General features: G+C 47.6%; 44 protein-coding genes and 1 pseudogene (1 of these 45 running past the window's edge). 22 read left to right on the top strand and 23 right to left on the bottom strand.

All coding sequences use genetic code 11. The features are described from left to right. Window positions 1–34 precede the first annotated feature (34 nt). Window positions 35–256, top strand: a pseudogene (locus tag CIK04_RS18345) (exoribonuclease R); the annotation flags it as partial. Window positions 257–569: 313 nt separating this feature from the next. Next, window positions 570–1,316 carry a carbon-nitrogen hydrolase family protein gene (locus CIK04_RS18350; RefSeq protein WP_097352624.1) on the top strand — a complete coding sequence of 249 codons (747 nt, stop codon included), beginning with the start codon at window positions 570–572 and terminating at the stop codon, window positions 1,314–1,316. Here the strand turns inward: CIK04_RS18350 and CIK04_RS18355 are convergent. Further along, window positions 1,303–1,497 carry a hypothetical protein gene (locus tag CIK04_RS18355; protein WP_128824639.1) on the bottom strand — a complete coding sequence of 65 codons (195 nt, stop codon included), beginning with the start codon at window positions 1,495–1,497 and terminating at the stop codon, window positions 1,303–1,305. The genes CIK04_RS18350 and CIK04_RS18355 overlap by 14 nt on opposite strands. A 318-nt stretch (window positions 1,498–1,815) precedes the next feature. Between CIK04_RS18355 and CIK04_RS18360 the strand changes: the two genes are divergently transcribed. Next, window positions 1,816–2,580, top strand: a complete 765-nt coding sequence (locus CIK04_RS18360) for a nucleotidyltransferase domain-containing protein (RefSeq protein ID WP_097352625.1) — start codon at window positions 1,816–1,818, stop codon at window positions 2,578–2,580. 55 nt (window positions 2,581–2,635) lie between these two features. Here CIK04_RS18360 and CIK04_RS18365 read toward each other — a convergent pair whose 3' ends face one another. Continuing rightward, on the bottom strand, window positions 2,636–4,396 hold the full coding sequence (locus CIK04_RS18365) for an ABC transporter ATP-binding protein/permease (RefSeq protein WP_097352626.1): 1,761 nt from the start codon (window positions 4,394–4,396) through the stop codon (window positions 2,636–2,638). Between the two features lie 268 nt (window positions 4,397–4,664). Next, window positions 4,665–5,162, bottom strand: a complete 498-nt coding sequence (locus CIK04_RS18370; RefSeq protein ID WP_097352627.1) for a heme-binding protein — start codon at window positions 5,160–5,162, stop codon at window positions 4,665–4,667. Between the two features lie 167 nt (window positions 5,163–5,329). Between CIK04_RS18370 and CIK04_RS18375 the strand changes: the two genes are divergently transcribed. Together CIK04_RS18375 and CIK04_RS18380 are read left to right on the top strand one after the other, a co-directional pair. After that, window positions 5,330–6,004: a response regulator transcription factor gene (locus CIK04_RS18375; protein ID WP_097352628.1), complete on the top strand. Its 675-nt coding sequence runs from the start codon at window positions 5,330–5,332 to the stop codon at window positions 6,002–6,004. After that, window positions 5,988–7,379 (top strand): cell wall metabolism sensor histidine kinase WalK, encoded by a 1,392-nt coding sequence (locus tag CIK04_RS18380; protein WP_097352629.1) that lies wholly within the window; start codon window positions 5,988–5,990, stop codon window positions 7,377–7,379. The genes CIK04_RS18375 and CIK04_RS18380 overlap by 17 nt, the downstream gene beginning before the upstream one ends. A gap of 254 nt (window positions 7,380–7,633) precedes the next feature. Here CIK04_RS18380 and gcvP read toward each other — a convergent pair whose 3' ends face one another. From gcvP to CIK04_RS18395, 3 genes are all read right to left on the bottom strand, one after another. Next, window positions 7,634–10,498, bottom strand: a complete 2,865-nt coding sequence (gene gcvP, locus CIK04_RS18385) for an aminomethyl-transferring glycine dehydrogenase (RefSeq protein WP_097352630.1) — start codon at window positions 10,496–10,498, stop codon at window positions 7,634–7,636. Window positions 10,499–10,601: 103 nt separating this feature from the next. Then, window positions 10,602–10,982 carry a glycine cleavage system protein GcvH gene (gcvH, locus tag CIK04_RS18390; protein ID WP_011081167.1) on the bottom strand — a complete coding sequence of 127 codons (381 nt, stop codon included), beginning with the start codon at window positions 10,980–10,982 and terminating at the stop codon, window positions 10,602–10,604. Window positions 10,983–11,024: 42 nt separating this feature from the next. Then, window positions 11,025–12,320, bottom strand: coding sequence for a serine hydroxymethyltransferase (locus CIK04_RS18395; protein ID WP_038964112.1), 1,296 nt, complete (start codon window positions 12,318–12,320; stop codon window positions 11,025–11,027). A gap of 383 nt (window positions 12,321–12,703) precedes the next feature. Here CIK04_RS18395 and CIK04_RS18400 point away from each other — a divergent pair, with 383 nt between their 5' ends. The 3 genes from CIK04_RS18400 (at window position 12,704) to CIK04_RS18410 (ending at window position 15,932) form a co-directional block, all read left to right on the top strand. Continuing rightward, window positions 12,704–13,327, top strand: a complete 624-nt coding sequence (locus CIK04_RS18400) for a helix-turn-helix domain-containing protein (protein WP_011081169.1) — start codon at window positions 12,704–12,706, stop codon at window positions 13,325–13,327. Between the two features lie 290 nt (window positions 13,328–13,617). After that, window positions 13,618–14,751, top strand: coding sequence for a glycine cleavage system aminomethyltransferase GcvT (gene gcvT / locus CIK04_RS18405; RefSeq protein ID WP_045609920.1), 1,134 nt, complete (start codon window positions 13,618–13,620; stop codon window positions 14,749–14,751). Window positions 14,752–14,837: 86 nt separating this feature from the next. After that, window positions 14,838–15,932, top strand: a complete 1,095-nt coding sequence (locus CIK04_RS18410) for a trypsin-like serine protease (RefSeq protein WP_097352631.1) — start codon at window positions 14,838–14,840, stop codon at window positions 15,930–15,932. Here the strand turns inward: CIK04_RS18410 and CIK04_RS18415 are convergent. Next, complete coding sequence (locus CIK04_RS18415; protein ID WP_097352632.1) at window positions 15,922–16,647, bottom strand: TetR/AcrR family transcriptional regulator; 726 nt, start codon at window positions 16,645–16,647, stop codon at window positions 15,922–15,924. The two genes, CIK04_RS18410 and CIK04_RS18415, sit on opposite strands and share 11 nt — an antisense overlap. Before the next feature lie 160 nt (window positions 16,648–16,807). Here CIK04_RS18415 and CIK04_RS18420 point away from each other — a divergent pair, with 160 nt between their 5' ends. Genes CIK04_RS18420 through CIK04_RS18430 form a run of 3 tightly spaced genes read left to right on the top strand, consistent with a single transcriptional unit; the run spans window position 16,808 to window position 22,007 of the window. Continuing rightward, complete coding sequence (locus CIK04_RS18420; RefSeq protein ID WP_097352633.1) at window positions 16,808–17,881, top strand: efflux RND transporter periplasmic adaptor subunit; 1,074 nt, start codon at window positions 16,808–16,810, stop codon at window positions 17,879–17,881. Further along, window positions 17,881–18,951 (top strand): efflux RND transporter periplasmic adaptor subunit, encoded by a 1,071-nt coding sequence (locus tag CIK04_RS18425; protein WP_097352634.1) that lies wholly within the window; start codon window positions 17,881–17,883, stop codon window positions 18,949–18,951. The genes CIK04_RS18420 and CIK04_RS18425 overlap by 1 nt, the downstream gene beginning before the upstream one ends. After that, window positions 18,948–22,007, top strand: coding sequence for an efflux RND transporter permease subunit (locus CIK04_RS18430; RefSeq protein ID WP_097352635.1), 3,060 nt, complete (start codon window positions 18,948–18,950; stop codon window positions 22,005–22,007). The genes CIK04_RS18425 and CIK04_RS18430 overlap by 4 nt, the downstream gene beginning before the upstream one ends. Window positions 22,008–22,166: 159 nt before the next feature. Here CIK04_RS18430 and CIK04_RS18435 read toward each other — a convergent pair whose 3' ends face one another. The 4 genes from CIK04_RS18435 to fruB all read right to left on the bottom strand — a co-directional run bounded on the left by CIK04_RS18435 (window position 22,167) and on the right by fruB (window position 26,894). Next, window positions 22,167–22,742 (bottom strand): porin family protein, encoded by a 576-nt coding sequence (locus CIK04_RS18435; RefSeq protein WP_097352636.1) that lies wholly within the window; start codon window positions 22,740–22,742, stop codon window positions 22,167–22,169. A gap of 275 nt (window positions 22,743–23,017) precedes the next feature. Further along, a complete protein-coding gene (gene fruA, locus CIK04_RS18440; RefSeq protein ID WP_095429806.1) occupies window positions 23,018–24,745 on the bottom strand; it encodes a PTS fructose transporter subunit IIBC in 1,728 nt (575 codons plus the stop codon). A 19-nt stretch (window positions 24,746–24,764) separates the two neighbouring features. Further along, a complete protein-coding gene (gene pfkB / locus CIK04_RS18445; protein ID WP_097352637.1) occupies window positions 24,765–25,742 on the bottom strand; it encodes a 1-phosphofructokinase in 978 nt (325 codons plus the stop codon). Between the two features lie 9 nt (window positions 25,743–25,751). After that, window positions 25,752–26,894, bottom strand: a complete 1,143-nt coding sequence (fruB, locus tag CIK04_RS18450; protein ID WP_097352638.1) for a fused PTS fructose transporter subunit IIA/HPr protein — start codon at window positions 26,892–26,894, stop codon at window positions 25,752–25,754. A 362-nt stretch (window positions 26,895–27,256) separates the two neighbouring features. Here fruB and cra point away from each other — a divergent pair, with 362 nt between their 5' ends. Further along, on the top strand, window positions 27,257–28,237 hold the full coding sequence (gene cra / locus CIK04_RS18455; protein WP_017422901.1) for a catabolite repressor/activator: 981 nt from the start codon (window positions 27,257–27,259) through the stop codon (window positions 28,235–28,237). 25 nt (window positions 28,238–28,262) lie between these two features. Here the strand turns inward: cra and CIK04_RS18460 are convergent, their stop codons facing one another. Together CIK04_RS18460 and CIK04_RS18465 are read right to left on the bottom strand one after the other, a co-directional pair. After that, window positions 28,263–29,231, bottom strand: a complete 969-nt coding sequence (locus tag CIK04_RS18460) for an endonuclease/exonuclease/phosphatase family protein (RefSeq protein ID WP_097352639.1) — start codon at window positions 29,229–29,231, stop codon at window positions 28,263–28,265. A 12-nt stretch (window positions 29,232–29,243) separates the two neighbouring features. Next, window positions 29,244–30,056 (bottom strand): ABC transporter substrate-binding protein, encoded by an 813-nt coding sequence (locus CIK04_RS18465; RefSeq protein ID WP_017422899.1) that lies wholly within the window; start codon window positions 30,054–30,056, stop codon window positions 29,244–29,246. Between the two features lie 145 nt (window positions 30,057–30,201). Here CIK04_RS18465 and CIK04_RS18470 point away from each other — a divergent pair, with 145 nt between their 5' ends. Continuing rightward, entirely contained in the window at window positions 30,202–30,756 is a 555-nt protein-coding gene (locus CIK04_RS18470; protein WP_017422898.1) for an RNA-binding S4 domain-containing protein, read from the top strand. A gap of 90 nt (window positions 30,757–30,846) precedes the next feature. Here CIK04_RS18470 and CIK04_RS18475 read toward each other — a convergent pair whose 3' ends face one another. From CIK04_RS18475 to CIK04_RS18485, 3 genes are all read right to left on the bottom strand, one after another. Continuing rightward, a complete protein-coding gene (locus tag CIK04_RS18475; protein WP_176463370.1) occupies window positions 30,847–31,674 on the bottom strand; it encodes an EAL domain-containing protein in 828 nt (275 codons plus the stop codon). Between the two features lie 322 nt (window positions 31,675–31,996). Then, window positions 31,997–33,466, bottom strand: coding sequence for a pyruvate kinase (pyk, locus tag CIK04_RS18480; RefSeq protein ID WP_097352641.1), 1,470 nt, complete (start codon window positions 33,464–33,466; stop codon window positions 31,997–31,999). 76 nt (window positions 33,467–33,542) lie between these two features. Continuing rightward, a complete protein-coding gene (locus CIK04_RS18485) occupies window positions 33,543–34,922 on the bottom strand; it encodes an MFS transporter (protein ID WP_011152052.1) in 1,380 nt (459 codons plus the stop codon). Between the two features lie 278 nt (window positions 34,923–35,200). Between CIK04_RS18485 and CIK04_RS18490 the strand changes: the two genes are divergently transcribed. Genes CIK04_RS18490 through CIK04_RS18500 form a run of 3 tightly spaced genes read left to right on the top strand, consistent with a single transcriptional unit; the run spans window position 35,201 to window position 40,123 of the window. Further along, on the top strand, window positions 35,201–36,502 hold the full coding sequence (locus CIK04_RS18490; protein WP_097352642.1) for an ABC transporter substrate-binding protein: 1,302 nt from the start codon (window positions 35,201–35,203) through the stop codon (window positions 36,500–36,502). Further along, window positions 36,502–38,865: an ATP-binding protein gene (locus tag CIK04_RS18495; protein ID WP_097352643.1), complete on the top strand. Its 2,364-nt coding sequence runs from the start codon at window positions 36,502–36,504 to the stop codon at window positions 38,863–38,865. Before CIK04_RS18490 ends, CIK04_RS18495 begins: the two co-directional genes overlap by 1 nt. Further along, complete coding sequence (locus CIK04_RS18500; protein ID WP_176463371.1) at window positions 38,855–40,123, top strand: sigma-54 dependent transcriptional regulator; 1,269 nt, start codon at window positions 38,855–38,857, stop codon at window positions 40,121–40,123. The genes CIK04_RS18495 and CIK04_RS18500 overlap by 11 nt, the downstream gene beginning before the upstream one ends. 58 nt (window positions 40,124–40,181) lie before the next feature. On the opposite strand, the gene CIK04_RS18505 is transcribed toward CIK04_RS18500, so the two are convergent. Then, window positions 40,182–41,330, bottom strand: a complete 1,149-nt coding sequence (locus CIK04_RS18505; RefSeq protein WP_097352668.1) for an iron-containing alcohol dehydrogenase — start codon at window positions 41,328–41,330, stop codon at window positions 40,182–40,184. Window positions 41,331–41,452: 122 nt separating this feature from the next. Here CIK04_RS18505 and CIK04_RS18510 point away from each other — a divergent pair, with 122 nt between their 5' ends. Further along, window positions 41,453–42,331, top strand: a complete 879-nt coding sequence (locus tag CIK04_RS18510) for an AraC family transcriptional regulator (RefSeq protein ID WP_097352645.1) — start codon at window positions 41,453–41,455, stop codon at window positions 42,329–42,331. 368 nt (window positions 42,332–42,699) lie between these two features. Further along, window positions 42,700–45,882 carry a glycosyl hydrolase family 18 protein gene (locus CIK04_RS18515; protein ID WP_038941009.1) on the top strand — a complete coding sequence of 1,061 codons (3,183 nt, stop codon included), beginning with the start codon at window positions 42,700–42,702 and terminating at the stop codon, window positions 45,880–45,882. A gap of 75 nt (window positions 45,883–45,957) precedes the next feature. On the opposite strand, the gene glgC is transcribed toward CIK04_RS18515, so the two are convergent. The 4 genes from glgC to CIK04_RS18535 form a co-directional block, all read right to left on the bottom strand. Further along, the gene (gene glgC, locus CIK04_RS18520) at window positions 45,958–47,172 is read right to left on the bottom strand and encodes a glucose-1-phosphate adenylyltransferase (RefSeq protein WP_097352646.1); all 1,215 of its coding nucleotides are present in this window, start codon (window positions 47,170–47,172) and stop codon (window positions 45,958–45,960) included. A gap of 390 nt (window positions 47,173–47,562) precedes the next feature. Beyond that, entirely contained in the window at window positions 47,563–49,311 is a 1,749-nt protein-coding gene (locus CIK04_RS18525) for a formate--tetrahydrofolate ligase (RefSeq protein WP_097352647.1), read from the bottom strand. 181 nt (window positions 49,312–49,492) lie between these two features. Beyond that, window positions 49,493–50,797: an inosine/guanosine kinase gene (locus CIK04_RS18530; protein ID WP_038941011.1), complete on the bottom strand. Its 1,305-nt coding sequence runs from the start codon at window positions 50,795–50,797 to the stop codon at window positions 49,493–49,495. Between the two features lie 124 nt (window positions 50,798–50,921). Then, window positions 50,922–51,407 carry a CreA family protein gene (locus tag CIK04_RS18535; protein WP_097352648.1) on the bottom strand — a complete coding sequence of 162 codons (486 nt, stop codon included), beginning with the start codon at window positions 51,405–51,407 and terminating at the stop codon, window positions 50,922–50,924. Between the two features lie 304 nt (window positions 51,408–51,711). Here CIK04_RS18535 and CIK04_RS18540 point away from each other — a divergent pair, with 304 nt between their 5' ends. The 3 genes from CIK04_RS18540 to CIK04_RS18550 all read left to right on the top strand — a co-directional run bounded on the left by CIK04_RS18540 (window position 51,712) and on the right by CIK04_RS18550 (window position 54,876). Further along, the gene (locus CIK04_RS18540) at window positions 51,712–52,215 is read left to right on the top strand and encodes a hypothetical protein (protein WP_095429810.1); all 504 of its coding nucleotides are present in this window, start codon (window positions 51,712–51,714) and stop codon (window positions 52,213–52,215) included. Between the two features lie 60 nt (window positions 52,216–52,275). Then, a complete protein-coding gene (locus tag CIK04_RS18545; RefSeq protein ID WP_097352649.1) occupies window positions 52,276–54,051 on the top strand; it encodes an HD domain-containing phosphohydrolase in 1,776 nt (591 codons plus the stop codon). Between the two features lie 156 nt (window positions 54,052–54,207). Next, entirely contained in the window at window positions 54,208–54,876 is a 669-nt protein-coding gene (locus CIK04_RS18550; protein ID WP_038941015.1) for an HAD-IA family hydrolase, read from the top strand. Here the strand turns inward: CIK04_RS18550 and CIK04_RS33460 are convergent. Both CIK04_RS33460 and CIK04_RS18560 read right to left on the bottom strand, forming a co-directional pair. Beyond that, on the bottom strand, window positions 54,873–55,088 hold the full coding sequence (locus CIK04_RS33460; RefSeq protein WP_072599220.1) for a hypothetical protein: 216 nt from the start codon (window positions 55,086–55,088) through the stop codon (window positions 54,873–54,875). The genes CIK04_RS18550 and CIK04_RS33460 overlap by 4 nt on opposite strands. Before the next feature lie 264 nt (window positions 55,089–55,352). After that, window positions 55,353–56,786 carry a methyl-accepting chemotaxis protein gene (locus CIK04_RS18560; protein ID WP_017790884.1) on the bottom strand — a complete coding sequence of 478 codons (1,434 nt, stop codon included), beginning with the start codon at window positions 56,784–56,786 and terminating at the stop codon, window positions 55,353–55,355. Window positions 56,787–57,139: 353 nt separating this feature from the next. Here CIK04_RS18560 and CIK04_RS18565 point away from each other — a divergent pair, with 353 nt between their 5' ends. Further along, window positions 57,140–57,671, top strand: partial view of an ACP phosphodiesterase gene (locus tag CIK04_RS18565; protein WP_039466508.1) — the 5' portion only. Its footprint extends 62 nt past the window's final position; only the first 532 of its 594 coding nucleotides appear in the window; its start codon is at window positions 57,140–57,142; its stop codon lies off the right edge, out of view.

Below are 57,671 nucleotides of genomic sequence, written 5' to 3' on the forward strand. Positions count from 1 at the left end.
CACTGAGTGAAATTCAGCAAGCGTTGATGATCGAAACGCCAAACAAAATAGTGAGCGTATGACTCGCCTTGTACTTTGGCATTTCTACGCCATCTCATTTCGTTTGGAAGAAGCGATCACGCTTGAAGCGCACTGCGAACAAGTGGAAAAACTGCTCGAAAACACCCCCAACGATGTGTTTGCTTGGGTGAAAACACTGACCGATCTGCTGCACACGTATGCGGAAATCAACGCTAAAGAGAACCCAGAAGCGTAATAACGATTCGGTGTTATACCCTTCCTACTTGAAGCTGCAGCGGTGTTGGCTGCATTCGTTCACCCCAATCACATAGCGTATCTATGCTCATGGGGATTCACTCACTTGCCGCCTACCTGCAACTCCAAGTTGTTTGGGTATAATTGGGTATAAAACAAAAGGCGAGCCATTGGGTTCGCCTTTTGTTTTACGGGCTTGAGTTTGAGTGAATCAGTCTGTTATTTGTGAATGAACGCATTGATTTGAAATTGTGTTGCGAACGAAAAGTCGGCACCATGGCAAGCTTGTTTTGGGCGTGAAAAAGGGAGAAAACATGAACGCCGCGATCACGATAAGTTTGGCGCAAATTCCAGTGGTAAGAGGGGATCTCTCAAGCAACCTTGCACAGCACCTTCATATGATTAAGCGCTCTGCAGAGCACGAGGCCGATGTGGTGGTGTTTCCAGAACTTTCCCTGACTGGTTATGAGCTCGATCTAGCCAACGAGTTGGCGCTGTTGCCTGAGGCGGAAAGCATTCAGTCGTTGTCGCAAGCCAGTGTTGAACACCACATCCTCGTGATTGCTGGTTGCCCGTTACGCCATGATGACGCTGAAAAGCCGACAATCAGCGCGGTGATCTGCTTTCCAGATGGCAGGGTGGCATTTTACGACAAGCAATATTTGCACGAAGGTGAGGCGCAGTTTTGCTCGTCAGGCTCGTCGGATTACGTTTTTAACGTCAAAGAGCAGCAAATCGCATTGGCAATTTGCGCGGACTTTACTCATGCAGAACACGCCCAAAGAACCAAAACGCTCGGTGCTGACCTTTATCTCATCAGTGCGCTGATTTCTGAAAATGGCTATGAGACGGATGCCAAAATCCTCTCTGACATTGCTTTAGAGCACGCTTTTCCAGTTTTACTGAGTAACCACATTTCACAGACAGGCGGCTGGATAACTTGTGGTAAAAGCTCTATCTGGAATGCCCAAGGCAAGCGCCTGACAGAAGCCGATTCAAAAGAAGCGGGCCTTATTTTATGCACCATTTCCGGTGGTGATATTACCGTTAGAAACGCCTAAAGAGCGATATCGAAATGTCGATAACGGGTGGGTAAACAGAAGGGAACTCGATACCATTTGAGTAATCGCAAACTGACAGCAGCAACGAAAATGCACTGAAATACCGAGCCACATCGCCTGTCGTCATTCTCGCGCACGCGGGAATCCATTCATCGGCGCCCACTGTATGCTGCGTTTGCAAGTGCACCTCCCGCAATAGCGCAAATCGACAGCAAGATGTCAACGCAGCGGTAATACAGACCTGTGGCACTTGTTGTACGATGGTTCCCCGCATTCGCGAGGATGACGAGCGAAGTTAGGAGCGAAATGTTAACGGTACCGAGGAATTATCAATGCAAAGCAATGTGGCAACGTTGAAAATGGGTTCGATCGTTTGTTGGTCACGTTTCGCCGCTTCCGTTCGGTGGTCATGGGCGACAAAAGTGCAGCATAATTAGGATCAGCGATATCGCTTCAGATTGACACTTAATACCTCTCACAACGAAACAAGGAAAATCACATGCAGGAGCAAGATAGAGGGCTCGATAAACAGGGCTTTATTCTCAATGCCTATTCGCCAACGCACATCCAGCCAGAGTTTCAAGTGGTTGTCGATGCGGTGGTGGCAGAATTGTTGTCTCAGCTTCCTGATCACATTGATGGCATCTATCTTTATGGCAGTGTCGCGAGAGGGAATGCCGTGGCGGGACACTCCGATCTCGATATCTCCATCGTGCTAAAAACGCCCATCAGCCAGACCCAGCGCGCGATCTTCCAAACGATTTCGGCGGCCATTGCCAAAGCGTATCCGCAAGTGAGCAAACTCGATATCGATCCTGGATACCTAAATGACATCCTCACGCCACAAGAAAGGTATCACTGGCAATTTTGGTTAAAGCATTGCTGTTGCTGTATTTGGGGGAACGATTTGTCGGTTCAGTTTCAACCCTACAAACCCAGCCTCGAGATTGCTCTCGCATTGAATGGCGATTTACCGAGCTTTTTAGAGAAAATGGCCCCGAGTTTTGCGGATATGAGCGATGAAAACATCGCAAAAGTGCTCGGTAAGAAATTGGTGCGAGCCGCGTATTACTTCGTGGCAGAGAAAGATGCCAGCTGGTACACCGACTTATCGCAGTGCACACGAGTGGCGAAAGAATATTATCCAAATCAAAGGGACGATCTTGAGCTGGCCTATCAATTCGCGCTGGGGAATCTGACTTCAAGAAGTGACGCATTCGCGCTCTATAATCGTCTTAGCCAAGCCATTATGCCTTGCCAATAAAACAAAAAGCCCACGAGCTACCGCGGGCTAAACAATGTGTTTTAATACCAATGTTTTAATTCAGATGCTTAAACTGCAAGGCAACCAAGCGCTGATAAAGCTCACAGCTTTGCATCAAGGCGTGATGATTGCCGATATCGACCAACTCGCCATTGTCTAGCACGGCGATTTTATCGGCGTGTTGAATGGTGGAAAGGCGATGCGCGATGATCAATGTGGTGCGGCCTTTCATTAACGCTTCAAGTGCTTGCTGAACATGGTGTTCGCTTTCGCTATCCAGTGCGCTGGTGGCTTCATCCAACAAGAGAATTTTGGGATCTTTTAAAATCGCGCGCGCAATTGCAATGCGCTGCTTTTGCCCGCCAGAGAGCCTGACACCGCGTTCACCCAAAAAGCTGTGATAACCTTCTGGCAGCTTTTCGATAAATTCATGCGCGTGCGCTTTTTTCGCCGCCTCAATCACTTGTTCGTCAGTCGCGTCGGGGTTGCCGTAGCGAATGTTATGGAACACATCGTGGCTAAATAATGCAGGTTGCTGCGGCACGAGTGCCATTTGCTGGCGCAGCTCGTTAGGGTCAAACTGGCGAATATCGATACCACCCAACAGCACTTGCCCTTGTTGCGGGTCGTAAAAGCGTTGCATTAGTTCAAATAACGTGGTTTTTCCTGCGCCCGATGGGCCGACTAAGGCCAGCACTTTGCCTTGTTCCGCGTTGAGATTTAAGCCTTTGATCGCAGGCTGATTGGGGCGAGAAGGGTAGTTGAAGTTCACCGAATCAAAGCTCACTTCGGCAGGGATGTCTGCGGGGATAGATAGATGATGGCTAGGTGCACGAATGTCGCTTTCCACTTGCAGAATTTCAATCAATCTTTCGGTTGCGCCTGCGGCTCTTTGCAGCTCGCCCAGCACTTCAGAAATGGTGGCGGTGGAAGAGGCGACCATAATGGCATAAAAGACAAAAGCGCCGAGATCGCCAGCCGACATCTTTCCGTGGATCACATCACTGCCACCAACCCAAAGCATGCCTGCAATGGCGCTAAAGACAATCACAATCACGCCAGAGATTAAAATCGCCCGCTGTTTTACACGCTGTCTGCCGATTTCGTACGCCTTCTCGACTTCAACCGCGAAGGCGGCTTTTTCATGTTGCTCGGAACTAAAGCTTTGCACGGTTTTAATGTGTTCTATCGCTTCTCCGGCGTAGCTGCCCACATCAGCCATTGAATCTTGGCTTTGGCGAGAGAGGGCACGCACGCGTCGGCCATAAACCAAAATAGGAACCAACACAAATGGTACGGAAGCGAGCACGATCAGCGTGAGCTTAAAGTTGGTGGCAAACAACATGATTATCGCCCCGACGCACATCAGTGCGCTGCGCATCGCCATGGAAAACGATGAGCCAATGATGCTTTGCAGCAAAGTGGTGTCCGTGGTGAGGCGCGACATAATATCGCCGCTGCTGTTGGTCTCGAAGTAGCTCGGGTGCAAGGTTATCACATGGTTAAACACCGCAAGGCGAATGTCGGCGCTGACACGCTCCCCAACCGATGAAACCAAATAAAAGCGAAAGAAGGTGCCAATCGCTATGCACAGCGTCACGCCAACAATAAATTGAATCGCATTGGTGAGCTCATGCAACGATTGTTGGGCAAACCCGTGGTCGATAAGCATACGCACCCCATACCCAACAGAAAGGGTAAGGCTCGCCGTGGCCACAAGCGCCACCAAAGCGGCAGCAACCCGCCATCTATAAGGTGAAACAAAGGTACTGAGTTTAAGAAGAATACCGAGGTTTTTATTGTTTTTGCTGCTCATGAATGACTCACAAAGCTATTGGGTACTTGGCATAGTAAGCGAGTTTGAGGAGAGAGGCTAGGGAAGGCTGTTCTGTGGGGAAATGAGTCTGACGGGGTAACTTGGTTTTGCCCCAAAACGTGTTGAGCACGATAGAACCAAACATACTCTAATCTAGTAATTGCATAACGAAAGCTAAGTAGTAGGGGAATAGAGCTAGCCTGAAATTAAAAACGAACACTCCACCAGTAGCTATGAAGTGCTCGTATAGAATTTAGTTATGCGTAGATTACAGAAGTTTTTTCAATGCAGCTTCCGCACAGGCTACATCCAGATGACCACCCGGCGCGCCACCAACGCCCACGGCACCAATTATCACTTTGTTTAACTCTACAGGTACACCGCCAGCCAAGAACAGTAGGTTTTCATCCATGTACTGCAAAGGCTGTAGGATTGGTTTCTCAGCGATTGTCTTCATTAAGTTGCCTGATGGTTGTTTCATACTTGTCACGGTAAATGCTTTTTTACGTGAGCTGTCTAGAGTATGGATACCCGCTCCATCGGCACGTAGCTGAGCTACAACGTTGCCCGATAAGTCAACAACAGTTGCAGACACTTTGTAGCCCTCTGCGCTGCATTGATTGACAGCCTCTTGTACTAACTCAAAAGCAAACTGAGACGAAATTTGTGTCACTGAAACAGTCTTGTTATCCGCAGCTGAAGCGTTGAATGATAAAGTAGCGAAACCTAGCATTGCGGTGATTGATGCGATTTTGATTGTTTTCATGTTTTACTCCGTTAAGACATCATGTAGTTGATGGAGACCATCTTAACGAACACTCAATTACACAAGGCTTTCCCAAACATTACAAAGCCGTAATGTTGGTTATATTCAGGTAAGGATATTGATAGAGTATGTTCCGAACGCAGCACAAATAGAGTGATAGAAAATAGATGAAACTACTTTTGATCGAAGATGATATGCATATTGCTAAGTTTTTGGTGAATGGATTCCAGCAAGAAGCGATGACTGTAACGCATGCAGCCAATGGTATTGATGGGCTGCATGAGGCACAAACAGCAGACTTCGATGTGGTCATTCTCGATATTATGCTGCCGCTCAAAGATGGATTTGAAGTATTGACCGAACTCAGAGGACAAGGCCATACAGTGCCCGTTATCATTCTGAGCGCCAAACACTCCGTTGAAGAGCGAGTGAAAGGGTTGCAATCTGGGGCTGACGACTATCTGGTTAAGCCCTTCGCCTTTTCTGAGCTCCTCGCGCGCTGCCATAACTTGACTCGTCGTGGCAAACCAGCAGCAACACAATTATTAGCGCTCAGTTACGGCTCTTTGACGCTCGACCTACTCAAGCACACTTTAGAGCGGGATGGTAAGCCGATTGCCATTAATCAACGTGAGTTCATGCTGATGAAACTTCTGCTTGAGAATAAAGAAACCGTCATATCCAAAACCGCCATACTGGAGCATGTTTGGGGCCATCAGTTTGATCCTCAAACCAACGTCGTTGATGTTCTGGTATGTCGACTAAGAAGTAAGGTAGACAAGGGCTTTGCGAACCCTCTTATCCACACTTTAAGAGGAGTGGGTTATGTCCTCAAGTCATAATGTAAAGCAAGCGTTAAATAGAGCGCAAAGCAACCTTTTGATGCGCTTTATGGCGATACTGCTGCTCTGCTTTATGGTGGTTGAAATCGCTGTCAGCGCGCTGTTCTTTCTCGACTTGTATCGTGTTGAAAACAAGATCCTCAATTCAATGGCGACTGAATATCAGAGAATTTTAACCTACGATTCGGCACAACGTTTACACCATGTACTAGAAGCTAACCCACAACGTTTACTTAGTAACAACATCGCTGCCTACATGGTTAAAAATGCTCAACCTGAAAGCCTTGAATTTGTCGCTGGCCAAACAGGTATCTCAACACAGCTACCGTTTTCTAGCTACGTGATTGATGATAAGTCTTGGCTAGAGTCGTTCTTTTTAAACCCTTACATGACACGCGAAATATCCGGAGAGGATTACTCTTTCTGGCTAGTGTTAGATAACCAGTCTCGCTACTTTATCGCCGTTAACCAATCCGCTATTACCTTTGCCGCACTGATTGCCCTCATTATTGTTACGACTCTATTCACACGTAAAGTCATTAGTGATGCGATGTCGCCCTTGGTGACACTCGGTTCACTCTTAGACAAACTTAAACATGGCAAGCTGGAGATCTCTGAACTTCCCGAAAAGTCTCCTCAAGGATTGGATGTTATCAATATGAGCGTGCACAACACTGTTGCAAGATTGCAGCACGTCACGACAACGTTAAACACGACCGTTGATGCCATTGCTCATGATGTTCGCACGCCTTTATCACGTATCACACTCTCTTCCCACTCAGCATTAATGAACGATGCCGACCCACAAGCAATGCGCGATGCGCTTTCTGACTGCGCCGAACAAGCAGTGCTCGCAAGCAATATGCTGACTACGCTGATGAAGCTCAATGATGAAATTCTTGGAAAGCAACTGCCTAACTATGCACCTACAAACCTGTCAGAAGTGATTCATAATGTCGTTAGCTGGTATGAAGATGTGGCCGAAGAAAAAGGAATTGCACTAGAGGCTATAGTGAGTGATGAGCTCAACATAGTGTCTGATCCAGATAAACTAATCCAAGTGTTGGTCAACTTAGTCGACAATGCTATTAAGTACACCAACCCAAAAGGAAAGGTAACCATCCAAGCTGAGCAAAGTACGAATGGGGAAGCGGTAATCCAAGTGACCGATACAGGTATCGGTATTGAGCCTAAATATCATGACCTGGTGTTTGAGCGTTTGTATCGAGTTGACAGCAGCCGTAGCAACATTAGCGGCTATGGACTTGGCCTATCGTTCGCAGCAGCTATCGTTGATAACATCGGAGGAACGATTCGCCTAAAATCAGAGGTCGGTGTTGGCTCAACCTTTATCATAACTCTCAGATTTCACTAGAGATATAGATTGATGGCCGCCCCGTAATTACAACTGCAACGTAACTGCCAGTTACTTGGTATGCAGTGGATTATTGATTTCAGCCTGCCGATTAGAGGCTCTGCTATACCTCAGATAGTCCGTTAAACGCTAATTTACCGACCTATATAACTTACTTCTGTCCAAAAACAATCTAACAACCTCATTCAACAAACACCCCAAACAGAAAGGCGAACCCATCGGTTCGCCTTTGTGATTTTCAGTAACGACTAAAATTACTCTTCATAGTTCTCAATGCCTGGGCATGAGCAGACTAGGTTACGGTCACCGTAGACGTTGTCTACACGGTTCACGGTTGGCCAGTATTTAGAACGTTTAGTTGCAGCCGATGGGAAGCACGCGATTTCACGTGGGTATGGACGATCCCATTGCTCTTCCATCAAGTCTACTTGTGTGTGTGGCGCGTTAACCAGAGGGTTGTTCTCCAGTGGCCATTCACCGTTCTTCACTTTAGACATCTCTTCACGGATGGCGATCATCGCGTCACAGAAACGGTCTAGCTCTTCCAGATCTTCCGATTCCGTTGGCTCTACCATCAGTGTGCCTGCCACAGGGAACGACATGGTTGGTGCGTGGAAACCGTAGTCCATCAAACGTTTTGCAATGTCTTCTTCGCTGATGCCTGTTTCTTCTTTCAGCGGACGAATATCGATAATACATTCGTGCGCCACGCGGCCATTGGTGCCACGGTAAAGAACAGGGTAGTGCGGGCGTAGACGCTCCATCACGTAGTTCGCGTTCAAAATCGCCACTTTGGTTGCTTCTGTTAGGCCATCTGCGCCCATCATTGCAATGTAAGCCCAAGAGATTGGCAGAATTGATGCACTGCCGAGATCCGCTGCTGAAACCGCGAACTCTTTCCCTTCCACACCGTTTTCGATGTGACCAGGTAGGAAAGGCGCTAGGTGCGATTTCACACCGATAGGGCCCATACCCGGACCGCCACCACCGTGTGGGATACAGAAGGTTTTGTGTAGGTTGAGGTGCGAAACGTCTGAACCGATAAAGCCCGGAGACGTTAGGCCAACCTGCGCGTTCATGTTTGCGCCATCAAGGTAAACCTGACCGCCAGCCGCGTGAACCATTTCACACACTTCTTTCACTTGCTCTTCGTAAACGCCGTGCGTTGAAGGGTAAGTGATCATGATGCTTGATAGGTTTTCTTGGTGTTTTTTGATTTTTGCAGCAAGGTCGACAAGGTCGATGTTGCCGTTTTCATCACATTTCACCACCACCACTTTCATCGAAACCATCGCAGCGGTTGCTGGGTTGGTGCCGTGCGCGGAGCTTGGGATCAAACACACGTTACGGTGACCTTCGCCACGGCTCTCGTGGTAACGCTGAATCGCGATAAGGCCTGCATATTCGCCAGAAGCACCGGAGTTTGGTTGTAGTGAGAACGCATCGTAGCCAGTGATTTCACACAGCTTCGCTTTGAGATCTTCAGCCAGTGCAGTGTAACCTGCGGCTTGCTCGATAGGCGCGAATGGGTGAAGCGCACCAAACTCAGGCCAAGTCACCGGGATCATCTCTGCCGCTGCGTTGAGCTTCATGGTACAGCTGCCCAGTGGGATCATGCCGTGAGTGAGCGAGAAATCTTTGTTTTCTAGCTGTTTTAGGTAACGCATCATCTGTGTTTCACTGTGGTGAGTGTTGAACACAGGGTGAGTTAGGAAACGGCTAGTACGACGACACGCTTCTGGAATCGCCGCAAACTCGTTGCCTGCGATGTCGGTTGAAAGTGCGTTTACGCTCTCTTTCACATCGAAAATCGCGAATAGGGCGTCGATGTCTGCCACTGTGGTGGTTTCGTCAAAGCTGATGCCAATTTGGCCGTCAAGCAGACGTAGGTTGATGTCTGCCGCTTGTGCTTTAGCGTAAAGCGCTTGAGTGTTGTCACCGGTGTTAATGGTGATGGTGTCGAAGAACGCGTTATGCGCTAGCTCGTAACCGGATTTGGTTAGGCCAGCAGCAAGAATGGCCGTCATGTGGTGAGTGCGGCGCGCGATGGTGCGGATGCCTTCTTCACCGTGGTACACGGCAAAGAACGATGCCATGTTGGCAAGCAGGGCTTGCGCCGTACAGATGTTAGAGGTCGCTTTTTCGCGGCGGATATGCTGCTCACGTGTTTGCATTGCCATGCGCAGTGCTTGGTTGCCTTTGGCGTCGATAGAAACACCGATCACACGGCCTGGCATGGTGCGTTTGTGCTGTTCGCGCGTTGCCATGAAGGCTGCGTGTGGGCCACCGTAACCCATCGGTACGCCAAAGCGCTGTGCTGAGCCAATGACAACATCTGCACCCATTTCACCGGCTGGCTTCACAAGTGCTGAAGCAAGGAGATCGGTTGCGACTGAAACCAGTGTCTTGTTGGCTTGTGCTTGTGCGATGACATCGGTGAGATCGCGTACTTCACCTGTTGTACTTGGGTATTGAAGTAGGGCGCCGAAGGCTTCTGTTTGTGGTAGTGCATCAACATTGCCGATCACTACGTCAAAGCCGAAGTATTTCGCGCGAGTTTTGATCACTTCAATGGTTTGCGGGTGAACATCGTCTGCGACGAAGAAGACTTTGCTCTTGCTCTTACCTGCGCGCTGGCAAAGCGTCATTGCTTCTGCGGCGGCGGTGGCTTCATCGAGTAGAGAGGCGTTGGCGATGTCCATGCCCGTTAGGTCCATCACCATTTGTTGATAGTTCAACAATGATTCCAATCGACCTTGAGAAATTTCTGGTTGGTATGGCGTGTAAGCCGTGTACCAGCCTGGGTTTTCCAGTACGTTACGCAAAATAACGTTTGGCGTGAAGGTGTTGTAGTAACCTTGGCCAATGAAAGTGCGCTTAACTTGGTTTAAGTCAGCGAACTTTTTGATTGATGCCAGCATGTCTGCTTCGCTTTGCGCTTCGGCCAGTTGCATTGGCTTTTCTAGGCGAATTTGTGCTGGAACGGTTTGCGCGATCAAGGCATCTAGGCTTTCTGCGTTAATGGTAGAAAGCATTTTTTGTTGATCGGCGTGATTTGGTCCGTTGTGGCGACCAACGAACTCGTGTTGTGTGTTGAGGCTTTGAAGTAATTCAGTCATGGTCCTTTACCTTCAAGAGAGCTGCGAAAGCGCGAGCGCTAAAACACAGCCTTGAAAAAAAGCTGCCCACGGGAGGAGGCAGCTTTATATCAAAATTCCTTTATTAATCTTCTTCGATTGAGTTTAGGTACTCTTCTGCATCTTTCAGATTATCAAGCTCTGAAGGATCAGACAGTTTCACCTTAACAATCCAACCGCCTTCGTACGGTTCCTCGTTGATTAGCTCTGGGCTATCAGAAAGCTCTTCATTCACTTCAACGACTTCACCGGTCACTGGTGCGTAGATGTCTGACGCCGCTTTTACGGATTCAACCAGTGAAAAGCTTTCACCTGCTTCGATTTCCGCTTCAAGCTCAGGTAGCTCGACGAATACCACATCACCCAGCATTTCTTGAGCGTGCTCAGAGATACCGATAGTTACAGTGCCGTCTCCGTTGTCGCGAACCCACTCGTGGCTTTCTGTAAACTTCAGTGTTTTGTCCATTGCATAATCTCCAAAATATCGTATTAGGATTTAAATTTGTGGTTACTGGTAAAGTGGGAAGCGTGAACAGAGTGCTTTCACTTCTTTACGCACGCGTTGTTCTACTTCTGCGTTGCCCTCTGGGTTTTCAACTAACCCGTCGAGAACATCACCAATCCAGTGACCTATTAATTTGAATTCTTCTGCGCCAAAGCCTCGGCTTGTACCCGCTGGCGTGCCCAAACGAACACCCGATGTAATCATAGGTTTTTCTGTGTCGAATGGGATGCCATTTTTGTTACATGTGATCCCCGCACGCTCTAGTGCTTCTTCTGCTTTGTTACCTTTCAATCCCTTAGGACGAAGATCAACCAGCATTAGGTGCGTGTCCGTTCCGCCAGTCACAATGTCACAACCGCGAGTTTGCAACACTTCAGCGAGAACTTTTGCGTTATTGATCACCGAATCGATATAAGTTTTGAACTCAGGGCCGAGTGCTTCGCCAAACGCGACCGCTTTCGCCGCAATCACGTGCATCAGCGGGCCGCCCTGTAGACCAGGGAAAACTGCAGAGTTGATTTTCTTAATGATTTCTTCGTGATTGGTGAGGATCATGCCGCCGCGTGGGCCGCGTAGCGTTTTGTGTGTGGTGGTGGTTACCACGTGTGCATGAGGCAGTGGGCTAGGGTGTGCGCCTGTGGCGATCAAACCGGCGATGTGCGCCATATCAACCATTAAAATCGCGCCAACTTCGTCAGCAATTTCGCGGAACTTGGCAAAATCAATCACGCGAGGGATCGCGCTGCCACCAGCAATAATCATTTTTGGTTTGTGTTCTACGGCTAGCGCACGAACATCATCGTAGTTGATTTCGAGCGTTTCTTTATCAACGCCGTATTGAACCGCGTTAAACCATTTGCCTGAAAGAGCAGGGCGCGCACCATGAGTTAAGTGGCCGCCTGCATCGAGCGACATACCCATAATGGTGTCGCCAGGTTGCAATAGCGCCAGTTTCACCGCGCCATTTGCTTGAGCGCCAGAGTGCGGTTGAACGTTTGCGTATTCGCAACCAAAAAGTTTTTTTGCGCGTTCGATAGCGATGGCTTCCACAGTATCAACGTGTTCACAACCACCGTAGTAACGGCGACCTGGGTAACCTTCCGCGTATTTATTGGTGAGGCAGGTGCCTTGCGCTTGCATGACCGCTTTAGACACGATGTTCTCAGAAGCGATCAATTCGATTTGTTCATTTTGACGAGTAAATTCGGCTTGAATACCAGCAAAAACGGCATCATCCGTTGCAGACAAGTTAGTCGAGAAAAAGTTTTCCAAGCTGTGATTTTGGTAATGACTATTCATGGTAGATAACCTTTCAATCATCCGTCGAATCGGCGTCTTTGCTTTACGATCCGACCGTCCTTTATAACAACCGTTTGGCGCTGTTTTTGTGATTTGTTGTCACACACCAAACAGAGTGAATTCCGTCCCAAATGGGTTCAAAAGGCCGCTGAATAGCATCAATTCCATTGTCTATATCAAGCGGAAAAAGCATCTCTTCATCTAACAAGTCGGTAACATACCCGTTGTTCAGTGAACAATCAACAAAAATTTCCTATAGGAAACAGAGATTCGGATTTTGTTAACAGGAGCACGCTTTATTTAACTTGGTGGACTTTTCTCCACTTTACGCTTCATGCACAATGTTTTGTAAACAGGAAGCGTATAAGAAACATGAGGGATTTATGTCGGAAGAATTGTATGACGAGTACCCGTCCCTGACATTAGCGAAAGAATCGCAAGAGCAAAATATCGAGCCATTGAAGCTTGGCCAACGCATTAAAGAAGTGCGCTCACGCCTTGGTATTACGCTAGAAGAAGCCAGTCAGCGAACTGGTTTGGCGCGTTCAACACTAAGCAAAATTGAGAACGAACAGATTTCTCCCACCTTTCAAGCAATGCAGAAACTCGCGCACGGTTTGAAAATTGATATGCCACAACTCTTTGAACCTCCAAGAAAAAAGGTTGCAACGGGTCGTCGTGATATTACGTTGGCAGGGCAAGGAAAACCGCACCCAACGCAAACCTACGAGCATGAATTGTTAGCCACTCAGCTCTCAAACAAAAAGATGATGCCGTTCAAAAGTGTGGTACATGCGCGCACGTTTGAAGAGTATGGCGATTGGGTTCGTCACGATGGCGAAGAGTTCTTGCTGATCTTATCTGGCGCGGTCCAATTCTATTCCGAGTTCTATGAGCCTGTGGTTCTGAGCGAAGGGGACAGCGTCTATTACGATGCGAACATGGGGCATATGTTGGTCTCCGTTAGCGAGGAAGATGCGCACATTTTGTGGGTGACAGCAAAATAGTTTTAAAAAGATGTAAATTTCCTATAGTGAAAGCAAACGTTTGCTTTTGTTTAAAACAAGATTAGAATAGCGCCGCTCTGATGATAATTCCCTCAATGCGGCGCTTTTTTTATTACTGCTTAATGTGATTAAATTGTTAAAAGTCACATTTTGAGTAGGACCCAAAAGGTTGAGCGTGCAAATTAGTACAACACGTGTTTATTATTGGAAACGCAGTTTCCTTTGAGGGGAAATCTGGACAATTAATTGCTGATAGATCGCTGTGATGGGTCTAGCTAATGGAGACGAAAATGACTCAAGAACACTCAGACCAAGTACTACTTAAAACACCACTTCACGCATTGCACATTGAAGTGGGTGCGAAAATGGTGCCTTTCGCTGGTTACGACATGCCAGTTCAATACCCGTTAGGTGTGAAGAAAGAACACTTGCACACGCGTGAAGCGGCAGGCCTGTTTGATGTGTCTCACATGGGGCAGCTAAGACTGCACGGTGCGGGCGCAGCAGCGTTTCTTGAGTCTCTGGTTCCAGTGGATATCATTGATTTGGGTGAAGGCAAACAGCGTTACGCGTTTTTCACCAACGAGCAGGGCGGCATTATGGATGACCTTATGGTGGCTAACCTGGGTGATCATCTGTTTGTTGTCGTCAATGCTGCGTGTAAAGAGCAAGACATCAACCATCTGCAAGCGCATATTCCATCCGACGTTGAACTCGAAATCATTGACGATCGCGCACTGCTTGCTATTCAAGGTCCAAAAGCGGTTGAGGTGTTGAGCCGCTTCCAACCTGCTGTGGCTGAGATGCTGTTTATGGATGTGCAAAAACTCGAATTGCTGGGCGTAGAATGCATCATCTCTCGCAGCGGCTATACTGGAGAAGACGGCTACGAAATTTCTGTACCCGCAGACAAAGCAGAAGCGCTTGCTCGTGCATTGACGGCGGAAGAAGAAGTTGAATGGATTGGTCTTGGCGCACGTGATTCGTTGCGTCTAGAGTGTGGTTTATGTTTGTACGGTCATGATCTTGATGAAACCACCACGCCAGTAGAAGCCAGCCTATTGTGGGGCATCCAGAAAGTTCGCCGCACTGGCGGTGAGCGTGAAGGTGGTTTCCCTGGTGCAGGCATCATCCTTAAGCAGATTGAAACCAAGGATGTGTCTCGCAAGCGTGTTGGTCTGGTTGGTCAAACCAAAGCGCCAGTCCGTGAAGGTGCTGAGTTGTTTGATGGAGAAGGTAATAAAGTGGGTGTAGTAACCAGTGGTACCGCAGGTCCAAATGCGGGCAAGCCAGTTTCCATGGCTTACCTACGTTCAGACCTAACGGAAATCGGCACTGAAGTGTTTGCTGAAGTTCGTGGCAAACTGCTACCAATGACGGTAGAGAAAATGCCGTTTGTACCACAACGCTACTACCGTGGTTAATGAAGCGTTGAGCTAAGTTACAGCAAATACGACGTTTATTTTTGCGAATAATTGGCACCGCGCTTCTAACATAGGGGCGCGGTGTTATGTTTTCAGTACAATCTTTAGCGAAGTTTTCTTTCCTTTCCGTACTTTTCTCCGCAGCGACAATAGCGGGAGAAGTGGAAAGCCGCATCGTCAACGGCACGGTCGTTGATGTGAACCGATACGCCTCCTTTGCCAGCCTTTTCTACGATTCCCTTGAATACGATGGCGGTTACTATTCTGGCGCTTCTTGTGGCGCCACCATTCTGGATGTCGACCATGTGCTAACGGCCGCTCATTGTGTGGAAGAGTTGGGCTCATTAGCGCTGTTTCTGGTGGTGGTGCCACAGCTTCAAGATGAAAGCGACTATCCCTTTGGCAACATTCAGCGTCACCGAGTGGCGAAAATCTTCTATCCCGATAATTTCTCAAACAGTTCTTCAACGCTGTTTCCAAACGACATTGCCATTCTTAAGCTCGAAGTGTCGATGAACATAGATTCGGTTAATGACGTGATTAGACGTCCGCAAAATGAGGTGTACCGCAATGCCTCGGAAACTTTCTTTGCTGTAGGGCATGGCAATACGCGCTCTGGCTTTGACAGCGAATCGCAACTGCAAGAAACACCACTCACGTACATCAGCAACACCCAGTGTGCCAATGTGTTTTCCGCGGGGAATTATTTATCCAGTAAGCAGATCTGTTTTGATGGCAATTTTAGCCAAAGTAGCCAGTTGAAAAACAGCACGTGTCAGGGGGATTCCGGTGGGCCAGTGTATTGGGATAACAATGGGGTGATGGTGCAAGTGGGCGTGACCAGCTTTGGCCCGAATATTTGCGGTGATCCCAATTGGGCCGTAACGTCGGTGTTTACGGAAATTACCGACTACGCCGCTTGGATAGACAGTGTATTGGCAGGTAATGAAACGGCAAAAGTGACCGTGACGGAACAGATGCGCTTGGATTATATGAATGGCGACACAGGCAGTGTCGATGACACAGGTTCATCTGGTAATAATGAAGAGGCTCCAATGAGTTTCGGCAGTTCCTCGGGAGGCGGCGCAGTAGGGTTGTGGCTATTGGTATACTACCTACTGCATTTCAGTTTGAACCGTGTTTGGCCGTCTATTTTTTCGCTGAAGCGCTCTAAGGAGTGAGGTCTTCAATTGGGCAGAACATATCGATGACGATATCGTTCAACTTCGCTGGGTGAATCATTTGTGCTTTTTCCACACCAAACTGGTTCGCCATGATGGTATTAAACAGCTCCCAATGATTGATCAGCATTTGATCACGGTTTTCCGCATCGTCAGGCCAAGTCTCTTTCATCATCGGAGCGAGTGTGATAGCACCATGAGCAAAGACCAGCATTTGCCATTTCGATTCCCATTGATCGATGGGGGTTTCTGGGTATTCCACGTTGTAGTCAGCAAAGAGCTTGGTAAAGATTTCAGCGAACTCGTCTTTTGATCTGAGGAAGTATTGCAGTAGGGCGTCGTCACCTTGGCGGATCGCATCGGCAATCATTTGGATTGGGTGAGGATTGACTAAGGCAAAGGCGAGCATGCGCACCATAAACAGATAAATTTTTCGGTTTGATGGCATGTCTTGCGGCATTTGGTTGATGAGTTCTGCCATGTAGAGTTGCAAAAACTCGTCCATTCCATCACTGACGGCTTGCCAAATCTTCTCTTTGCTACCGAAGTGGTGGCGAATCAAACTGTGTGACACGCCGGCCTTCTCACTGATGTTTCGCAGAGAGATGCGCTCATAACCCAATTCGCAGAACATATCGGCTGCCACTTTAAGGATCATGCACTTCGTTTGCTCGGCCGCTTCGGCACTTCTTCGACCTTGCTTTCTTACAGTCATCGTTCGAGTTTTCTCAGATATCCATCAACGCGCCTATTTTTACCAGAAACGAGACAATTTGACCAATTCTTATATTGTCCATATGGAAAATATATTGATCATTTTCTGATTCTCCATATACTGCACAGCTGTATAGCAAATAAAGAAATGGAGAATCTCTGTGCGCAAACCCCAGATAATACGCACGTCTGTCGCTGCTGCGGTGATGCTTGGTCTATCAACACTGCTGACGGGCTGCGATAAAGCCATATCGGAGCCTGCCGATCCTCTGATCAAACCCGTGAAGCTACTGGCGGTGGACGATCTGAGCGTGGCGGAATCGGATGCCTTTTTAGCGCGAATCGATGCAACATATCGCGCTCAGCTCTCTTTCCAAGTGGGCGGTGAAATTAACCAATTGTTGGTCAAGATGGGTGAAGAGGTGAGCCAAGGCGATGTCTTGGTGACGCTGGACCCGAAAGATTTGCAATTGGCACTTAACGCTGCTCAGGCGCAATACTCACTGGCGAAGACAGAATGGCAACGCGCCAAGCAACTGTATGCGAAAAAACTCATCAGCGCCGATAGCTATGATCAGCAAGAAACTCAATACAAGGCGGCGCTCGCCAATTGGGAGCAAGCCAAAACCGATCTCAGCTACACCAAAATTCACGCGCCTTTTGATGGTGTGGTTTCTTACACCTATGTCAAACCTCACCAACTGGTGGCGGAAAAACAAGAGATCCTCAATCTTATCGACAACCGTGTGTTAGATGTGTCGTTTGCACTGCCTGTGACCTATGTTGAATCGCTTTCTCTGGCGGCGCTCAAAAACGCAGAGATGTGGGTGACGATGGACAGCGAACCCAATAAGCGCATTTCTGGCCAGTTTAAAGAGATTTCAACTCGACCAAACCCAGATACCAACAGCTATCAAGTGATTGTCACCATCGATAGACCGGCAGATCGCAACTTGTTAACGGGGATGACAGGACAAGTGCACATTGCCAAGCAAAACATCTCTAGCGCAATGTTTTTGCCAAACACGGCATGGGTGACAAAGCAAGCCTCGCAAGGAGAGGTGTGGGTGATGGACAGCAAGACGCAGCAAGTTAACAAAGTAACGCTCTCTTTAAATGCTGAGGGAGGCGTGGAATCTGGCCTCGACAGCAGTGACTACGTGGTCATTGCGGGGGTTGAGCGTTTAGTGGAAGGCCAAGTGGTGAAAGCTTGGGTACGCGAGGAGGGCATTTAATGAAACGTCCTTTATTACTACTTTCGGCAATCACGTTGGCCGTGCTGACAGGGTGTGATTCCCAGCCACAGTCGTTTAATGAACCGCCGTTGTACGTTTCAACGGTTTCTGTTGATGCGCCGGTTAAGAGCCAGTATCGCACCTTTAAAGGCCAAGTTGTGCCTGCCGAGCAAACACCGATCGCTTTTCGCCGCGCCGGAGAAATTCAGCATGTTTTGGTCAACGCGGGCGATCTCGTCAAGCAAGGGCAGATGATCGCTAAGCTCGATGACAGCAAAGAAAAACAAGCGATGAACGATGCACAAGCGCAATACAACTTGGCGATTCGTCAGCTGAAACGTGGTAACGAGCTTTATGCTAAACGGATGATCTCCAACGCAGAGTTAGATGCCCTCACAGCGAGCAAAGAATTAGCGGAAGCCAATTTTTACAACGCAACAAACCAGCTTAACTACACCCGATTGTTTGCCCCGTTCACCGGTAAGATTGCGGAAGTGTACAAAGAACGTTTTGAGCGTATCGCGATTGGTGAGCCGATCGTCAGTTTGTATCAAAACGACAAGGTTTACGTGCGAATTGAGTTGTCCGACAACGTGTTAGCGTTGGTGAACCCGAACACACAAAGTATGGACTACCAGCCACAAGCGACCTTTTCTGGCGTGCAGAAAACGTTCGCACTCAATTATTTGGAACACACCAGTGAACCGAATGCGCAAACTCAAACTTACCAAATGTACTTATCGATGCCACAACCATTGCAGCAAAGCGAGATCCTCCCTGGTACCAGTGTCAGCGTGCTGGTCGATATGGCAGCCGCCGGTATTAGTGCCATTGATGGCTACACCATTCCGATGACAGCGCTGCAAGCTGGAAGTCGTGAAGGGGAGTTCTTTGTTTGGAAACTAAATGGTGACGCGGTCACTAAAGTGGCCGTGGCCATTGAACAAATCCACGGCGATGGGGCCATTGTCTCGTCTGGAGTGGCACAAGGTGATGTGTTGGTGAATTCGAATTTACGCAAGTTGCGCGAAGGCAAACACGTGGATGTGGTAGAGAAGGAACAAGAATGAGCATTGCGGAATATTCCATCAAGAATAAAGTCATCAGTTGGCTGTTTATCGTTATTCTTGCCATTGGCGGGGTTACGTCATTCTTAGAGTTGGGGCGTTTGGAAGACCCTGCATTTACCATTAAAGATGCGATGGTCATTGCAACGTATCCGGGGGCGACGTCGAAAGAGGTGGAAGAAGAGCTGACTTATCCGCTCGAGAAAGAGATCCGCAAACTGCCGTATATCGATAAGATCACGTCCACCTCATCCAATGGTCTGTCGCAAATCATGGTGAGCATGAAGATGGATTACGGGCCTGATGAGTTGCCACAAATCTGGGATGAGATGCGTCGTAAAATCAATGATCTGCAACCCGCGTTACCGCAAGGTGTTCAATCGCTACAAATCATGGATGATTTTGGTGACGTCTACGGCGTGATGTTGATGCTCACGGGTGACGATTACGATTATGTGGAGCTGAAACGCTATGCAGACCAACTGACTCGTGAGCTTGAACTGATTGATGGTGTGGGCAAAGTGGACATTGCAGGCGATCAACAAGAGCTGCTTTTTGTTGAAATCTCCCTCGATCGTCTCGCGGCGCTCAACCTTGATATGAACGTCATTTCCGGTTTACTCAATAAGCAGAACAATGTGGTTTCTGCTGGTGAAGTGATGGTCAATGGCGAGAGCTTAATGATTCGCCCCAGCGGCACGTTGAACACCGTCGAGGCGCTTGAAAATCTGATCATTCATGGCCGAGATACCGGCAATCTCATTCGCTTAAAAGATGTGGCGACCATCACCCGAGGCATTCAAGAAAAGCCAGACAATGTGTTGTTGTTTAATGGCAAGAAAGCGATCAACATTGGCGTTTCCTTTGCCTCAGGTGTGAATGTGGTGGAAGTGGGCCAGCGTATTGAAGCGGAATTGGCCAGCCTAGAAAGCATCAAGCCTACTGGCATCGACATGAGCTACTTCTACAATCAGGCTCAAGAAGTGGATGATTCAGTGAAAGCCTTTGTGATCAGTTTGGCGGAAGCGGTGGCCATCGTGATCATTGTTTTGCTGTTCACTATGGGGCTTCGTAGTGGGGTGATCATCGGCTTGGTATTGCTGCTGACGGTATTCGGCACCTTTATTCTGATGAACCATTACGACATTGAACTACACCGTATCTCGCTAGGGGCGTTGATTATCGCTCTAGGTATGCTGGTGGATAACGCCATTGTGGTGGTGGAAGGGATATTGGTGGGCCTAAAGAAAGGGCGTACAAAAATCCAAGCCGCAACCGAGATTGTGAAACAAACTCAGTGGCCTTTGCTGGGGGCGACCGTGATTGCCATCACTGCGTTTGCGCCGATTGGTTTGTCACAGGACGCGACGGGTGAGTTTATGGGGTCACTGTTCTGGGTTTTGTGTTTCTCGCTGTTCTTAAGCTGGATCACCGCGATTACGCTGCCCCCATTTCTGGCGGATCTGCTCTTGAAAGAGCAAGACAAAACGCAAGATGCTGACGACGAAGACCCATACAAAGGCTGGTTGTTTGTCGCATTTGGCGCGTCGCTAAAGTGGGCGTTGCGTTTTCGTTGGCTGACGGTCGCTGGCATGGTCGCATTGCTCGTTGGCGCGGTAGTGGCGTTTGGTCAAGTTAAGCAGCAGTTCTTTCCGCCCTCCAACACGCCGATGTTTTACGTGGATATGTGGATGCCAGAAGGGACGGATATTCGTGAAACGATGAAACAAGCCAGTGAAGTGGAAAGTTACATTCGCCAGCAAGCAAACATCGACTTTGTGTCCGCATCGATTGGTCAGGGCTTGCAGCGATTTGCATTAACCTATGAGCCTGCCAAGAACTACGAAGCGTATGCGCAGTTTCAAGTGCGAACAACGGATCGTGACACCATGTTTGTGCTGCTCAACGAACTCGATAGCCGTTTAGCCAAAACCTTTGACAAGCCAACCTTCCAGTTAAAGCTGATGGAATTTGGCCCATCGCCAGCATCTAAGATTGAAGCGCGCATCACTGGCCCAGATCCACAAGTGCTCAGAGCGTTGGCGGTTCAAGTGGAAGACATTCTCCACACCGATCCGGGCGCTCGTAATATACGCCATGATTGGCGTGAGCGAACGAAGCAAATCGTTCCGATCTTCAACGAATCGAAAGCGCGCCGTTTAGGCATCTCAAAAGAAGATTTATCGAGCACTTTGCAGATGAGCTTTGGTGGCAGTACATTGGGTCTACTCAGAGATGGCACACGTATTTTGCCGATTATGGTGCGACTGCCAGAAACAGAACGAGTGGATTTTGAATCGCTACAAAACGTCAGCATTTGGAGCCCATCGCTGCAAAGCTACATTCCGGTTGATCAAATCATCGATGGTGTGACTTTAGACTGGGAGGAGCCGTTAATACAACGCCGCGACCGTAAACGCACCTTGACCGTGTTGGCTGACCACGACGTGCTAAGCGAGGACACGGCAGCAAGTTTGTTTGCCCGTGTGCAACCCAAAGTGATGGCGCTGCCAATTCCACATGGTTATGAAATCACTTGGGGTGGGGAATACGAGTCATCAAAAGATGCGCAAGAAGGGCTGTTTGGCTCACTGCCAATGGGCTATTTGTTGATGTTCATCATCACCATGTTGCTTTTCAATTCGTTCAAAAAACCGTTGGTGATTTGGTTCACGGTGCCGCTGTCTATCATTGGTGTGGCGTTTGGCTTGTTAGCCACCAACATGCCGTTCAGTTTTACCGCTTTTCTTGGCCTGTTGAGCCTAAGCGGTATGATTCTGAAAAATGGCATTGTGTTGCTGGATCAAATCAATCTGGAACTCGATTCCGGTAAAGATCCGTATCTTGCCATCATCGATAGCGCGGTGAGCCGTGTTCGCCCCGTCAGCATGGCGGCATTGACCACCATACTTGGCATGATTCCATTGGTATTTGATGCGTTCTTTGGTTCTATGGCCATTACCATCATGGCCGGATTGGGTTTCGCGACGGTACTGACCTTAGTCGTCGTGCCCGTTATGTTTGCTATTTTGTTTGGCATCAAGCCAGCAAAGTCATAACCCGCCTTAGCAATGACACAATTCTATCGATAAAAAATGGGGCAGTGTGACTGCCCCAAATCGTTTTTCCGCATTGTTTTTGCTTTCTTGTTCCGTGTAAGAGTCAGAAATTGTTCTTTTATGCGGTTTCCTAGCTTTCAACCAAACGTTGTTGAAGGCTTAGAACTTGTATGACACACCTGCGTAAAGAGAACCTAGCACGATGTTGACGTCGTCACTTGGGCCGTTATCGAACATAAAGCTGTCCACTTCGTAGGCTACGCGGAAGTTGAGGTTTTCAATTGCTTTCGGTGAATATTCGCCACCCACACCAGCGCGGAATGAGGTTTCTGTCTTTGATAGAGGACCAAAATCGAGTTCAGTGCGGCCAAGACCCACTGTTGCAAAAGGACGCCATCCACTATCAAAGGTGTAACCAAGATTTGCCATCAACGCGATGCTTTCAGGTTTTACCATGTGGCGGTCTGCGTCGTCTTTACTGTAAATATCGCCGTAACGCGTGTATTGCGCTTCAATTGCCACAATGCGGTTGAACTGGTAGCCACCGTACAACTTGTATGTCGAATCGTTTGATTTAAGATCGAGTTCATTTCTACCAATACCATCATCGTATGCAGTGGTAGCACCGATACCACCACCTAGGTAGAAACCAGATACGTCTTTCTTCTCGATGTCGTTGGTGTTTGCCTGCGCAAATGCAGAGACAGCAGCTAACAAAAATACAACTTTTTTCATTTTGTAATTCACTCTGTTACTTTCAATAAAACGGCGTGCATTATAGGGTGCGACTTATGAGATACAAGTCTTATTATTGATACAATTGATAGAAAGGTTGTTTACATCAATAACCCGTACACCCTATGCGACGTATATTATAAGTTGCTGATTTAACTGGAAAGTATTGATGTGTATGGTTTTGTCATTAGCTTTGAGGCATAAAAAAACACCTCCGCTAGGGAGGTGTTGAAAGCCAAATTCGAGGGGAACTGGCATCAAGGTAAGGGTAAAACTTAGGCCGTTGCTGCTTCTTTTGCTTCAGCACGATTTTTCAGGAAGGCATAACCAAAACCGGTTAATGCGGTACCTGCTGCGATGGCCACTAGGTACATCAGCACAGGGGTAATCGCGTTTGGAATCAGCAGTACAAATAGACCGCCGTGAGGTGCCATCAATTTAGCGCCAAACAACATGGATAGGGCACCGGTTAGTGCACCACCAGCCATACAAGCAGGGATGACGCGCATTGGGTCTTTCGCTGCAAAAGGAATGGCACCTTCAGAGATAAAGCATAGACCAAGTACAAAAGAAGCTTTGCCTGCTTCGCGCTCGCTTGGTTCAAACTTGTCTCTCGCTAGGAAAGTCGCTAAGCCCATTCCCAGTGCTGGCACCATACCGGCCGCCATGATGGCCGCCATTGGTGCGTAAGTTTGAGAAGCCAGTAGACCAACACCAAAGGTGTAAGCCGCTTTGTTTACTGGGCCACCAAGGTCGAAACACATCATCGCGCCAAGAATCACACCGAGCAATACTGCGTTCGCTGAACCCATGTTGTTGAGGAATTCAGTCATCGCGGACATGATGCTGGAAACCGGGCCACCCACGATGTAAATCATGGTGAGACCAGTGAACAGGCTCGCAATGAATGGGATGATCAAAATCGGTTTGAGCGCTTCCATCGATTGTGGCAGTTGCACTTTGTCTGCAATAAATTTCGCTGAGTAACCGGCAATAAAGCCCGCCGCGATACCGCCAAGGAAACCCGCGCCAGTTGAGCTTGCCAACATACCGCCAATAAGACCTGGAGCTAAGCCCGGGCGATCAGCAATTGAAAACGCGATGAAGCCCGCAAGAACGGGAATCATGAGTGCGAAAGCGGAGCCACCACCGATGGTCATGAGTGCCGAAGCCAATGTGCCTTCTTCTTTAAACGCTTCGATACCGAAGACGAAAGAGAGTGCGATGATCAAACCGCCAGCAACGACCACAGGAAGCATGTGAGAGACGCCCGTCATCAGATGCTTATAAACGCCTTTTTTCTCTTCAGAAGCGTTGCTGCTACCTGCAGAAGCGGTGTGTTGATAAACCGTTGCTTGAGCAAACGCTTTGTCCATCTCTTCGCCTGTTTTCTTCAACGCGGGGCCTGTCTTGGTGCGGTACATCAGTTTGCCGTTGAAGCGATCCAGTGGTACTTCGATGTCTGCTGCGATGATCACCAGATCCGCGTCAGCAATTTCTTGCTGGGTTAGCTGGTTTTTTGCGCCAACAGAACCGCGCGTTTCTACTTTAATTTGGTGACCACGACGTTTGCCTTCTTCCTCTAAGGCTTCTGCTGCCATAAAGGTGTGTGCAACGCCCGTTGGACAAGCCGTGATAGCGACGATTTTCTTCGCCGCAGTTTGCACAGTGGGTTGAACGCCCGCGCTGGCTTGCAGCAGTTGCGCTTTCTCGACCGCGCTTTGTAAAAAGGCGTTGGCGTCGTTGGTGACCGCACTGATCTCAGAGCGATACAGTTTTTTGCCAACGAAACGACTTTCATCGATAGGGGTATTGGCAGCAATCACAACTACATCCGCGTCCGCAATTTGCTGCGCAGAAAGTGGTGTGGTTGGCATGACGCTCGATTGACATTCAATCGATGCATCCCAGTTGAGGCTTTTCGCTGCTTGTTCGAGTAATCCCGCAGCGATAATGCTGTTTGCTACGCCGCTAGGGCAGGCAGTAATAATCGCAATTTTCATAGTAGTAACCTTATGTCTCTTAGCTTGCGCTGGCAGAGTTCTGCACGTCGTCAAGCAATTGAACTTGCGTTCTTTGTTGTATGCTTTCCAGCTCTTGCTGGCTGGTTAATCCCACGCCAACCTGCGTGACCGCCATCGCGGACAGTGCAGTGGCAAACTTCAGTAAATCCATTTTTGGCATTTGTTGCATGTGGCCCCAGCATAAGCCAGCCACTAAGGTGTCGCCTGCGCCAACGGTGCTTACTACCGACATTCTCGGTGGCATAGCACGTAGCCATTGACCGTCATGAAGCCACATCACGCCGTCAGCCCCCATCGAGACCACGATGTTGGCGATGCCTTTGTTGGCAAGGCTCTGTGCGGCATGCTGGCATTCGTCAGCGCTGTGCAGTGCTTTTCCCATGAACTCGCTGAGTTCTTCATCATTGGGTTTAATTAGCCAAGGTGCGGCGTCGAGTCCCGCTTTTAGCGCGGCTCGGCTGCTGTCAAACAGCACTTTCTTGCCTGCATTTTGCAGTAACGCTATCCACTTTGCGCACTGCTCTGGTGTCACGCCTTGAGGTAGGCTACCGGCAAACACAAAGTAATCGTGATCCGTCATCAGGCGAGTTAAGCGCTGTTCGAACTCAACGATGTTTTGTTCGTTCACCGTGACGCCAGGGAAGTTGATGTCGTTGACTCGGCCATCCGCTTCGACCAATTTGACGTTGATGCGCGTTGCGCCTTCAACACGTACAAACTGATCGCTTGCCCCGATATCGGCAAACAGTTGGCTAAACATTTCAGGGTTATCTTTACCAAGAAACCCCGTCACAGTGACTTGTGCGCCGAGATCGCTCAATACCTTCGCGACGTTTACCCCCTTGCCAGCCGCGTGCAAGCTGCTGTGATTCACAAGGCTGACAGAACCAATGTTTAATTGCTGTAGTGATCCTGTTAGATCCAGCGCTGGGTTTAGCGTAATGGTGACAACTTTATTGGTCATTTGAGTGGTCATAGCAGCCCCTTAACCTTCACCAAGGCCAGAAGCGATAGCCGCGCCAATCGCTTCAAGTGCTTGAGAAGCATCTGGGCCTTCCGCGGTAAATTGCAGTTGGTGGCCGTGTTTCACGCCAAGCGCAATCACTTTCATCAAGCTTTTCGCGTTCACCACTGAACGATCGCCATCTAAGTTTGCCACTTTGATGGTAGATTCGAATTTCTTCGCTTCCGCCACTAACATGGCGCCAGGGCGAGCATGTAGACCGTGTGCGTTTTTGATTTTAAATACCGCGGTATTGTCGGACGTTGCTGGCTCTAGAGAGGCATTGGCAACGCTTTCGCCGCTCAGCATGGCAATCACTTGTTCGGCATTTGCGCTGAGTAATGTCTCTTGTTTACCTTGATAAACCAGTTGAGTTAGGTTGGCGAGTATCGCTTGGTGAGCGTTGTTGCAAGCGCCAAATGCCAGTAAGCCTTTTACGGGCGTGCCTTGATATTCACAATCGTTCGCCGTCGTCACAAACGACACGGCAGTGCGAGTGACGCTGACATCGCTACCAACTAGCCACAAACCTTTGCCCAGATGCGTCGGTGTTTTAGTCACGAGTTCTGCCACAAATTGACTGCCTGCATTGCCGCTGTTTTTGATCAAACCTCCGGCAACCGCGCTCATCTGGATCATGTCGCTGGCAGGGAAGAGCAGTTGGATGCTGGCGGCATCAAAGTCGGCTTCAAGTTGAACTTCGCCATTCAACAAATCAATGATCTCTTGTTCCGTTGTAGCCTGCTGCAAGCGCGCTTCTACACCGTCAGCACTGAGCACTTTAGTCAGTTGCTTGAGAATGCCTAAATGTTCATCGGACTTTGCTGCGATACCAATCGCAAGGTAAACCTTGTTGCCATCTCCCCACTCAACGCCGTGAGGGAAGTGGTGTACGGCCACCCCAGTGTTTTGTACCAAATCGCGTGTGTCGGTGGTGCCGTGGGGGATGGCGATGCCATTACCCAAAAATGTGGAGTTTTGTGCTTCACGGTTGAGCATTCCTTCGACGTAACCTTGCTCAACCAATCCTTTTTCGGTGAGAGCGGCAGCGATGCTTTTGATCGCATCAAGTTTGTTGTCGGCGCTCTGCTGGAGCGTAATATCTGATGAAGTTAATTTGAGCATGTTGCCTTCTTAGCGTATCGCGTCGTCATTTTTCTCGGTTCAACCTGTTTCTCTGCGCTGTGAGAGGTCTTCTATGTTTAAGAGCCTGCGTTGCTTAACTCTAAGCTGAACCGATTCAGCAATTGATTTAAAAAAATTCAGCAAACGGCACTTTTATTTACAACGTCGACACGGCCAACGAGTTCAATACCGAGAATGCTGTTCAATTCGACAAAATCATTCAATTAGGTGATGTATGTCTATTTGCAGATTTTGCTGAATCCTTTCAGCTTTTATACTGAATCGATTCAGCGTATAATTCAACAGACGCGAAGATCTGAAATTCGAATCTATGATCAGGCGCACAGATTAGGGTAGGTAATATGACACTGGATGAAATAGCCAAGTTGGCAGGTGTTTCGAAAACAACGGCAAGTTATGTGATCAATGGTAAGGCGCAAAAATACCGCATCAGCGAAAAAACGCAGATGAAAGTGATGGCGGTGGTGGAGGAATACAATTTTCGTCCCGATCACGCAGCATCGTCACTTCGAGCAGGAAACTCGCGCTCGTTTGGTTTAATTATTCCGGATTTAGAAAACACCAGTTACGCACGCCTTGCTAAGTTGCTTGAACAAAATTCACGAAAAGCGGGGTATCAAATCCTGATTGCCTGTTCTGATGATGATCCTGAAACAGAGCGTAAGGTAGCCGATGCTTTAGTGAGCCGACGCATTGATGCGCTATTTGTCGCAACCAGTATGGCGGATGCCAATGAATTTTATCTGGCAATGCAAAAGTCAGGCACGCCGGTGATTGCGCTCGACCGTCCGTTAGACGATGAATATTTCAGTTGTGTCGTCAGTGAAGATTTTGGTGCGGCGTTTGAGCTGACATCCTCTTTAATGAGTGATGAAATTCAAACCCTTGGGCTGATTGGCGCGTTGCCCGAGTTGAATATTTCACGCGAACGCCACCAAGGTTATCTCTCTGCGGTGAAGAAAATGGGCAAACAAGCACAATCGGGCTACGGTGAGCACTTTTACCGCGAAGAGGGCTACCGCATTATGCACGAGTGGCTGTTGGCAGACACCATTCCGGATGCGATTGTGACCACTTCGTACACTTTATTAGAAGGGGTGTTGGACGTGCTATTGGAACAGCCGCAACTGGTCAATAAAGTCAAACTGGCCACATTCGGTGATAACCGCTTGCTGGATTTCTTACCGTTTAAAGTGAACTCACTGCCGCAACAATTTGAATTGATCGCTGACAGCGCGCTGGAGTTGGCACTCAATGCTTCAGCGAAACGCTACAAACCGGGCGTTGAATTGATCCCACGTAAAATTGTGCGTCGCTTTTAAATCTTGTCGCGATGTAAGCTACTGATTAGGCGTCCAACGTATCGATCGTGACAGCAACAAACGCATGGTCACTGGCAAATTGGTCAACCTCAAAACTGGGGTTGACCAGATGCTTATCCCAAACGACAAGATTGGTGATTTTGCCCCGTTGCAGCGCGTTTTGCTGACCAAATTCTTCAGAGAGCAACAGATAATCGAGAATCAAACCTTGGCTGCCGTGATAGTGAGTCGCCTTTTGCGCTTCATCGGTGAAAATAGGCTGTTCGAGTAGCCAATCCCGCACGTCTTTCAATAAGGGGGTATTGCTTTCACCATTGAGCGGCTTAAGCTCGGTACTGTTTATGTTGGCGTTAAAATCGCCCATGATCACCATCGGACGAGCATGGCTGGCGTAAATTTTCTTGATGTATTGGCTGAGCAGCACGGCTTCCCAACCTCGTTGCACGGTGGATAACCAACTGCCAACCGGATCAGAAGGTGGCGTATCTTCCGCTTTGTCGACCTGCTGCGTTTGCCATTGGGTTGGGCGTTGCGATTTAAGGTGCAGAGTGATGACATCGCATAGCCCAATGATGGGCAATTCAATAACCGCGTGCAGAGGCAGTCGACTAAATTCCTTATCGCCAGTGACGGTGTCACTCTTTTCTGAATGATCCCCAAGGCAGTCCCCAAAGCGAACCAAACGGCTTTCAAACACTGGCCAACGAGAAGCTATCGCCAAGACGGGTTTGGAATAGATAAACTCGTCGGTGACATGAGGCGTATCGAGGCAGACAAAATATGGGTAGCCCAACTCGCTCGTCAGAGTGTTGAGCGCGTCCGGACTGAACACTTCCTGAAAGGCAACCACATCTGCGTTCATTGCTCGTAACTGCTGTGTGAGCCAAGTGGTTTTCTTGTTCCACTCGTTGTCGGTGAGAATGTTGCTGAACTCGTAATAAGCTCCAGGAGGAGCGAGAAAATTAAATAGATTGCAACTGGCAATGGTAATCAAAATGCGGAGTTCCTAGTCGACGTAACTGCTGATGACTTGTTCCACAATGCCCGAACCTTGAAGACGTTGCAATATTTGGTCGAACTGTGAGGTAAAAGGCTCTTTGAAAGGAAATCGCTCTGCGTAGGCACTGTAGCCCAAATAACCATACTCTTCACTGACAAATGCTGCCAGTTGGAAAGAGTCCGAATGGTCGATGCGGCCTACGTCTTTTAGGCGTTTAATTTCCCACGCTATCGAAAGGCGATCATTGATGTAGCAATCGACACGCTTAGCGCGCATTTTTAAAATGTTCTCTTGATTGTCTTTGGCTTCTTCAATCTTGAGTTTGCCATCATGCGCGGCCATCCAAAAGGCATCACCTCCAATAGAAAATGCTGCATTTATCCCTATGGTTAGTCCATAAAAGTCTTCTGGCCATTTGGCTAACTCAGCGACGTTTTTCAACATCACTTCGTTGTGACAGTAAACCACCACTTGTTCTTTGAGAATGGGCTTAGAGTAAGGGTGAATATAAGGACGCCGATTTTCATAATAGTAGGGAGGAAAAAGGGCAAAACCTTTGCCTGTTTCCAGCAGCCGTAAACCGCGCACAAAAGGCACGGGTTTGATGGTCACACGATATTGAGGCATCTGATCAAAAACGTGTCTGAGAATATCAGGATAAATGCCAACGGCATTCCCTTGGATTTGGTAACTGTATGGGGGATAGGCATCGTCGCTGTAAATGGTGACGGGAATGGCATCCTCGCTCGCCATAAGGTGAGCAGCATTTAGGTAGAGTGTACTGACCAAGGTGATTTTCACTTTTGTGCTGATTTCCATACCACAACCATTTGCTCTTGCCGTTCTATAACTTTAGCTTACTCGGCCTTACGGGGTAAAAATCCTTGCTGAAGAAATCGTAATAGTTATTTCTATTTGTGGTTTGAGGGTTTAAACTGCGGCAAATTTTTTGCGAGGTACACCCATGAGCCAAGAACACCTAAGCCAAGATCACGAGTACGAAGAAGAGCAGTTTGGTGAAGAAATTGAAATTGAAGCCATTGGCGTCGAAGTTTCCGTTCAGCCTATTGAACTCTACAAAGTATTTAAGATTGCCAATCTAGTCAGTGGCGGTGGTGAAGCAAAACACGTTATTGCTGAAGGTTATGTGGCCGTGAATGGCGAACTCGAAACCCGCAAACGTCGTAAAATGTACGATGGTGATTTCTTTGAATTCAACCAAGAGTACTATGTGGTAGTGTGTGATGCGCCTGTCACCGAACCTGAAACCGAGCAAGAGAAAGCCGAGAAGAAAACGCAAAAACCAGCGCAAGCTGCACGTAAAGAAAAATCTCGCCAAAGCAAAAATGCCAAGCCCAAAGGCACGGGTCCAAAATCAACTGGGCGAAAAGCCGCGCATAAAGAGCGCAAAGCGCAGAAAGAAGCCTTGTCACAATCAGCGAAGAAAGGCCAGAAAGCAGAGAAGCCTCAAGCGACGCGCGATCCAAAGAGTGGCCGCAATTCGATCGATTTCTTCTAGCCTTGTCGAGTTTGCCTCTAAACGAAAAAAGCCGCAATCGCGGCTTTTTTGGATCTTAGGTTCCTTGTTTCTGGCGGTTGAATCGCTCAGCTAGCGATGGTCATCGTTCACCGCTAAGGAGATAGGTTGCGCTGCCCAGTAATCGATGTTCTCAGGGCGACCAAAATGATAGCCCTGATAAAACTCCAGCCCCAACTCACGCATGGCTTGATACTGTTCTTCTTCCTCAACACCTTCTACAATCACTCGGGCACCAATACGTTGTGCAAGTTTGAGTGCGTGGAGTAACTCCTCTTGTTGCCCTGCGCAATAACTTAATAGATAGCTTCGATCGATCTTTATCAAATCGGGAGTCAGTTCAACGGCACGTTTTTCATCGGAATGGCCGGCACCAAAATCATCAATCGCAAAGTGAAAACCCTTGGAACGGAGAACTTTGACTGCTTCGCGTAAATCGTCGTTCTGATAGCAAAGTTCTTCAATGACTTCAAAGGTGACATCAGACGGTTCCATACCAAGTTGTTTTAGTCGGCGAAATAAGAGGCTTCTATCAACGTATTCGAGGTCTTTGGTCATGGTGATCAAAGAATTGGGCATCACGTTAAGAAAAAGCTTCACACCTTTGGCTGTGTAGTGCTTAGAAAAGTTGCGAATGTGAATGGCGCGAGAGAGAAATTCAACCGAAAGAATGTATTCGTCACTGTGACTAGGATCGGCAAAGAAGCGATCTGGCCGGATGAAATTCTGTTGCTCATCTTGAATTCTTAACAAAGCTTCGAAGCCAATGAGTTGCATTAACTGATTGAATATTGGTTGAAAAACGCTCGAAAATGTCAGGTTGTTTAGCAGCATTATGTAATCACCATCCTCCTTTTGACGAATGTACTGCTCGTAGTCTGATTTAGTGATTAACTGCATATTCACAACCCTAAAGAATATCTACTGAAAAATGTAACACTTTGATCAACTGAGTAAAGCAACAAAACAACTGTGGTTTATCGCGAATGCGTAAATTTGATTTGCGTTCAAAAATCGCAGGTTGTTTCTAACTTAGTACATAATAAAATTTGACCAAACGCGAGACCGAACACCATTTTATTTAGGGTTGTCACAAAAATGAGGCAAAATATTTTTAGAAGCAAAAAAAGCAAAGTGGATAAGGGACGCTAGACGAAAAAAAAGGGCCTGCCGAAAAGGCAGGCCAAGATCCCTGTGGAGCAGGAGGGGGGTGATTAAACGGTTATGCCGCAATGGCGGTTGTTATGGGTGTTTCGTTTAGATTCAGTAAGCGGCAGACATTCATATCGCCCACGCCTTCAACGGATTCTAATTGGGTCATCATGATGGATGAGATTTGTTTCTGCTTGGCATCGGCACTCAGCAGGCTGATGAGCTGATGCGCAATGTCACCGCGTTTGTCCAATGTGGGTAGATAAACCGGGGTTACGCCGCGCAGAATCGCCAGTTTACGCAGCAATTCAGGTTTGTCCGAGACCGCCCAAATGGTTGCTTGGCTTTGACAACGTGACATCAATAGTGGCGTTTCACCATGTTGAGTCACGATAGCGACCCCAAGATCTTTGTGTACTTTCGTTGCCGAGATCATCGAGGAGAGAGCAAAGCTCTTACCTGCGTCGTTGCACAGATGGTTGAGCTTATCCCAACAGCCTTGTGCACAACTGGTTTCGTGTTCGACACCTTGTGCAATTCGAACCATGGCTTCAACCGCTTCAACCGGGTACAACCCCGCCGCTGATTCAGCAGAGAGCATGACTGCGTCGGTGCCATCAAGTACCGCGTTGGCAACGTCTAAAACTTCTGCACGTGTTGGCAATGGATTCTCGATCATCGATTCCATCATTTGCGTGGCCGTGATAACCGGTTTGCCTAAGTACTTTGCACGAGCGATCAGCGCTTTTTGTACGCCAGGCAGGCGCGCATCACCGATTTCCACGCCTAAATCGCCACGTGCCACCATGATGACGTCGGAGGCACGAATCACACCATCCATCGCTTCTTCGCTGGCAACCACTTCAGCACGTTCCACTTTCGCGACGATGTGTGCTTGGCTGCCTGCTTGCAGAGCAAGGGAGCGCGCGTATTCGATATCGTCAGCGTTACGAGGAAACGATACGGCAAGAAAGTCTGCTTTTAGCTCGGCCGCGGTAAGAATGTCTTGCTTATCTTTGTCGGTCAACGCTGGCGCTGAAAGCCCCCCACCCAGTAAGTTAATCCCTTTGCGGTTTGAGAGTTTGCCACCGTTCAACGCAACGGTGTTGACCAGGCGAGTTTGTGTATCAACGGCCTTCACCTCAAGTTGGATACGGCCATCGTCAAGCAGCAGAATATTGCCGACCTGCAGGTCATCGATCAGCTCTGGATAATCCAAACCGACGCGTTCTTGCGTGCCAGCATCTCGGTTGAGTGTGCCGTCGAGAATGAAAGGATCACCTGCTTTGAGCTGAATTGAGCCTTGCTCAAAGCAAGCGATACGAATTTTGGGACCTTGTAGGTCAACGAGTACGCCAACGCTAACGTTAAGTTCTTGTGCGATTTCACGCACCATTTCAGCACGAGCAATGTGCTCTTCAGCGCTGCCGTGCGAAAAGTTTAAGCGCACTACATTCACGCCCGCTTGGATGAGTTGAGTGAGTTTTTCGCGTGTTTGACTGGCAGGGCCAAGCGTAGCGACGATTTTGGTTTTACACATCTTCAATTCCTATAACGACGAGACTAAAAAAGGGGTAGGAGAAACAGCAGGAGCTTTCGCCCCTGCTCAATGAACATTAAGAAGCTGTGCGTGTTTGTAGCTTTTTGTCTTGTTCTTCGTCGATATCGACCACTTTCTTCGCATTCCATACCGTCAGTGCGAGTAGAACCGATACCACACCAGCGGCAAGCCAGAAGTACTGCGCGTTACCAAAGTCGTAGTGTTTTACGCCATCGACTTCAGTGATGGTGATCAGAGATGCAGAGATAAGCTCTTGAGCTGACGCTGCAATGTAAGAACAGAGACCAATCAAACCTTTTACTGCGCCAACTGCGTTCTTAGGCATCAGGTCACAAGCAATCAGACCTGCTAGGAATACCACTAGACCACCGATAGAGAAGCCGATCATGCTCAGCGCTACTGCGTCGATAACACGGTTATCTGGGCCAAAGAACATCAAACACATACCGGCAATGTTTGCCAATCCGTACAGTAGGTTAGGGATGTTACGGTTACCTTTGAACACTTTGTCTGAAAGGATACCTGACAGAATCGCACCTGCTAGACCCGCTGTTGGGTACATTGACATGGCAAAACCCGCGTCAATCAGTGAGTAACCTTTTGTTTCTTGTAGGAACAATACCGCCCAAGAAGACATCGCGTAGCGAGAGATGTACATTGCCGCACAAGACAGGGCAATGAGCCATACCACAGGTTGTTTTAGGATAAACATTTGCGCACGACGTGTTTCTTTTGGATCGTTCGCTTTCTTGATTTCGGTACCTTCGCCAAATGCAGTACCTGGATCTGGCAAGCCGTAAGTTTGTGGACGGTCTTTCAGTACTTTCAGCATGATCAGTGCAGCAACTACTGCAGCGATACCCGCGCCAATGAAACCTGCACGCCAGCCGAAGTAGCTCACTAGTGTCGCCGTTAGGATCCAAGTGATACCTTCACCGATGTTACGCGAACCACCCCAAATTGAGTAACGGCTACCACGCTGTTTTGGTGAGAACCATTGGTAAAGCGATACACACGAAGGTGCTGAACCAACGGATTGGAACCAACCGTTCAAACCCCAAAGCAGAACGAAGAAGAAGCCAACGGTGTTCATCCCCATCACGACCGAGAGGACACCCGATACCAGTAGGGAACACGACATAAAGCGGCCAATGTTGGCGTAGTCAGATAGGAAGCCGTTTAAGAACTTACCGAAAGCATAAGTAAAGAAGAATGCCGAACCCATAATACCGAGTTCTTCGATGGTCACGATGCCCGCATCGAGCATGGGCTTTTTCACAACACCTAAACTCATACGTACTACGTAGAAGACGGCGTAACCAAAAATAAGGCCTAAGAATACCTGCCATTGGTAACTCTTATAGCGCTTTAGCATTCCCTCGTTGGAGCTGTCTGATAACGGCACATCCGGACGAGTTTTAAAGAAATTAAGCATGATTGCTCTCCATGTAAATCAACAAAAATGTGTTGTCGGGAGCATGATGAATCGGCCTGTTAATCCGTACAAAAGGGCGTTTTTGGGGCACATTTGACCCAATTTGTTTTAAACAATGAGTCAAAAGTGAACCTAACCGCATAACGTTTGTTGTTTGATTGCTGATAAAATTACTAGCAAGGAAAGGAAATTGCGTCAGTAGTGACTCAGCCTGTGTTTCAAGCGATTTTTAGCAAAGTGTAGAGTTTTGATTGAACGCACAATTTTTAAGGTTATCGATGGTGAGTAAAAAGCGATTTGCCGTGTTAGGTCGGTTTAGCTTGTTGTTTAGCTTGGTCTGTTTTGGTGCCAGTGCGGCGTCGACGGACAAAGAGATCGTCGTATTGACGACGTTTTCCCAAGAGCCGTTGTCCATCCTAATTGATGAGTTCAAGTTACGTCACCCTGATGCCGAAGTTCGTTTTATTCATCGCCGCAGTGAATCCAGTATCCAGCTGCTGGGTAAAACCTACATGCAAGACATCGATTTGGTCTTGAGCTCTTCGCCTTTTCTGATGCAAAAACTTTCTGAGAGTGAGCGCCTCGGTGATGTGGCTCAGCACGAAACCTTACCAAGCTGGATGTCGCCTTATGTGTTGCCTCCTCAACAGCAGGTACTGACTATTGGCTATTCAGGTGCCGGTATTGTGTGGAATCGCGATTACCTGCAAGCACACCAACTGAACATCCCTGAATGGTTTATCGATCTCACCCGTTCTCAATATTTTGGTCACATCACCATGAGTACGCCAAGTCGTTCTGGCACGACACAAATGATGGTAGAAAGCATCCTAAGTCGATACGGTTGGCAGGATGGCTGGCGCATCTTGATTAACATTGGTGCCAATTTGGCGACCATCTCTTCGCGCAGTTTTGGCGTGAGTGACTATATTGCAAAAGGGCAATTTGGTCTTGGTCCAACCATCGATAGCTATGCTTTGCTGATCCAGCGAAAATTTGACCATGTCGGCTTTGCGTTTGAATCGGATTTCACTCTGATGCCGACGTACATTGCCAAAACGCAACGCGCCAGCGCCGATCCTTTGGTGGACGATTTTATGGCGATGCTGCTTTCTGCTCCAATGCAAGAGTCGCTTGGCAAAAACAGTTTCGCCAAGTTCTCTTTGCATGATACCGAGCGCAAAGATGGTGATCACCCAGCGTTGAATATTAGCGCGATAATGCAAAGAGAAGTGCTGACCAATCGCCTGTTTGATTTGGCCATTACCAAACGCCTTCCTGAGCTAAAAGACACTTGGCAAACTATTATTCAACTGCGTAAGGCGTACGCCGATAACCCTGCTGTGTTAACGCAGCTAGAGTCCATCCGTCAACTTGCCTTTGATATTCCAGTGAGTGAAGTGGAGGTGCTAGAAGTGAGCAAACAACTGGCGCTCTCTTCCCAACAAGAAATGACGGATGATGGCTATGCACAGGCTGTGATGGCGGAGTTTAGCCATCGTGTCAGCGGCGCGCTTCATCGCCAATTAGCGTCAGCAAATCAACGTTTGCAAACGCTAAAAAAGCAGGGTGAAGAATAATGCGGAGATACAACACGATTGGCGTAAAATTGGTCGCCGCGTTTGCTGGCAGCACCTTACTGTTGACTCTCGTTTGTGTCATCGCCTGGATGACTTGGAGCCAGCTCGATCTGCGAGTCAGTGGTTTGTTGGACGAAAGTGTACCGCGCTACAACGCCAGTTATTTGCTTGAGAGCAAAAGCAGTGAAGTGAGACGTAAAATCTCCCAGATCGAACGAGTAAAAAGCAAAGTTCAACTCGATAACCACTTGCTTTCTCTAAGTAAGCAATTAAGCGACACCAAGCAGATTGTTGAACGCGTGCAACGCGCCGACGAAGCCACTCATGACTCGCTGAGTGCCCTTGCAGAGTCGTACAGCTCGCTCGCGAGCAGTATTGATCTCTATGGTTATCTGGTGTCTAAACGCATCGATGCACAGCGAAAAATCGATCTACTGAAAGAGCAACTTGATTGGATTCATCAAGACATCCGCACCGAACTGATGCCATTACGCCAAGAGATAGATTGGCAGATTTCTCGTAATCAGAAGCAGGCCAAAACCGATGCGTTACTTAAACAGCTGAATGTCATTCAACAGGTGTTGGATCTCGAATCCACGATTTACGAATTGGCGCTAGATGTGGTGAGCGCAACGCAGTTGGGGCATGTGAACAATGGCATGAAAGTGATTCAGTATCGTACCGAAGAGCTTTATCGTTTGAGCCAGCCGATCTTTGAATGGCCATCGTCCATCGCTTACCAGCAGCTAGTCGGTGAGTTAACCACCTTGCTGCAAATTGAAGGTTTCTTGCATCAGCAACTGCTTGATTACGTTTCCATCCGCGAGAGAATTGAAGTGCAGCAGCGCGACATTGATCGCCAAATCGGCACGATTCACAACCAAATTGGCGGGATTGTTGCGTCGGCAGACCAAGCTTTTTATGAAGTCAAACAAGACACCACTGAGATGGTCAATGTGGGCAACCGCGTGTTGCTCATCTGCTTTGCGGTGTCGATCCTTACCAGTTTGATTTTGGCTTACTACTTCATTTATCAGCGTATCGTGGCGCGCTTGGCCAATTTGAGTAACAGCATTGATGCGATCATCAATGATGATTTACACCATCCCATTCGCGTTGACGGCAACGATGAGATTGGTCGCTTAAGTGCCAAACTGATCGAATACGGGGACAAAGTGAAAGAGATGCAGCGAACCAACGCCCTGAGCTTAATCAACAACACCAGCGCTAGTTTAATGACGGTCAGTTTGGGTGGCTGGGTTGAATCGGCGAACGTTAGCGCGAGACGCTTATTGGATCTAGACGATGCCATTACCGAGTTACCGATTTGGTCTGCGTTTCCTGAGCATTGGTTTGAGGCATTACGCGCGCAATTTGATACCGATTCCGCCCTAATGCGAGAGTGCCGAAGCGAACTCACCATGTCATTGGCTGATGATCCTTATGGTCGTTTTTTACATTGTGAGTTCAGTCTGTTTACTCATGGTCATTGTGAAAAAGTGATCATCACAATCACCGACGTAACCGAACAGATTCAGGCGAATCGCATCTTAGAGCAAAGAGTGGCTGAGAAAACCCGCGATGTGACGGAGCGAAATCGCCAGCTCAAGCTGGAAATTCAAGAGCGTCAAAAAGCAGAATCGCATTTGAAGAAGACCCAATCCGAGCTGATTCAAGCGGCCAAAATGGCGGTGGTAGGGCAAGCCATGACCAGTTTGGCACACGAGTTAAATCAGCCACTCAATGCGATGTCTACCTACCTTTATAGCGCCAATTTGTTTAACCAGAAGGCGGACAGTGAACAGGTCGCCACCTCATTAACGCACATTGAAAGCCTCAAAGAGCGCATGAGTAAGATCGTCAATGGTTTGCGTCACTTTGCGAAGAAATCGGATGGCGAGCCGACGTCCGCATCGATAGAGCTGCACGATGTCGCGGAGCACTCGATGTTACTCGTTAATACGCGAGCCAAAAGGCAGCAAATTCAAATTCGCAACCAGCTAGACAAAACCCTGATGGTGCAGGGCAGCTTGGTCGCCTACGAGCAGGTGCTCATTAACTTGATGGTGAACAGTTGCGATGCGTTGAGCGAAGCCAATGGTGCAGAGCGTGTGATTGAGCTGTGTCATTTGTATTCCACGCAAACGCATCATGCGATTGCGGTATGCGACAACGGTAAGGGCTTTGCGCCAGACATTGTTGATCGCCTCTTTACCCCATTTACGACTACAAAAGAAATCGGTCTCGGACTTGGTATGAACATCTGTAAATCAATCATAGAAAAATATAACGGAAACATTTACTTGGCTTCCAACGCACAGGGTGGAGCCATGGTGGTATTGGAGATGCCTCATGACGATTAATCAATATGATGTGCTTTTGGTTGACGATGATCAGGATGTACTCGACTCTTATGCGCATCTGATGTCCATTTCTGGTTTGACTGCGAAACTGGTGAACGATCCGACGCAAGCGTGCCAATATCTCAGTGAAGATTGGCCCGGTGTGGTTTTACTCGATATGTATATGCCACAAATGCATGGCATGGAGCTGTTGGCGCTCATCAAAGAGATTGATGAACACATTCCGGTGTTGGTCATCACTGGGCATGGCGATATACCGATGGCGGTGGATGCACTGAAAAAAGGCGCTTGTGAATTTTTCGAAAAGCCCATTTCGCCGCCAGAGCTGCTCACTAAGGTGAAATCGTATCTTAAGGAGCGTCAAGCTTACACTGCACAAAAGAGTAATGTGTCGCAGTCTGTCGGCAAAGCGCTTGTCGGAAAGTCAGCGCAAATTGAGCAAATTCGCCAGCATGTCGCGAGATTTGCTTTGATCAATACCAATGTCGTGATTTGTGGTGAATCGGGCTCCGGCCGACACAGCATCGCTCATCTGCTCCATGACATGAGCCAGCCGCGTAAAGAGCAAACGTTGGAAGAGCTGTATCTCACCGCGGACCACGACAAAGAGGCTATCGCACGCTATTTCAATGGCGGAAGTGTGGCTACTTTGGTGATTGAGAACGTTCAATCGATGAATGAAAAGACGCAGCGAGAGTTTGTCCAACTGCTGTTGGCGCAAGAGCGAGGCAGTACCAGCAAAACGCGGGTGATCACCCTGTTTGATGCCAGCCCAGAACAGTTGATGTCGGAAAATCGATTGTTACCCGAGCTTTACTATCTGCTCAATCAAGGGGCGATTCAAGTGCCGAGCCTACGCCATCGACCAGATGACATCGCCGCCATTTTTCATCACTTTCTTAAGCACAGTTGCCAGAAACTGGGTAAACCGATGCCAGCTGTTGATTCGAGCTACCTTTCGTTGTTGCGTAATCATCAGTGGCCAGGAAATGTACGTGAGTTAAGAAACGTCGCAGAGTTGTATGCCATTGGCATTGTCAAACTGACAGGGAAAGAGCGGTTGGTGAACCAAAACGAGCTTCAATCACCATTGGATACGCTGGTGGACGATTTTGAAAAGCAAATCATTGAAGATGCGCTGTTTTTACATTCTGGAAAAGTGACGGAAGCGGCGGTGTATTTGCAGATACCGCGTAAAAAGCTCTATTTACGCATGAAAAAGCACGATATCGACAAGGATAACTACAAATCGCGTTAAAAAAATCCGGCATACGAATGCCGGATTTTTATGGTGATACACTAATCGTTATGGGTGATTAGGCAATCGCCTCTGCGAGGATCTTACGCACTTGCTCGGGTGTCACGCTTTGGTTTTCTGTCAGTGCCACCATGCCATGATTGGTCAGTTGTGTCACCACTGCCTCAATCGCCTCTTCTTTGCTCTCTTTATGCTCAGTGAGTTTTGTTGAGACATCAAGGGAGTGATAGAAAGCCTCAATGGCATCAATCGTACGCTCTGCTAGCTGCTTGCCGTTTTCTAAACCAAAGACCTCACGGCCCATTTGCTCTAACTTGGCACGTTTGTACTCAATTTGGTTGCGAAGCAGGGAAGGCTGAACAATCGCCAATGAACGAGCGTGATCGACACCCCAAAGCGCAGTCAGTTCGTGGCCAACCATGTGCGTCGCCCAGTCTTGAGGTACGCCTGAACCAATTAAGCCGTTAAGGGCTTGGTTCGCTGCCCACATCAGGTTTGCACGCCATTCATCACTGTCGCGCTCTGCAAAGCGATCACCGAGATTTTTCAGCGTTTTCAACAACGCTTCGGCGTAGGCGTCTTGCACCATCGCACCGGCTGGGCGAGTAATGTACTGCTCGCAAACGTGCACCCAAGCATCAACGATGCCGTTTAGCAGTTGTTTCTCAGGCAATGTGTTCATTACATCTGGATCCATCACCGCAAACTTTGGCTGAACGTATGGGCTTAGGAAGGCCAGTTTATCTTGGGTTTCCGCCTTAGTAATTACCGCGCCAGAGTTGGACTCTGAACCTGTTGCTGGCAACGTTAGTACGGCACCTAAAGGCGTTGCAGAAGTCACTTGGTGTTTACCAACTAAGATATCCCAGCCATCACCTTGGTAATGGGCAGATGCGGCGACGTATTTAGAGCCGTCGATCACAGAGCCGCCGCCAACAGCGAGAATAAAATCGATCTCCTGCTCTTTCACAATAGCGACCGCTTTGTCCAATGTTTCCTTGGTCGGGTTAGCCTCAACACCGGAAAACTCGAGCCAGTTATAGCCTTCTAACGCCGACACAATTTGATCATAAACGCCGTTTCTTTTGATCGACCCGCCACCGTAGATGACAAGTATTTTTTGATCAGATGGCACTGCGCTTTTAATCGCTTGAATTTGGCCCTGACCAAAGAAAATTTGTGTAGGGTTGGAGTAAGTAAACTTCATCATTGACCTCACATTGTGATTGGAGTTGTTTTTGTTATGTGCATAATAGTGCGGTGATGTTGACTTTGGTAGCATCAAAACTCTAAATTGTTTGCCTATTTCTACAAAATTGAGATTCTCTTATGGAAAGCCTTGCCGAGTTAATGCAGCAATATGTTGAAGTAAAAGGTCTTGAAACCCTTGAAGGTGTGATAGAGACCGATATTTCTGGCGTTTGGTTTTATCGCAGTAGCAAAGGGAATGCTCGACAGCCCTTTGTCTATCAATCCGGCATTATTGTCTTGGGGCAGGGACATAAAAATATTCATATCGGCAGCCATCCTGTGCGTTATGGTGCTGACGACTATTTGGTGGTGGGTGTCCCCATGCCACTAGAGTGTGAGGCATTCGCCGATCAAGATCGTCCGCTTCTGGGGATTTCTGTTGATGTCCCCATGGTGCTGCTTCAACAAATGGTGCAAAAGCTTGAACAGCGTGGGTTTCAGAACTTTTTCGCTGAGAAAGAGGAGAGTTGCGGGCTTAAGTCGGTCAAAATGGAAACGAGCATGCTCAATGCGTGTAAGCGCTTGATGCGCGGTTTGTGCGATCCTTTAGAAACCGAAGTGTTGGGGCAATCGCTACTCGAAGAGGTGGTTTTTCGTGCTTTGCTCAGCCAGAAAGGCTATGTGCTTTTTGAGTTGGCGCACGCCGAAGGCAACTACTCTCGTATTGCACAAGTGCTTGATAAAGTACATCAGGACTACTCCCAACCTTTGACAGTGCAAGATTTGGCTTCCAAAGCCAACATGAGTGTGTCAGCTTTCCATAGTGCTTTTCGTAGCGTAACGCTCGAATCTCCCATCCAATACATCAAAAAAGTAAGGCTTAGCAAAGCGCGTGAACTGATCAAGCTGGAAGGAAAAAGAGTGAATGATGCCGCACGTCTGGTGGGCTACAACAGCACCTCACAGTTTAGCCGTGAATATAAACGCCATTTCAATGAAACACCGAAAAGTGCATAAAAGTGTGTCAATTCAATGAATGAGATTGTAAGTGGTATTCTTATATATAAAACAATTTGCACAAATATTATGCCGGTATTGAAGCAATATTTAGTGACATATTTTAAAAATTAAGTATTTATCGGTAGTGAACGTGATTTATTATGTTCTATAAAATTAATCAGAAATTAGTTATCGGTACAAAATAAGAATGTAGCCGTTGCATAGTTACACTAGTTTCTTGCGAGTCAATGTTCAATTATTGCAATTGATAGGTGTGAAATCTTCAAACTGTACTTAAGTTATTTTACAGCAAAATATAAGTCATCAAGGGATTGCTTTTGGTGATGATTTAAACGTTGAAACAACAACTTAAGGGAAGAGCCTGTATGCGTTTTAAAAACGGAAAGGCAGCAAAGAATGTGTTTGTACTCAGTACTTTGACTGCTTCATGTCTGATGGCATTCAACAGCTACGCGGCTGTTGATTGTTCACCTCTACAAGAATGGAATTCTTCGACGGTTTATAACGGTGGAGAAAAAGTTCAGTATCAGGGTAGTGCTTATGAAGCCCGTTACTGGACACAAAACAATAACCCAGCAGAATTTTCGGGTGATTGGGCACAGTGGAAAGCACTCGGTGCTTGTGACAATGGCCCGGTTGACCCAGTCAACCAAGTTCCCACCACCGCTTTGACCTCACCAGTTGCAACGGATGTGGTGAAAGAAGGTGATATTGTTGTACTTGCAGCAACGGCAGCGGATCAAGATGGCACCGTCGCCAAAGTTGAGTTTTTGGTTGATGGCGTTGTGGTTGGTCAAGATACATCGGCACCATTCTCCGCATCATGGACTGCAACCGCAGGCGCTCATACTTTCAGCTCTGTCGCTTATGACGATAAAGGTGCGGTAAGCCAACCAAGCAAAGTGACGTTGACAGTGGAATCCACGCAGCCTGGCAATACGGCACCAACGGTCGATCTTGCACTTTCTGCGACCACGGTTGAGCAGGGCGCAGTGGTTACGTTGACCTCAAATGCAGCAGACAGCGATGGTACTGTTGATAAAGTAGACTTTTTTGTTGGTGGCGTACTTGTCGGTACGGCAGCAACCGCTCCTTATACGCTTGACTATACCACCACTCAAGCTGGCTCTTTGTCGGTCTTTGCTCGTGCGACGGATAACCTTGGTGCAACCACGGACTCCGCTGCGCAGACACTGAAAGTCAACGGTGTGGCACCAGTGGCATCTTGTCGCCCTGATGGCCTGTACCAAACAGAAGGCGTCAACGTACCTTACTGTACGATTTACGATGAAGAAGGTCGTGAGAAGATGGGGGCAGACCACCCACGTCGTGTGATCGGTTACTTTACCAGCTGGCGTAGCGGTGATGACCCACAAGCGGCGTATCTGGTTAAAGATATTCCGTGGGAGCAGTTAACGCACATTAACTACGCGTTTGTCAGCATTGGCTCTGACGGCAAAGTCAACGTTGGTGACGTAAACGATCCGACTAACGCTGCAACTGGAAAAGAGTGGCCGGGTGTTGAAATCGATCCAACTCTGGGCTTCAAAGGTCACTTTGGTGCGCTAGCCACTTACAAAGAAAAATACGGCGTTAAGACGCTGATTTCTATCGGCGGCTGGGCGGAAACGGGCGGTCACTTTGGTGCGGACGGCAAACGTGTCGCAGACGGTGGTTTCTACACCATGACAACCAATGCGGATGGTTCCATCAACCATGCGGGCATTGAGAAATTTGCCACCTCTGCGGTCGAAATGATCCGTAAGTACAAGTTCGACGGTGTAGACATCGATTACGAGTACCCAACTTCTATGGCGGGCGCGGGTAACCCAGATGACAAATCTTTCATGGAACCTCGCCGTGCTTATCTCTGGGCTTCATACCAAGAGTTAATGCGCGTATTACGTCAAAAGCTTGACCAAGCATCTGCACAAGATGGTGTTCACTACATGCTCACCATCGCAGCGCCATCTTCGGGTTACCTACTGCGTGGTATGGAAACGTTTGATGTGACTAAGTACCTCGATTACGTCAACATCATGTCTTATGACTTGCATGGTGCATGGAACGATCACGTTGGTCACAATGCGGCGCTGTACGATACCGGTGAAGACTCAGAATTGGCGCAGTGGAATGTTTACGGCACGGCGCAATATGGTGGCATCGGTTACCTCAATACAGACTGGGCATACCACTACTTCCGCGGCTCAATGCCAGCAGGCCGTATTAACATCGGTGTGCCTTACTATACTCGTGGTTGGCAAGGTGTGACGGGTGGTACCAATGGTCTATGGGGTCGCGCGGCGCTGCCAAACCAAGCTGAGTGTGCTCCGGGTACTGGTGAAGGTGAGAAGAATAACTGTGGTCATGGTGCGATGGGTATCGACAACATGTGGCACGATACCGATCCAAAAGGCAACGAAATGGGCGCGGGTTCAAACCCAATGTGGCATGCGAAGAACCTAGAAAAAGGCATCTTTGGTTCCTACGCGTCCGCTTACAAACTCGACCCAGTCAACGATCCACGTGATCAACTTGTTGGAAACTATGTGCGTAACTACGACAGTGTGGCTGTCGCGCCATGGTTGTGGAATGCGGAAAAAGCAGTATTCCTATCAACGGAAGACAAAGCGTCTGTCAGCGTGAAAGCCGACTACGTCATCGATAAAGAGATCGGCGGTATCATGTTCTGGGAACTGGCGGGTGACTATAACTGTTACGTACTTGATGCCAATGGCAACCGCACGACCATCGATGAAAGCGAGCAGGCGTGTGCCACGGGCAACGGTGAGTTCCACATGGGTAACTCGATGACCAAAGCTATCTACGATAAGTTTAAGTCAGCAACCCCATACGGCAACACGGTCGCGACGGGCGCAATTCCTTCAGAGACACTGGACATCGCAGTTTCTGTAGGCGGCTTCAAAGTGGGTGATCAAAACTACCCAATCAACCCGAAAGTGACCTTTACCAACAATACCGGTACAGCAATTCCGGGTGGCACTGAGTTCCAGTTCGACATTCCAGTATCGGCGCCAGATAATGCGAAAGATCAATCTGGTGGTGGCTTGAAAGTGATTGCTTCTGGTCATACTCGTGCGAACAACATCGGTGGTCTGGATGGCGTAATGCATCGTGTGGCGTTCTCGCTTCCTGCGTGGAAAGAGCTACCAGCAGGCGGAACTTACGAGTTGGATATGGTTTACTACCTACCAATTTCTGGTCCGGCAAACTACAGCGTGAACATCAACGGTGTGGACTACGCATTCAAGTTTGAACAACCTGATCTGCCAGTTGCTGATTTGTCTGCTGGCAACGGTGGCAACACGGGTGGTGGTGATACTGGCGGCGGTAACACCGGAGGTGGTGACACTGGAGGCAATACAGGTAGCGGTACGGTTATCCAGTGGGAACCCGGCGTCACACAAGTGAATAATGGCGAAACAGTCACCTTCAACGGTAAGTGTTTTGTTGCGAAAAACAGCCCAGGGGTTTGGGAGTCTCCAACACAAACCAACTGGTTCTGGGATGAAGTAACCTGTCCATAGTTCATTGCACTACAAACAAACACCCCAGATTGATTCTGGGGTGTTTGTTTATTGTTAAACATAGGCTTAGTGAATTTAGAATTGATAGCTTTCAGGTACAACAACAATGCCATTGTCCGAAATTTTGAAACGTTGTGAATCTTCTAAGTGGTTCAAGCCAATCTGAGTGTAGGGCGGGATTTTGACATGTTTGTCGATGATGCAGTTGACCAACTGGCATCCTTCACCAATTTCAACATCGTCAAAAATAATACTATCGACAATTGTCGCACTGTCGTTGATTCTGACATTCGAAGAAACAATGGAATGCTGAACGGATCCCCCCGAATTAATCACACCGTTTGAAATCATTGAGTTAATGAAAATACCTTCATTTCCTGAACCTGATGAAACGGTTCTTGCTGGTGGATATTGGGGTTCATAGGTACGGATCCCCCAATCTTTTTGGTAGAGGTTCATCGGAGGAATCGGCTCTAAAAGGTCCATGTTTGCTTGATAAAAGGAATCAATGGTGCCTACGTCGCGCCAATAGCAATCTTTATCGACCCGGCCTTTACTACCGCAGAACTTGTAGGCATAAACAGTACCCGTTTCAATAAGTTTCGGAATGATATCTTTACCGAAATCGTGTGAGGAATTCTCATTCTGCGCATCTTCGGTTAACGCGCTTTGCAGTACATCCATACTAAAAATATAGATGCCCATAGAAACAAGGCTGCGTTCGGGATTATTCGGTAGGTGTGGTGGATTTTCAGGCTTTTCAACAAAAGAATGGACACGATTATTCTCTTCTATCCCCATAACACCAAACGCTTTGGCTTCTTTACAGTTCACATCCATACAAGCGACCGTGAGTGCCGCATTATTGGCGATGTGTTCCTCCAGCATCGGTGCGTAGTCCATTCGGTAGATATGATCACCGGATAACACCATGACGTACTTGGCTTCACTGCGTTCGAGCAGCCACAAGTTGTGATAGATGGCATCGGCTGTGCCTTCGTACCATTTGCCACCCTTGCGCATTTGAGGCGGTACGGAGGTGATGTATTCGCCTAGTTCAGGGTTGAAAATGGACCAACCATCACGAAGATGTTTTTGCAACGAATGCGATTTGTACTGGGTGAGGACGAGAATTTTACGTAGGCCGGAGTGCAAGCAGTTGGTAAGCGTGAAATCGATAATGCGGTATTTTCCACCAAATGGTACCGCGGGTTTTGCTCTGTCATCCGTTAATGGACTGAGTCGTGATCCCATGCCTCCGGCCAGTATCACTGTCAAAATGTCCTGCATGCGTATTCTCCCTGAATGTGTGCAATGTCCTAAAGATTAGTACAAGATTTGAGCCAAAACCTTTTTATTGAGAAATCATGATGTTTTCATTAAATAATCCATTGCTGTGCACAAAAAGCAAGCAGTGAGCATAGTTGTTGCACGGTGTTAGTGCGTCGCAATGATAAAAAAGGTCGGCGTCTAAGGTCTTGGCACTTAGTCGTTTTACACTGTAAATAAGCGAAAATCACAAGTACTAAAACGAGTGGCTTGTACGCGTTGTGCTAGATAAGGCTTTAGGTGGGATTTCTGTAATCTAGCTTGCGTTAGGTTCAAAAAAAAAGCGCCTTTTTGCAAGGCGTTTAAGGAGTCTCAACAGGATCCTCAACAATGTGATATCGAAATCGCGGCTTAGCTTAGGCCAACAATATCGCCATTTTCATCGATATCCAACGCCATAAAAGCGGGAATGTCTGGTAAACCAGGCATCGTCATCACATTGCCAGTGAGCGCGTAAACAAAACCCGCACCAGCACAGAGCCGAACTTCACGAACCATGATGGTAAATCCACTCGGTGCACCTTTGAGAGAGGAATCGGACGAGATAGAAAGGGGGGTTTTGGCCATACACACGGCCAACTCGCCAAATCCTAACGTTTGATAAAGAGCCAACTGTTGTTTTGCTGTTTCGCTAAATTGCACCTCACCACAACCGTAACCTTTAGTACAAACGGTGATGATTTTATCCTCGAGCGTCTGCTCTGCTCTATACAGTGGGCGAAAGTTTGCAGGCGCATCACATGCTTCAATCACTTCACGAGCCACCGCTTCCATGCCTTTACCACCTTTGGCAAAGCCTTCGCTGATTGCGACACGAACATTGAGTAGCAGTTGCTGAATCCAAAGCCTGAGTTGCCCAAGCTCCTCTGCGCTGTCTTGCGGAAACTGATTGATAGCAACGACCACTGGTAAACCGTATTTTTGCGCGTTATCAATATGCCATTTTAGGTTACTAAAGCCGGATTTCAGCGCTGCGTGATCCGGTTGAAATAAGGCGTCTGGTAATGGCATACCAGGTTTTAGATCATACAGCCCGGAGTTTGCTTTTAAACCGCGCAAAGTCGCAACAATCACCACGCAATCGGGGGCTTTGTGCGAAGTTGAAGATTTGATGTTGCATGCTTTTTCAAGCCCCATATCAGAGCCAAAACCCGCCTCGGTGACAACGTAACTCGATAGTTTCAAGGCAATTTCATCAGCGATGATGGATGAGTTCCCGTGCGCAATGTTGGCAAACGGACCCGCATGAATGAGGGTAGGCACACCTTCAAGTGTTTGCATCAGTGTCGGTTTGATCGCTTCTTTCAGTGTTACTGTCATCGCACCTGCCACTTGTAGCTGTTCTGCGCTAACAGGTTCGCCATCCAGATTGTAAGCGAGCACCACTTTACCAATGCGTTCACGCATATCTTGAAGGTTTTTCGACAACGCCAAAATTGCCATCAGTTCAGATGCGGCTGATATATCAAAGCCTTCTTCACGTTCAAATCCGTTGATGGTCTTGCCTTCGTCATTGATTCCAACACGAACTTTACGCAGTGCGCGATCGTTGTGGTCCATTACGCGTTTCCAAACCACGCGATCTGGGTCAATTCTTAATGCAGGGAGCCCGGTGCGAGCTTCAAAGGCTTGATAACCAGCGCGTTGTTCGTGATAGATGCGGGCATCAATGGCAGCTGCGGCAAGATTGTGCGCCGCAGTAACGGCATGAATGTCGCCAGTAAGATGCAAATTCAGCTCATCCATCGGGGCGACTTGTGAATAGCCACCACCCGCAGCGCCCCCTTTGACACCAAAAACAGGCCCCATAGAAGGTTGACGGATACACGCCATTACCGATTGGTTGAGGCTCTGTAACCCTTGTGCTAGACCGATAGTGGTGACGGTTTTGCCTTCTCCAAGTGGGGTTGGTGTAATTGCCGTGACCAAAACAAGTTTGCCATCTTGTTGCTCAGCAAGGCGTTTTACACATCGGGCAGACACTTTCGCTTTATATAAACCGTGAGTTTCAAACTCATCCGCCAACAGTCCTGCTTTTGTTGCAATCTGTTCAATTGGTTTAAGAGGTGTCGTACGACAAATATCGATATCTGAAAGCATGCAAAACCCTTATCTAACAATCACGCAAACGTTTGCGGAGGCATGATACTTAAATGCATTATTGAGTAAAGTATTATATAAGCTTAGTTGTGCTACAGCTTAGTTTAATTTGAGAAAAATTGGCTTAGATCAAAAAGAAAAGGCTGCATAATAGCAGCCTTAAGAGAATTAAGTACGGAATCTATCGATCCCAATAAGCTTCTTCTAAACTGTCTTCACGTTCTGGTAAAGCACGTGATAGGCGCGGAGAATGCTGAGTCAGTACTTCGTAACTGACTCGGTTTGCATACTTACAAATTTGTGACAGTGACGAATAGGTCAGGCACATATGCTGATGTTTCTCTGAGTTAGGGACATTCTTCAGATGAAACGCGTTGGACGCCATATCATGAAGAAGGGCAGAGAGTGCACCATCGCCAGCACCATTGGTGTTTTTGATTTCGGCCGGGCCACCTAAGTAAGGGCCAATATGGGAGTAGACTCGGACTGGCTCTTCACATTCAGCTCGGCGCATTGCACGACTAAATTCGTACATGTTGAAGCCTTCAATCGCACCTTGGTAAAGGTCGTGCGTCGTTTCGCGCTTCGCATCGTTGTCGGTGTAACCTGCCATGTAAAGGCCGTCTGGACCTGCAGTGCAAAGGACAAGGTCAACCCAGTCGAGTGCTTTATCGGCCGCTTTCAGTGGATCAGATTCACCGGTCAGAGCTTGGCCTTCTTCTTCATTCATCGCCACAACCGTGATGTTTTCACGGATGTACTCTTGCCACCATTCAGGGTTGCCTTCGATCACGTATTTCGTTCCGAGAGTCAGTACGACGGGTACGGAATGCTTTTTCGCGTATTCAATAGCACGTTGTACCGCTTGTGGCATTGGATCTTCCGGCTTACCTCGCATTAGGTACGACGAAACCACGAGCGCAGCTGCTTTTTCAAACACTTCTTCTGGAATGCTCTCTGGAGCGAGCTTGTTCATGTGACCTTCGTTGATCGCAAAGGTGCGCTCACCATCTTCAGAGATAAGGGTGTAGCAACGACCAATAGGGCCATCCACCGTTTGTAGGTGGTTGAGGTTCATGCGAGAAGATGTACGACACAAATAGCGATAGGCGTACGAGCCAACTTGAATGTTTTTCGACATGACACCCAGTAGAACAGACTTACTGTCTGCTAAGACTGAGTAGTTATGAAGGGTATTGCCAATGGTATCACCAGGGTATTGGTGAGTAATTAGGCCACGTTCTACTAACTCTTCGTAGAGGGCGTCAGCTTTGCTTTCTTCAAGAACTAGCGAGTGTCCTTTACTTAACTCATATTTCGCCAAAAATGCGTCATCTACACGCGCTTCGATATCTACGATTGTCTGACCAACACCAACGATGGTTGGGCGGTAGAGCTTAGGTGCCACTTTAAGTTCAGTAACGAGTGGATCTCGAGTGTTTGTAGGGAAATAGTGTTTAGATTTTCGCTGACCAGGAAACTTCATACTAGTGATAGATTGAGAAAAAAGAGGCGCATCATATCACAAATTTTTTGAAACAAGGCTCTTTTTGTTACGCGAAAAATTGGCCGAACAGTTTTTGTTCGGCCAAGTGGTTTTTGTGCAGATATTATTGAGTTAGTGCTTCTGTTTTGCTCGGATCAACGTAGGCGTCAGTCCCCCAAAGCGGGACCGTTGATAAGCTATGTTTGAAGCTACCTTCGGTTTCTTTGGTTGTGTACGAAAGGTAGAGTAGGGTCTGGTTCTTTTGATCGTAAATACGACGAACCTTCATTGTTTTAAAAAAGATACTTTTTGACTGCTTGAACACCACTTCGCCGGACGAGCTTTTGTCGATCTTAGCGACCATTTCCGGTGTAATACTGCCAGTCTGGCGGCAAGAGATAGAGCTGTCACTCGGATCGGATAGGCTTAAGTTTGCCTCAATCGAAGCGATGTGACACGTTACGCCGGTGACCACTTCATCTTGTAGCGAGGTGATTTTAATGTCCTTTAGGGTAAACCAACCCAAGCCTACGTCACCGACCTCGTTGCCACCACACCCTGAAAGCAGGGCTGTTGTCGCGAAAACAGCGGTAAGTAGTTTTAATTTCATCGTCTTATCCTTTTTGACCTTGTCAACTGAATGAGCTTACCTTACCAGTTTTGACCCTCAGCTGTCTCTAACTAGTTCGGTCAAACTTGCGCCATGCAAACGTTTGAATCGCAAATTGATTAGAACCAATCTTAACCGCATGGTATGGTATGAGCCTTGCAGGAAAGTAGGAAAACGAAGAGGTTATCAGTATGAAGAGAACATGTGTTGTGCTGTTGATTTCGTTAGGCTTACTTGCCGGGTGTTCAGCACCTCCGAAATCTACCATCTGTACACCCAAAATTTGTGATATTTGGAATTAATCATGTCGAATCAAGCTCCGCCAATAACGAATAAAAAGAACAAGTGGTTATCCGATCAAGTTGATTGTGAGTTTCCCACCAAAGAAAGTATTGACGGATTGCAACTCTACCGCGCTTCTGCTGAGCAGCGCACCACAGAGCCATTTTCTATCGCGGTGACCGAATGTGAGGAGATGGAACACTACTTGGTCGATTTCCACCGTCTGACCATTATGTTTGCACTGCTGCAAAGTAAGCGTTGGTCTGACGAAAGTGAACAGTCGTTAATTGTTGAGTTTCTTACGCAAATCATTCTGTCGCCAGAACACGATCTTTATGTGAGTTTCTCTCACGGTGAGCCCGTAGGCGCAGCGATGGTGACGCGTTTGGAGTCAGAACTTTTGGTTTCCGATGTCGTGTACAAACAAGCTTTCGATAAAGAACGAGTTGTGGGTTATTTGAGCTGTTTGCTTGAAAAAGTCACACAAGAAATGTCTGCGGTAGAAAAAATTCTCATCGAAATTTGATCAATGTCGTAATAAGTTCCTAATCAGCCACTATCATATCCCCACCATTTATTACTTGGGATGCATATGAGAACGCTTAGGCTTATTTTGATGTCCGTTGTTGTGCTGTTGATGAACTCCGCATTCGCTTCGACACAATGGCAAACGCGCCAAGTGCTCATTCTCCATTCCTACGATGCTTCTTATCAATGGACTCAAGAGATGCAGAGAGGCATTGAGAAAGCCATTGACAGTATTGACGGCGATGTCCGTCTATCTGTTGAGTATCTCGACACCAAACGAATCTCTTCGGCGGACTACTTGCAAAAGACCGCCGAGTATATGATCGCGAAATATCGCGGTTATCATTGGGATGGAGTGCTGGTCACCGATGATAACGCACTGCGCTTTGCACAGACGTACTTTTCACAGCAGCTCACACAGTATCCCGTCGTTGCCGTCGCGATCAATGATACACAGTGGCAAAGCCAATCGAGTAAACACAACTTCCAAGTCATTTATGAAAAAGACTTGTTAGATGAAAACCTCGCTCTGATTGAAGCCCTTCGCCCCAACATTCAAAAGCTTTATTATCTTGCGGACAAAAGTATTACCTCCGATCTGATTCGCGCCGACTTGAATCATTCGATGCGTCAGCACGCAAACATTGAACTTGTCGACATATCAGATAAATCGCTCAGCGAGGCCAGCCAATTTTTAGCTCAGATTGATCCGGATGACGCGGTGTTACTCACGCACTACAACACGGAGCTGAGTTCTGGCGTATTTCATTCCTACAAAAAAATCTCGAACACAATAGGCGAAAGTAGCCGAGCACCGGTTTTTGTTCTGTGGGACCTCTATCTTGGGCAGCCCGGCATTGTCGGTGGCTACGTTAATTGTTCAGAGAAATTTGGTTATCAAGGCATGTTGATGCTGGCAGAGCAAATGGGCTACACCTTGCCAGAGGCGATGATGGATGAAAGGCCATCCTCACTTGTCTTTGATTTTAACGCACTAGACAAGTACGACATCGATTTAGATAAGTTACCGCCTAACGCAACGTTATTGAATGAGCCCATTTCTTATTTGGTGAAGCATCGGCAGGTATTGCTGGTCGCGGGTGTGATTATTTTGTCATTGTCTATGGTGATCGCCATGCAGTACATGACGATTCAGCAGAAAAAATTGATTAACTTGAAAAATCGCAAAATTGTTGCTCTGCAGAGACGAACATTAGCAGTGCAAAAAGAGATGATTCATGTGCTAGGTGAAGCCATTGAAACACGTTCTGGAGAAACGGGTAACCATGTTAAACGTGTCGCGCAATTATCCGTTGGGTTAGGGCGTTTATGCGGATTGAGCTACCGTGAATTGGAGATGCTAGAAATCATTAGTCCGATGCACGATGTCGGCAAAATTGCTATTCCTGAAGCCATACTGGACAAGCCCGGTAAACTTAGCCTAGAAGAGCGAGAAGTGATCCAGACCCATTGTGAAGTGGGTCATCGCCTCCTTAATAACAACAAAGCCAAGATCATGAAATTGGCCGCATTGGTCGCGTTACAGCATCATGAGCACTGGGATGGCCACGGCTATCCATATCAGCTAAAAGAAGATGAAATTCATGTTTTCTCAAGGGTTACAGCCATTGCCGATGTGTTTGACGCATTACTTAGTGAGCGTTGCTATAAAGCGGCTTGGGACATTCATCGAGTGATCGACTTCTTTGAACAGCAGAAAGGTAAGCAGTTTGATCCGTACTTAACGGATTTGCTACTCAACAACATCGACCATTTTGTCGAGATTCGAAACTGTTATCCAGATAATCTTAATGAATTCAAGCAGGCGAGCTAAATTCGCTACACTCTGCGCATTTATGATCATTCTCCGGCATAGATTATTATTTTTGTCGGAGAACTCCGGTTTTCTGAGCACTTTGCTTCATATAGTAAAGGGGATTTAAGTGAACGCCCTTCGTTCACGCTGATTTCTATAAACTGGGGAATGCGAATGATAAAAACAAAAATAAAATGCGTCATTTTCGACTGCGACGGAACCTTGGTCGACAGTGAAAAACTGTGCTGCCATGCTCTCGTGAATGTCTTTGAACAATTCGGCTCTCATATTTCCTTAGAACAATGCCTTGCTCAGTTTCGAGGTGGGAAGCTGGCTGATGTACTTTCCGATGCAATGGCATTGGCTGAGCTCGATATATCGTTAGATTTACTAGAGCCTGCTTATCGTAATGAGTTAAACCATTTGTTTAACGAGAAGTTGCAAGTGATGCCTGGGGCTGAAAACTTGCTCGATTTTCTCGAACGGGAAAAAATTGAATATTGCGTCGCGTCGAATGGCCCGAAAGACAAGATTGCGCTCTCTTTAAGGCTGACGGGGTTGTTAGAACGGTTTGAAGGGAAAATGTATTCGGCGTTTGAAGCGAATGCGTGGAAACCCGATCCTGATCTTTTGATGTACAGTGCGTTCCACATGGGGTTTGCAGCGGATGAGTGTATCTATGTCGACGATACGCCAAAAGGGGTGGAAGCCGGTATTAATGCAGGTATGAGGACGTTTCAGTTATTTAACGGTTATGACATTAACCAAACAACAGATGCCCGAGTCAGACAGATCGGGCATTTGGAAGAACTGATTGAGATTATTCGCCAAGAATCAAATTAGTGACAACTGTTACTGATGGAATGTACGTAAGCAGGTCGATTTTGATAAATAGGTGCCATTTGGAGACAACGAATGGCGCTGAAGTTCTTTGTATGGAAACCGCATGAGGCACATGTGAATTTTTCCCCATCTCCAGAGATGAAGTACTCGTCGTGTTGACAAAGTGGGCATACGGTATTTTCGTTTACGTCGATATATTTATAAGTATTCATTTTTTAATCACCAGCAGCAAAATAGGCCCTATTAGAATAGCGAAATGTTTAATAACAGGGCATTTTTTCACTCTAATAAACAAGTTCTTGAGAGTGATATCCCAGTATTGTATGAGAAGTTAGATATTTTCATTGCAATTTGTTTCTTGAGCCGAAAATGAAATTGAATGCTTATTCCCAATCAGAAATAAGGCGTAAACAAATATGACCCAAAACGAATAAAGCAACTCACGGATATTAAAAAAGCTCCCGAAGGAGCTTTTGTCATTGTGTACGATATTGTTTAAGGATTTGTGACAGTGAGACAGTGGCCTTGGTAAGATTTGCCACTCCTGATGACGATTGCTGCGCGACGTTGCGTATCGTATTTGATTGGCTGCGAATATCACTGAGCTCTGAAGCAATGTCGTTAGCGACCGCACTTTGCTCTTCAGCAGAGGTGGAGATTTGAATACTCATGTCCATCAGTACTTTCGCTGAGTCAGCAATCGATTTGACGTCCGTACCAATTTCAGCAATCAAATCACTGCTGGTTTTCGCTTGGCTGACCGTTTGGGCGGTAATCGAAGCGATGTTTTGACTCTCTGTTTGCAGCTTCTCTATCATGGCTTGAATTTCAACAGTGGCCGCCTGAGTGCGACTGGCCAAGGTTCGAACTTCGTCGGCCACTACAGCGAAGCCACGCCCTTGTTCGCCCGCTCGTGCCGCTTCAATCGCGGCGTTAAGTGCCAGCAGGTTTGTTTGTTCAGAGATGGCATTGATGGTGGTGATCACATCATTGATTTGCGTCGTGTTGTCATTCAACGTGGATACTGATGTCGATGCTCGCTCAATGTAGCTAGAAAGCTTATCAATCTCTGCAATCGCGGACACAACGCGTTTATGACTGCCTTCAATATGATGGGTATCGCGTTCCGTTTGATGCGTCGCTTGCTGAGAAATCGAAGAGACTTCTTTGGCTGAAGCGGTCATTTGCTCCATAGCGGTAGCCACTGAGTCTAATGAGGAATACTGATTTTGGATTTGCGTTTCGCTGAGCTTCATCTCTTTTTCAAATGAAGCACTGGTTTCGCCCATCGTGTTTGCATTCTCTTTGACGCTTTTTACTAGATCGGTCAGAGTGTCCATGGCTTTGTCTAGCGCACAGCCAATGGTACCAAATTCATCACGACCCGGATGGAAGCCAAGACGAGAGGTTAAATCGCCCTCACCAATTTTCTGTGTAGTGGTGTAGAGAACCCACAGTGCACCACCAAGGAAAGTTGCGACCCAATAACAAAACAAACCGAAAGGAGCGAGCCACAAATAGCTTAGCAAAAAGGTGGTAAGGGCAGAGGATCTTGCCTTGTCATCAGATTGTTTCGTATTCGCAGTGAGCTGATAAAACTGGCCATCGGCTCCTTTTAATGACACGGTAGTCATGCCATCTTTGTATTTTGCATCAGTTGCACTTGCGGCTTTAGATACACCACTGGTGGCCAAAATGGCTTCACTGTTAGGATGGCTGACGATCCCTTGTAAGCGGCTTTGCGCGGCGATTTTAGCCTGCACCTCTATCTGTTCTAGTTGGTTAACATAACGGGCACCTGAAACACAGGATAGGGCGAGGATAAACAGGGTGACGATGACCCAGATTTTGTCATTGATCGACATTTTGATAAACAAGCGGTCGATGGTCCTAAATTCAACTTCTCTCATATCTGCTCCATATTGAGATCAATTCGTCGCTAAAGTTATAGTGATACGGAAAGATTTTATGAGAGGAAGCTCAAGGTTGTATGCAATTAATGATATGTAACATTTTAATATTGTGATCGGTACGGTATAACCACATACAACAGGATGTATAAAGAAGGTTTGCACGATGCAACCTGTTACACACTATTTCCCCACACATACTAAGGAGTGGTCATGTCAGAATTTGAACTGAAAAATGATGAGACACTAGAGTGGCTGGACGCGATGGAAATTGGAATCGATTTGTCGCAATACCCAAATGAAGAGAATGACGCAGACAGCGATGCCTGTTGATTCCCCCCTGACACACAATAATGAACTACCTTGCCCACCTACATTTAGCGGATGTTGCCAACAGTGACATGTTAGGCAACTTACTGGGCGACTTCGCCAAGGGTGACCCAAGCAAACAATATTCATCGGAAATTGTGCAAGGGATTCGTCTGCATCGCGCCGTCGATAAGTTTGTTGATACACACGGTATCGTGCAAGCGTGCAAAAAACGCTTCCCAGAAGCACAGCGACGTTTTGCATTAATCGCTTTAGACATGTTTTGGGATCATTGCCTTGCGATGCATTGGCATCGATACAGCGATATCTCTTTAGATTCATTTGTGCATTATGCGCAACGAGAAGTCGCCAAACACGGCACCAAAGATCTGCCACCCTCTTTTTTGCTGTTGAATCAACGCATGTGGCAAGGTAAGTGGTTGCAGTCATATCGTGAGATGGACAATATCGAGTTTGCTCTGCACAGAATGTCACAGCGTCGACCAAGATTGTCGCCACTCTCTGAATGTCATGCCACATTACAAGACGAATATGAGCGGTTTTCGAGCGCCTTCG

This window comes from Vibrio sp. 03_296 (assembly GCF_002265885.1).

Bases quoted from the DNA above. Each gene is read 5' to 3' on its own strand.
- CIK04_RS18395 (WP_038964112.1), bottom strand. From the start codon at position 12,320: ATGAATAGTCATTACCAAAATCACAGCTTGGAAAACTTTTTCTCGACT.
- cra (WP_017422901.1), top strand. From the start codon at position 27,257: ATGACACTGGATGAAATAGCCAAGTTGGCAGGTGTTTCGAAAACAACG.
- CIK04_RS18530 (WP_038941011.1), bottom strand. From the start codon at position 50,797: ATGAAGTTTCCTGGTCAGCGAAAATCTAAACACTATTTCCCTACAAAC.
- CIK04_RS18370 (WP_097352627.1), bottom strand. From the start codon at position 5,162: ATGAAAACAATCAAAATCGCATCAATCACCGCAATGCTAGGTTTCGCT.
- pfkB (WP_097352637.1), bottom strand. From the start codon at position 25,742: ATGACCACTCAAATGACCAATAAAGTTGTCACCATTACGCTAAACCCA.
- CIK04_RS18430 (WP_097352635.1), top strand. From the start codon at position 18,948: ATGAGCATTGCGGAATATTCCATCAAGAATAAAGTCATCAGTTGGCTG.
- CIK04_RS18350 (WP_097352624.1), top strand. From the start codon at position 570: ATGAACGCCGCGATCACGATAAGTTTGGCGCAAATTCCAGTGGTAAGA.
- CIK04_RS18505 (WP_097352668.1), bottom strand. From the start codon at position 41,330: ATGAAGTTTACTTACTCCAACCCTACACAAATTTTCTTTGGTCAGGGC.
- CIK04_RS33460 (WP_072599220.1), bottom strand. From the start codon at position 55,088: ATGAATACTTATAAATATATCGACGTAAACGAAAATACCGTATGCCCA.
- CIK04_RS18360 (WP_097352625.1), top strand. From the start codon at position 1,816: ATGCAGGAGCAAGATAGAGGGCTCGATAAACAGGGCTTTATTCTCAAT.
- CIK04_RS18365 (WP_097352626.1), bottom strand. From the start codon at position 4,396: ATGAGCAGCAAAAACAATAAAAACCTCGGTATTCTTCTTAAACTCAGT.
- CIK04_RS18435 (WP_097352636.1), bottom strand. From the start codon at position 22,742: ATGAAAAAAGTTGTATTTTTGTTAGCTGCTGTCTCTGCATTTGCGCAG.
- CIK04_RS18500 (WP_176463371.1), top strand. From the start codon at position 38,855: ATGACGATTAATCAATATGATGTGCTTTTGGTTGACGATGATCAGGAT.
- CIK04_RS18510 (WP_097352645.1), top strand. From the start codon at position 41,453: ATGGAAAGCCTTGCCGAGTTAATGCAGCAATATGTTGAAGTAAAAGGT.
- CIK04_RS18465 (WP_017422899.1), bottom strand. From the start codon at position 30,056: ATGGAAATCAGCACAAAAGTGAAAATCACCTTGGTCAGTACACTCTAC.
- fruB (WP_097352638.1), bottom strand. From the start codon at position 26,894: ATGCTCAAATTAACTTCATCAGATATTACGCTCCAGCAGAGCGCCGAC.
- pyk (WP_097352641.1), bottom strand. From the start codon at position 33,466: ATGTGTAAAACCAAAATCGTCGCTACGCTTGGCCCTGCCAGTCAAACA.
- CIK04_RS18400 (WP_011081169.1), top strand. From the start codon at position 12,704: ATGTCGGAAGAATTGTATGACGAGTACCCGTCCCTGACATTAGCGAAA.
- CIK04_RS18540 (WP_095429810.1), top strand. From the start codon at position 51,712: ATGTCGAATCAAGCTCCGCCAATAACGAATAAAAAGAACAAGTGGTTA.
- CIK04_RS18380 (WP_097352629.1), top strand. From the start codon at position 5,988: ATGTCCTCAAGTCATAATGTAAAGCAAGCGTTAAATAGAGCGCAAAGC.
- CIK04_RS18485 (WP_011152052.1), bottom strand. From the start codon at position 34,922: ATGCTTAATTTCTTTAAAACTCGTCCGGATGTGCCGTTATCAGACAGC.
- CIK04_RS18560 (WP_017790884.1), bottom strand. From the start codon at position 56,786: ATGAGAGAAGTTGAATTTAGGACCATCGACCGCTTGTTTATCAAAATG.
- CIK04_RS18410 (WP_097352631.1), top strand. From the start codon at position 14,838: ATGTTTTCAGTACAATCTTTAGCGAAGTTTTCTTTCCTTTCCGTACTT.
- CIK04_RS18375 (WP_097352628.1), top strand. From the start codon at position 5,330: ATGAAACTACTTTTGATCGAAGATGATATGCATATTGCTAAGTTTTTG.
- CIK04_RS18545 (WP_097352649.1), top strand. From the start codon at position 52,276: ATGCATATGAGAACGCTTAGGCTTATTTTGATGTCCGTTGTTGTGCTG.
- CIK04_RS18415 (WP_097352632.1), bottom strand. From the start codon at position 16,647: ATGACTGTAAGAAAGCAAGGTCGAAGAAGTGCCGAAGCGGCCGAGCAA.
- CIK04_RS18535 (WP_097352648.1), bottom strand. From the start codon at position 51,407: ATGAAATTAAAACTACTTACCGCTGTTTTCGCGACAACAGCCCTGCTT.
- CIK04_RS18425 (WP_097352634.1), top strand. From the start codon at position 17,881: ATGAAACGTCCTTTATTACTACTTTCGGCAATCACGTTGGCCGTGCTG.
- fruA (WP_095429806.1), bottom strand. From the start codon at position 24,745: ATGAAAATTGCGATTATTACTGCCTGCCCTAGCGGCGTAGCAAACAGC.
- CIK04_RS18495 (WP_097352643.1), top strand. From the start codon at position 36,502: ATGCGGAGATACAACACGATTGGCGTAAAATTGGTCGCCGCGTTTGCT.
- CIK04_RS18470 (WP_017422898.1), top strand. From the start codon at position 30,202: ATGAGCCAAGAACACCTAAGCCAAGATCACGAGTACGAAGAAGAGCAG.
- CIK04_RS18475 (WP_176463370.1), bottom strand. From the start codon at position 31,674: ATGCAGTTAATCACTAAATCAGACTACGAGCAGTACATTCGTCAAAAG.
- gcvH (WP_011081167.1), bottom strand. From the start codon at position 10,982: ATGGACAAAACACTGAAGTTTACAGAAAGCCACGAGTGGGTTCGCGAC.
- CIK04_RS18525 (WP_097352647.1), bottom strand. From the start codon at position 49,311: ATGCTTTCAGATATCGATATTTGTCGTACGACACCTCTTAAACCAATT.
- CIK04_RS18515 (WP_038941009.1), top strand. From the start codon at position 42,700: ATGCGTTTTAAAAACGGAAAGGCAGCAAAGAATGTGTTTGTACTCAGT.
- CIK04_RS18550 (WP_038941015.1), top strand. From the start codon at position 54,208: ATGATAAAAACAAAAATAAAATGCGTCATTTTCGACTGCGACGGAACC.
- gcvP (WP_097352630.1), bottom strand. From the start codon at position 10,498: ATGACTGAATTACTTCAAAGCCTCAACACACAACACGAGTTCGTTGGT.
- CIK04_RS18490 (WP_097352642.1), top strand. From the start codon at position 35,201: ATGGTGAGTAAAAAGCGATTTGCCGTGTTAGGTCGGTTTAGCTTGTTG.
- glgC (WP_097352646.1), bottom strand. From the start codon at position 47,172: ATGCAGGACATTTTGACAGTGATACTGGCCGGAGGCATGGGATCACGA.
- gcvT (WP_045609920.1), top strand. From the start codon at position 13,618: ATGACTCAAGAACACTCAGACCAAGTACTACTTAAAACACCACTTCAC.